Raw genomic sequence first — 57671 nt, forward strand, 5'->3', positions numbered from 1 at the left:
GCGCCACCCCCGCGCCCGGGAACGTGTGGACCTCCAGCTCGATCGGCTCGCCGCCGTCCTCGGGGGTGAAGGTCATGGTGAGGGTGCCGGGACCCCGGACCGCGGCGAGCAGCCCGGCGACCTCGGCCGCCTCCGGTGTGAGGATGGTGGCCGCGCTCACGGTCGGGAAGCCCGCCCGGAACTCGGCCTCGTCCATCCCGCTGGTGTTGGCGACGGCGTACGGCTTCTCGCTGATCAGGTAGTCCGAGACCACGCTGGAGACATCGCTGATCAGCAGGTCGGACTCGTTGAAGCAGGTGTAGAGCGCGGGCCGCGGGCCGGTGATGATCTGGTGCTCCCAGACCGGCAGCGACGCCCAGTACGCCGCCTCCCACGCGGTGGTGGCCGCCTCCACGGTCGCGGCGCGGCCCTTCTCGGGCGTGCCCTGGAGCAGCATCCGCTCGATCTCGTCGGCGCTGTCCCGGAAGGTGCTGGTGGTGAGCCGGTCCAGCTCGGCGGTGCGGCGCGCCAGTTCGGCGGCGGCCTCGGGACCCGGGCGCTCGCCGCTCCGCTTGGCGTTGGCCTCGCGGATCATGGCCTGGATGCGCTCGTTGGCGCGCCCGGCGCGCGGGTCGACGGAGCCGGTCATCGGGTGCGGCTTGTACAGCAGCCGGACCTTGGGGTCGGCGAGCAGCGCGCGGACGATGTTCTCGCCGGCGAGCATCACCGAGGTGTTGCCCGGCTGGCCGTCCCAGCCTTCCCACGTGGGGGCGTACAGCACCGTGGTGTACGCGCTGGTCGGCGCCCCGGCGTACGGCTGGATCGGCGCGAGCTGCGGGCGGCCGACCTCGACCACGTCGCGGTCGTCGACGCCGATGTCGGCGAGCTGATAGCGCTCGCGGGCGGCGGGCCCGGCGACCCAGATCTCGTCGTACGCCTTGGAGTACGGGTTGCAGCTGGAGAGCTTGTCGCTCTCGCCGTGGTTGGTGAAGGCGTGCTTGATCGACGGCATCCGCAGCACCTGCGAGGTCTTACCGGAGTTCGCCGGGTGCAGCATCATCTTCAGCGAGGACTTCTCCAGCGCCATCAGGTGGACGACCTTGGGGATGCACACGACCGGCACGTCGGTGGCGTCGATCTTCTGCATCATGAAGCGCTCGCGGAGCACGATGACCGGGTTGCCGTCCAGCTCGGCGAGGGTGGAGAGCCACATGTTCGCCTGGTACGCGGAGCTCGTGCCGCCGGAGAAGTACATGCCGACGGTGGGCTTGTAGTCGGCGAGCCAGCGGTCCAGCCACTCCAGCGCCTGCTGGTCGTTCGCGATCCGCTTCGCGGGCCGCAGCCAGCTCGCCAGCCACGCGGCCCCGCCGAGGGCGAGGACGAGGGCCACGCCCACGCCGATCTCGCCCCACAGGGCCTTCTCGGTGCCCGCGGTGGCCAGCAGGCCCGCGGTGGCCGGGACGGCGAAGCGCAGCAGCCGACGGCCGTGCTGGCGGGCCAGCAGGCGCGGCGGCGCGGCGGACAGGCGCAGGCCGGACGTGTCGACGTTGCGGGTCAGGAACGGCAGCGTACGGCTCCGGCGCACCAGCAGGGCGACGGCCTGGCAGCCGAGGTGGGCGGCGTAGAAGAGCACGAGCCCGACGAAGACCGGCGCGTAGTCGCGCAGCGAGCCGTCGCCGTGCACCCGCAGCAGCCCGATCATGACCAGCATGTCGCGCAGCAGCTGCCGCACCATGACATCGAAGCGGATCTTGCCGAGGACGGCGACCAGACCGGGGTCCCGGTGCTGGAGATAGAGGTCGAGCGCGAGGCCCGCCGCCGAGGCGGCGATCAGGAGCGGTACGACGGGCAGCAGTGCTCCGACGAGCTGGGCGGCAAAGAACACCAGCATCGCGAGCAGCGCCACGAGCTGTACGACTCGGCGCGAGGCGGTTCCGGCAGAAGGCACTGGACGGGCTCCTGGCAGGCGGGCGGGGAGGGACTGGACTGCGGGGGACCGGTGGGGGTGCCTCCCGGCAGTGGCCGGGGGTGGACAACGGTCGACCACCGACCGTATGACGGCGGCCGGGCCAGGAGCAATCTTCGCCGACCGGAACCCTCGCAAAATAGGGCCGAACGACCACAATCCCCAGACGGTAGATTGGCGGGCCGGAGCAGTGACAGGACCGGCGATCACCAGAGGTGTGCTGACGTGACAGGGGCAGGGGCGAGTACGGGGGCGGCGCGGGCGGGACGGACGGAGGTGACGTCGGCCCGCAGGATCGTGGTCAAGGTGGGATCCTCCTCACTCACCACGGCGGGCGGCGGCCTGGACGCCGACCGGGTCGACGCGCTGGTCGACACGCTGGCCAAGGAGGGCGCCGCGAAGGAGATAGTGCTGGTCTCGTCCGGCGCCATCGCCGCCGGGCTCGCACCGCTGGGGCTCGACCGGCGGCCGCGCGACCTGGCCCGCCAGCAGGCGGCCGCCAGTGTGGGCCAGGGGCTGCTCGTCGCCCGCTACACGGCGTCGTTCGCCCGCTACGGCCGCCGCGTCGGCCAGGTGCTCCTCACCACCGACGACACCAGCCGCCGCGCGCACTACCGCAACGCCTACCGGACGCTGGACCAGCTCCTCGCGATGGGCGCCGTCCCGGTCGTCAACGAGAACGACACGGTGGCCACGGACGAGATCCGCTTCGGCGACAACGACCGGCTGGCCGCCCTCGTCGCCCACCTCGTACGGGCCGACCTGCTGGTCCTGCTGTCGGACGTCGACGGCCTGTACGACGGTGACCCCAGCACCCCGGGCACCTCCCGGATCGCCGAGGTCGCGGGCCCGCGGGACCTGGAGGGCGTCTCGATCGGCAGCGCGGGCAAGGCGGGCGTCGGGACCGGCGGCATGGTCACCAAGGTCGAGGCGGCCCGGATCGCGGCCGCGGCGGGCATCCCCGTGGTGCTCACCTCCGCCAGCCAGGCCGCCGACGCCCTCGCCGGGCGGCCCACCGGCACGTTCTTCCACCGCACCGGCCGCCGTTCCGCGGACCGGCTGCTGTGGCTCGCGCACGCCTCCGCGCCGCGCGGCGCCCTGACACTCGACGACGGGGCGGTGCGCGCCGTGATCGAGGACGGCGCCTCCCTGCTGCCCGCGGGCATCGCCGCCGTCGAGGGTGAATTCAGTGCGGGCGACCCGGTCGAGCTGCGGGACGCCGGGGGGCGGGCCGTGGCCCGCGGCCTCGTCGCCTTCGACGCGGCGGAGATCCCGCAGCTGCTCGGGCGCTCCACCCGTGACCTGGCCAGGGAGCTGGGGCCCGGCTACGAGCGCGAGATCGTGCACCGCGACGACCTGGTCGTGCTGCACCGCTGACGGGCGTCAGTTCCGGACGAGACGGCGGACCCGGTCCAGCCTTTCCATGGGGACCTTCCGCAAAAACCCCACGCGGCCGCCCCCGGGCTGGTCAACTTTGATGCGGGGGACCGGCACGGGCGGGGCGCGGCGCGGGGCCACCGAGACCACGAGCGACGACCAGCACGACACGGCTCCGCCGCACGCGCGCGGAGCGGCGATCAACAGGAGGCCGCCGGTGAGACGAGGGCGCCCAGGGGCGCCGCCCCGAGGGACGGCGGAGCGCACACTGACCAGCGTCGGCACGGGGGACGCGGTGAACGGGACACGGGAGGACGGCGAGGGCGAGGAGCGGGCGGTCGCGTACGGTCCACGGGCCGGGCAGGCCGCGCGGCCCGGCGCCGGAGTTGCCGGGCCCGCGGGCGGCCGCGAGCCGTCCCGGCTGTGGCACATCACCCTGAGCGTCTCGGGCGCCGAGGCGCCGCTCGCGGAGGTCCGGCGCGCCCTCGAACAGCTCGCCCACGACCACCCCTTCCTGCTGACCAGCCGCTACGCCAACGACCACGCCGAGATTCGCTACTGGGAAGAGGCGCGTGACCTGCACGACGCCGCGGCCGTCGCGCTGCGGCTGTGGGGCGAGCACCGCTCCTCGGCCCGGCTCCCGCCCTGGGAGATCGTCGGCCTGGAGGTCATCGACCGGGGGACGTACCACCAGCGCATCGCGGAAGGGCAGGGTCCGCTGCCCGCCACCCCGGTCGGGGTGCACCCCTTCTGAGCCCGCTCCGGGTCTACGGCCCGTCTCGCGGTCCGGAACGCGTGGTGGCCCGGATGCCCGCGCGACTAGGCTGCGGGCCATGAGCAGCGTTTTCCCCTCCCCCCTCGCCGACCCCATGCCGCAGTCCCCGGTGCTGCGCGCGGCCTACCGGGCCCGCGCCGCGGCCGCCGAGCTGGCGCCACTGCCGCGCTCGGTGAAGGACGAGGCGCTGCTGGCGATCGCCGACGCGCTGGAGGTCCGCACCGAGGAGATCGTCGACGCCAACGCCGAGGACGTCGGGAAGGCCCGCGCCGCCGGGACCAGCGAGACGGTCATCGACCGGCTGACCCTCACCCCCGAGCGGGTGCGCGCCATCGCCAAGGACGTCCGCGACGTGGTGGCCCTGCCCGACCCCGTCGGCGAGGTGGTGCGCGGCTCCACCCTCCCGAACGGCATCGACCTGCGCCAGGTGCGGGTCCCGCTGGGCGTCGTCGGGATCATCTACGAGGCGCGGCCGAACGTCACCGTGGACGCCGCCGCCCTCTGCCTGAAGTCGGGCAACGCCGTGCTGCTGCGCGGCTCGTCCTCCGCGTACGCCTCCAACACCGCCCTGGTGCGCGTCCTGCGGGACGCCGTCGGCGGGGCCGGTCTGCCCGCGGACGCCGTACAGCTCGTCCCCGGCGAGAGCCGGGAGTCCGTGCGCGAGCTGATGCGTGCCCGGGGCATGGTCGACGTGCTGATCCCGCGCGGCGGCGCCTCGCTGATCCGCACGGTCGTCGAGGAGTCCACCGTCCCGGTCATCGAGACGGGCACGGGCAACTGCCATGTGTACGTGGACGCCGACGCCGACATCGACATGGCCGTGGCCATCCTCGTCAACTCCAAGGCGCAGCGCCCCAGTGTCTGCAACGCCGCCGAGACGCTCCTCGTGCACCAGGACATCGCGGCGGAGTTCCTGCCGCGGGCCCTCGCCGCGCTCGCGGACGCGGGCGTGACCGTGCACGGCTGCGAGCGCGTCCTCGCGCTGGCCGAGGGCGGCCCGGCGACCGTCGTCCCCGCGACCGCGGAGGACTGGGAGACCGAGTACCTGTCCTACGACATCGCCGCCGCCGTGGTCGACGACCTGGACGCGGCCGTGCGGCACATCCGGCTGTGGACCTCCGGCCACACCGAGGCGATCGTCACCACCTCGCAGGCCGCGGCCCGCCGCTTCACGCAGTTGGTGGACTCCACGACCGTCGCCGTCAACGCCTCGACGCGGTTCACGGACGGCAGCCAGTTCGGCTTCGGCGCCGAGATCGGCATCTCCACACAGAAGTTGCACGCGCGCGGCCCGATGGGTCTCCCCGAGCTCACGTCGACGAAGTACATCGTCACCGGCGACGGTCACGTGCGGGGCTGAGTCCCTTACGGATCCTCCCGGAAGCCGAATTCCCGTACCGGCTGCACGGATTGACCGTTCCGGGGCTACGCTGGACGGGTGCCGGACGACGTGGGGGGTCAGCCGTTCCCGGACGGCGAGGAGCCCGACAAGCACCGCCACGGAGGCGCGGACGACCCGTTCGCCTCCGTGGTCTTCGACGAGGAGTTCGTGCGGTCCGCCAGGATCCACGAACCGACCGCGGCCGAGCGGATGCTCGCCGCCGCCCAGGCCCGCGCGGAGGCGGAAGCCGCCCGGCCCAGGGCGGGCGGCGGCTCCGCCGACGACGACGGTCCGGATTTCGACGCCGCCCCTGAGGGCGGGTTCGTCGCGGGCTCCACGGGCCACCACAGCGGGCGCGCGAGCGGCTGGTACAGCCTGGCCCACGACCTCGACCCCGACGACGCCTACGGCCCGTACGGGCGCTACGGCGCCGCGCGCAGGCCCTACCGCGGGCACGCCCGCTGGCAGCGCCCGGTAGCGTGGGTGCTCGCCGTGGTGATGGGGATCGGCGTGGTGGCCCTCGCCTTCGCCGCCGTCTACCGCAGCTCCTCCTCGGGCGGCCGGCCCAGCTCCGACCCGCCGCCCGCGACCTCCGGGGTGGACGCCCCGGCGGCCGACCGGCCCGCCCGGCTGCCGTCCGCGCCGGTCGATTCCGAGCACCCCGTGGCGACCATGGCACCCCGCGGTTGAGCCGGCCGCGGGGCGCTGACATGCGTGCACCGGACACCGTGCTTCCTCCGCGCAACTTGTCGTGTACCAGCGCGTTTACCGATGGCTTTACGGACCTACTCTTGAGGTATGGACGGGCCTGGAGACCCACCTGAAGGGGGGACGCCAGAAGGTGTCCCGGGTGGGGAGGACGAGTACCGATCCGTCGTCTTCGACGAATCGTTCATCCGGGCTGCCCGGCTCCAGGAGTACTCGGCCCGGGAGCGCATGGGCGACCACGCGCTCGCCGTGCGCAACCGCCATGTGTGGGCCCGCGTCAGCACCTCGCGACAGGTCCTGGTCCTGGTGATACTGATCGCCCTGGCCTTCGGCACGGCCGTCTACATGGGCCTGCGGCACCCCTACAAGGACGCTGCGGTGCCCGTCGCGGAGCCGCTGCGCTCCACGGTCGTCCCGCTCGCGCCGCGCGACGCGGTGCCCGGCGGGCCGGCGGGGGAACTCTTCGACCACAGCCCGGCCGCGCAGTTCCGGCTGGGGCAGGAAGGCATCACCCTGCCGCCCGCGCGCAGCACGCAGCACTTCTCCGAGAGCCAGGTGATGGCCGCCCTCGCCGCGGCCAAGGAGTACACCGTGAAGTCCGCGCTCGACCCGGCCGTGCTGCTGGGCGGGGCGCAGCGCTCGGTGCGGCTGCTGCTCGACCCGGCCCAGCTCGACCAGTTCGACCGCAGCTTCGACCACCCGGCCGCGGACGGGCGGCACGCCGCCACCGGCTGGCTGATCCGCTTCGATCCCGGCCAGGTCGCCCTCGTCGACACCCCCGTGCGCACCCAGGGCGTCTTCACCGTGACGGAGACCAGCCCCGGCACGCTGGAGGTCTCCGGCGACCACACCTTCGTCTACGCGCTGCGGCCCGCGAAGACGACCGGTGACGAGGGCGCGTCGCTGTTCACCGTGCGCCGTGCCCTGCGCTTCCGCTTCGACCGGGACGGGCTCCAGGACCACCACCTGACCGTCCTGCAGAGCTACGTCCAGGCGGGGCCGGAGTCCTGCTCCGCGGACGACGGCGGCTTCCTCCGCCCCCTGCTGGCGGGCCAGCGCCCCGGCACGGACGGCCCCGCGGCCACCGACCCGTACGCCACGGGCCAGGAGACCACGGCCTTGTGCGGCACCCTGTCCGCCGGCGCTCAGCCGAATGTCCCCCGGCACTGACCACACGCCTGCCGCGGGCCCCGGCTGTCCCGCTGTTGCCGCCTGCGGCGGGAGCGGCCTGCGGCCGCGTCCTCAAACGCCGGACGGGCTGGTTTTGCGGGCCTCGGCCATTGAGTCTGCGGTCCTAGCCACGCATTTCAGCCTGTCCGGCGTCTGAGGACGCGCCCGCAGGGCGCCCCGCCGCAGGCGGCAACGGCGAGAAGGCCGGCAACGGCGAGAAAGCCGGGAACGCCGCTCTAAGGCTTCGGGGAGCCGCTCCCCGGCCCCGAGTCCCCGGGATCCTTCCCAGGCGCTCCAGAGCCCTCTTGAGGCCCCTCGGACCCCTTCCCGGACCCCCCGGAGGGAGAACCGGACGACCCCTCGGAGGGGGAAGCCGAACCGTTCCGCGTCCCGCCGAACACATCCCGCAGCCGACCGCCCAGGTCCCCCGCTCCGCCCGCGATGTCCCGCACCAGCCCCATCAGCGGGTCCTTGCTGGCCCGCACGGACTCCGCGTAGTGGCTCGCGGACTGCCGGAAGGAGTCGCTCACGGACGCGTCCTTGTCCTCCGAGCGCCGCGGGTAGTGGCCGTCCATGATCCGCTGGTGGTCGCGGCTCTCCGCCCACTTCTTGAGCTCGGCGGCCCGCACCGTCGTGAACGGGTGCGACCGGGGCAGCACGTTCATGATCTTCAGTACGGAGTCGCGCAGGTCGCCGCCCGCCTCGTACTCCTCCGCCTGCGCGAGGAACGCGTCCACGTTCATCTCGTGCAGGTGATTGCCGCCCGCGATCTTCATCAGGCCGCGCATCGAGGCCTGGAGGTCCTGGCCCACCAGCAGCCCGGCCCGGTCCGCCGAGAGCTCCGACTTGCGGAACCACTCGCGCAGTGCCGTCACGATCGCCATCACCGCGATGTTGCCCAGCGGGATCCAGGCGATCTTGAGCGCGAAGTTGGTGAGGAACAGCAATATCGTCCGGTAGACCGCGTGGCCCGAGAGCGCGTGGCCGGCCTCGTGGCCGACGACCGCCCGCATCTCCTCCTCGTCCAGCAGCTCGACGAGGCCCGTGGTGACCACGATGATCGGCTCGTCCAGGCCGATGCACATGGCGTTGGGCTGCGGGTCCTGGGTGACGTACATCGGCGGGACCTTCGGCAGGTCCAGGATGTGACAGGCGTCGAGCAGCATCGTGTGCAGGTGCTGGAACTGCTGCTCGCCGACGCGCACCGAGTCCGACAGGAACAGGAGCCGCAGGCTGCGCTCCGGCAGCAGCCCGCTCAGCGCCTTGAACACGGTGTCGAAACCGCTCAGCTTGCGCAGCGCCACCAGGGCGGAGCGGTCCGCCGGGTGCTCGTAGGCGCGCGAGGAGATCCCGGGGAACCGCTGCCGCTGCCGGCCGGGGACCCGCTCGTGGCCCTCGCCGTCCGAGGCGCGCTCACCGTTGCCAATGCCGTCGCTCATCAAGACCCCCTCAGTGGGCTGATCATGGCCCGTCCCCCGGCTTCCGCCCCCCACACTAGGCGCCCGCACCGACATGGCTACCGTGGAGACATGCCCGACATCCACGCGTTCACCGCGAACCCCGGTCTCACCGAACTGCTCGCCGTCTCCAAGGGCGACCAGGGGCCCGGAAACCTCATCCGTACGGTCCTGATCGTCGGCGTGGTCGGCATCGCCTTCCTCGCCTGGTTCCTGCTGCGCGGATACGGCAAGAACGACTGACCCACGGCGCCGGCGTGAGCCCGCCCACGCCGCCCGCTTACGATCCGCTTACGATGTGGCAGGAATCTCTGCCCGACTACCGTCCCGGATAGGTCCTGCCGACGATGAGCGCTTTCGCCTCAGCCCACACCGCCCTGGCCACACTCGCCTCCGAGGGCGAGCACGTGGACACCCACCCGAGCCTCAGCCCCTACGTGACCGGCGGCGCCGCCCTGGTCATCCTGCTGCTCCTCCTGTGGGTCACGACCCGCTTCAACCGCGACCGCTGAGCACACCGGGTCCCTGCGGGTCCGGCGCACAGCCGCGCCCAGTAGGGTCTGCGCACATGGGAGAGCAGACAGGCCCCGTGAAGCGGCGGCTCGGAGTGATGGGCGGGACGTTCGACCCGATCCACCACGGCCACCTGGTCGCCGCCAGCGAAGTGGCCTCGCAGTTCCACCTCGACGAGGTGGTCTTCGTACCGACCGGACAGCCGTGGCAGAAGAGCCACCGCGAGGTGTCGGCCGCCGAGGACCGCTATCTGATGACGGTGATCGCGACCGCCTCCAACCCGCAGTTCTCGGTCAGTCGCATCGACATCGACCGCGGCGGTCCGACGTACACCACGGACACCCTCCGCGAGCTCCGCGCCCTCAACGACGACGCGGACCTGTTCTTCATCACCGGCGCCGACGCGCTGTCCCAGATCCTCACCTGGCGGGACGCCGAGGAACTCTTCTCGCTGGCCCACTTCATCGGCGTCACCAGGCCCGGCCACATACTGGCCAACCCCGGGCTCCCCGAGGGCGGCGTCTCGCTCGTCGAGGTGCCCGCGCTCGCGATCTCCTCCTCCGACTGCCGCACGCGCGTGGCGCAGGGCGACCCGGTCTGGTACCTGGTTCCCGATGGTGTGGTGCGCTACATCGACAAGCGCAAGCTCTACCGGCACTGAAGGGCACGTGAGGGGCACCGGTGAACGACCGACAGGACCCGTACGCGCAGGATCCGTACAACCCGCATCCCCAGGTGTACGGCTATGACGTCTATGGGCAGCCGGTGTACCGGCCGGACGCCCCGGAGCGCGTGTACGACCCGTACGGCCAGCCGGTGCAGCCCGTACAGCCCGCGCAGCAGCCGCAGGGCTACGGCTACGAGGGCCAGGGCGGCGGCCACGACCCGTACGCGGGTCAGCAGCAGCACCAGCAGGGCCACGAGCCGTACCCCGCCTACGAGCCGCAGCCGCCGCAGCAGACCCAGCAGCAGGAGTGGATCCCCCGGCAGGCCGGAGCGCCCGCGCACGAGACGCACGACGCGCACGGGGCCCCGGAGGAGCGGCCCGAGCCGCGCAAGGTGCCGGAGCAGGCGTCCGCGCCGGACTACCGCACCGAGCAGTTCTCGTTCATCGAGGAGCCGGACGAGGACTCCGAAGACGTCATCGACTGGCTCAAGTTCAGCGAGAGCCGCACGGAACGGCGCGACGAGCGCAAGCGCAAGGGCCGGAACCGCGTCGTGGCGCTCGCCGTGGTGCTCGTGCTCGCTCTGGGCGGTGTCGCCGCCTACCTGTGGCTCGCGGGCTCCGGCGACAAGAAGGGCGGCACCGCGGCGGGCGGCGCGCAGAAGCGCGACGTGATCGTCGTCCACCTGCGGCAGACCCAGGGCGGCGGCAGCTCCACCGCGCTGCTGGTCGACAACGAGACCACCAAGAAGGGCACGACGGTCCTGCTGCCGAACACGCTCGCCGTCGCCAAGGAGGGCGGCGCCGGTTCGACCACGCTCGGCAAGTCCGTCCAGGACGACGGCACCGGCGCGACCCGCGACTCCCTGAACACCCTCCTCGGCGCCGACATCAAGGGCAGCTGGCGGCTGGACACCCCGTACCTGGAGAACCTGGTCGAGCTGGTCGGCGGGATCGCCGTCGACACGGACACCGACGTCCCCGGCGCGAAGCCCGGCGACAGCCCGGTGGTCCACAAGGGCGGCGCGCAGAACCTGGGCGGCCAGATGGCGGTGGCGTACGCCACCTACCGGGCCTCCGGCGAGGACCCGAACAGGCAACTGACGCGCTTCGGCCAGGTCATGCAGGCGGTCCTGAAGAAGCTCTCGGGCGACCCGGCGGCCGCGACGCGCACCATGGAATCCCTCGCGCAGATCCCGGACCCCTCGCTGACCGTCGAGCAGCTCGGCGCTTCCCTGGCCCGGCTCGCCACGCTCGCCAAGGCGGGCGACTACGACACGACGGCCCTCCCCGTGCAGTCCGACGGGACGCTCGGCGAGCAGGCGACCGACAAGGTGGTCAAGGACGTCCTCGGCGGCACGGTGAAGAACACCGGCAAGAACGCGACGCCCCGGGTGAGCGTGAAGAACGCCACAGGGGGCAAGGGCGCTTCCGGCTCCGCCCAGGTCACACTCGTCAACAGCGGCTACACCGTCGTCGACGCGGGCACGGCCGGCGCCGCGGAGAGCGCGTCCGCGGTGACCTACGAGGACGACCGGCGGGAGGCCGACGCCAAGGAGGTCGCCAAGACGCTGGGCCTCCCGGCGAGCGCGGTGAAGAAGGCCAAGGGCGCCACCAACACCGATGTCACCGTGGTCCTGGGCAAGGACTACAAGGGCTGACGCCACGGTCCGCCCCGGGCCCCCGCGCGGGGGCCCGGAAATGCCGGGAGGGGTGTCGGCGGGTCGTGAGACCCTTGAGGCGTACTGACCCTCTTTACCGAAAGCATGGCTTGTGACCGCCACGGACCGCTCCATCGAGCTCATCAAGGCCGCCGCACAGGCGGCCGCAGACAAGCTCGCGCACGACATCATCGCGTACGACGTCAGCGACGTACTGTCGATCACCGACGCCTTCCTGCTGGCCTCGGCCCCCAACGACCGCCAGGTCAAGTCGATCGTCGACGAGATCGAGGAGCGGCTCAACAAGGAGCTCGGCGCCAAGCCGGTGCGCCGCGAGGGCGACCGCGAGGCCCGCTGGGTGCTGCTCGACTACGTCGACATCGTCGTCCACGTGCAGCACAGCGAGGAGCGCGTCTACTACGCCCTCGAGCGCCTGTGGAAGGACTGCCCGGAGATCGAGCTGCCCGCCGACGCCGTCGCCACCCGCGGCAAGGCGGACGAGCACGCCCAGGCACAGGCCGGCGGTGCCGACCTGGACGGTGAGCTGAGCTGAACGGCAGCACGGGCGGTACGGACGCGGACGCCGTGACCAACAGGGGGCGGCGCATCGTCCTCTGGCGGCACGGCCAGACCGCGTGGAATCTGGAGCGCCGTTTCCAGGGCTCCACGGACATCGAGCTGACCGGCACCGGCGTCGCCCAGGCGCGCCGGGCCGCCCGGCTGCTGGCCGCGCTGCGGCCGGACGCCATCGTCGCGTCCGACCTCAAGCGCGCCGCGGCGACCGCCGCCGAGCTCGCGGCCGTCACCGGCCTGCCGGTCTCCCACGACGCGGGCTTGCGCGAGACCTACGCGGGCGCCTGGCAGGGCCTCACGCACGACGAGATCATCGCGCGGCACGGCGAGCAGTACGCGGCGTGGAAGCGCGGCGAGCCCGTCCGGCGCGGCGGTGGCGAGCTGGAGACCGAGGTCGCCGACCGGGCCGCCCCGGTCGTCCTCGACCAGGCCGACAAGCTGCCGGACAACGGCACGCTCGTCGTGGTCAGCCACGGCGGCACGATCCGCACCACCATCGGTCGGCTGCTCCGCCTGGAGGCGTCGTCCTGGGAGGCCCTCGGCGGGCTCTCCAACTGCTGCTGGTCCGTGCTGGGCGAAGGTGCCCGCGGCTGGCGTCTGCTGGAGCACAACGCCGGAACGCTGCCCGAGCCGGTCCTCGGCGACGACACCTGAACCGGACGCCCGGCGACCGCCCACGGCCCGATTTCACATCCGGGCAGGTCACAGGCTAAAGTTCTTCTTGTTCGCGGGGAACGCGGAGGGAAACCTCCGGAAGAGCCGAGAACAGCGGGGCTATAGCTCAGTTGGTAGAGCGCCTGCATGGCATGCAGGAGGTCAGGAGTTCAATTCTCCTTAGCTCCACAGTCCGGACGATCCCGTCCCTCCGTCAAGGAGGGGCGGGATTGTTGCTGTTCCGGCAGGTGCCCGTGGCAGAATCGGGCGGGCGGGAGCGGACAGGGCCAAAGGGGAGGGATCGGCTGACCCATGGGTGCACACAGCCGGAAGTGCGACTGGTGCGGCAGCGGCACGCCGATCGTCCGCGACATGGAGCCGCTCAACTCCTCCTACCAGTACTGGTGCGTGGAGTGCGCGCGGGCGCTGATCATAAAAGGCGACCCCATCGAGACCTACCGTGAGCTGGAAGGCGAGCCGATCTACGGCCGGTTGCTCGACGAGCACTGCACCCTGAAGCGCTTCTACTCCTTCGCCACGGCGTGAATCTCCGTACTGCGGGCAACCTCCGGCGCACACCAGCGCGTCCTCCGGGGTGAGAGCTGCCGCCGGAAACGGCCGGCGGCACGGGGGAAGCCGACGGAGGTCACCACGTGACCGAGACCACGATCGACCCTGCGGCCAAGCAAGATGCCGTAGCCGAACTCACGCCCTTCATCGATGCCCTGCGCGTACCGCCGGTGCTGCGGCCCGGACCGGACGAGGCACTCGACGGCATCGAGATCGAACTGACCGCCACCTGGGTCCGGCTGCACTCGCAGCTGCCGCCCACCCGAGTGTGGACCTACGAGGGCCACTTCCCGGGGCCGACCGTCGAGGTCCGCCGCGGCCGCAGGCTGCGCGTCGCCTGGACCAACAGCCTCAGCGGCGACTACCCCGTCACCGCGGTGGAGGCCAGGTCCGTACCGGGCTCGCCGCCGGTGAGCGACGTACCGGGCCGCAACGGGGCCGTGCCGCTCGCCGAGGTGGCCGCGCTGCCGCCGTGGACGGTGACGCACCTGCACGGCGCCCCCACCGGGGGCGGCAACGACGGCTGGACGGAGAACGCCGTCTCGCCGGGCGACAGTCAGCTCGCCGAATACCCCAACGACCACCGGGCGACCGCCTGGTGGTACCACGACCACGCCATGGACATCACCCGGTGGAACGTCTTCACCGGCCTCGCCGGGATGTACCTCGTCCGGGACGAGGAGGAGGACGCGCTCCGGCTGCCGCACGGCGCGCACGAGATCCCGCTGATCGTCCAGGACCGCAACCTCGACCAGGACGACGACGGACGGCTCACCGGACGGCTGCTCCACAAGACGGAGATCGTCACCCAGGACGCCCAGGGCAAGAACGTCACCAAGCCGTTCTCCGGCCCGTACACCCTCGTCAACGGGGTCATCTGGCCGCACCTGGACGTCGAGGCGCGCTGGTATCGCTTCCGGCTGCTCAACGCCGCCAACGCCCGTATCTTCCAACTACGGCTGGTCGACGACGGGACCGGCGAGCCGGTCAACGGCGCAGCGTGGCAGATCGGCACGGACGGCGGGCTGTTGCCCCGCCCGGTGCCGCTGGACGGGCCGCTGTCCGTCGCTCCCGCCGAGCGCATGGACCTGCTCGTCGACTTCGGCAAGCTGCGCGGACGCCGCGTCCGGCTGGTCAACCAGGCGCCCGGGGCGAGCCATCCGCAGGTCATGCAGTTCCGGGTGGGGGACGAGCCGGTGCGCGAGTCGTTCGTGCTGCCGGAGGTCATCTCCAGCTCGTTCCACCGCATCACCCACGAGACCGCGCCGAAGCACGGCCACCGGCTGATCGTCCTCACACCGCCCGGCACCGCGGGGAACGGCCACCCGGCGCTGTGGGAGATGCACCAGGCCGACCCGGCGGAGGTGCAGATCCCCAGTGAGGGGGTGATCCAGGTCAAGGCCGCGGACGGCACGGTGCGCACCTACCGCAGGGGCGCCCGCACCTTCGACGACGCGCTCGGCTTCATGGTCGGGCACGACACCTGGGAGCAGTGGAGCTTCCTCAACCTGGGCGGACCGACGCACCCGATGCACATCCACCTGATCGACTTTCAGGTGCTGGGCCGCGATCTCTACCCGGTGACGGGGGGCGGCTCCTTCGACCAGGCGCTGGGCGGCACCCGGACTCCGCTCGAACACGGCGGGCAGGCACCGGTGTCGGACGGCGACGCGGGCTGGAAGGACGTGATCCAGGTGCCCGCCGGGCAGATGGTCAACGTCATCGGCCAGTTCCACGGCGCGAAGGGCCGCTTCATGTACCACTGCCACCTGCTGGAGCACGAGGACATGGGGATGATGCGTCCCTTCGTGGTGATGCCGGTCGAGGTAATGGCGTTCCACCACGGGGACGGCGGCGATCACCACGGGGGCCACTGAGCGCCGGGGCCCCCGGGGGTGACGTCCTGACGGCGGCCAGCAGCAGGAAGGCCGCCGCGGCCGCCGGGTAGCTCGCCGACAGCAGCATCTGGCCGCCGCTCTGGTGCAGTTCGAGCCGCCCCCACGGCCCGTGGGGGACCAGCCACAGGGCGTACGAGCAGAACAGCGCACCGGCCGTCGCGGCCGCCGCCCACCACGCGGCACCGCGGCGGCCCACCGCGAGGACGGCCTCCGTGCCGAGCAGCAGCGCCATGGGCACGCACCACACCCAGTGGTGCGACCACGAGACCGGGCTGACGAGCAGGGCCGTCGCCGCGCACGAGAGCACCCCCCACGCGTGCGCGGTGGGCTCCGGTCCGCGCAGCCGCGCCCGGACCGCGACGGCGAGGCCCACAACGGCCGTCACGGCCGCCGCGGCGGCCCACCAGAGCCCTGGGTCGCCGGTGTGCAGAAGCCGCGCCAGAACGCCGCGCAGCGACTGATTGGCGGTGTCCTCGGCGTGCCCGACGCGGTCGGCGGCGAACAGCATGTCCGTCCAGTAGCGCCAGGAGTCGTACGGCAGGACGAGGGCGCCCACGGCCGCCGTGCCCGCGAAGGCGGCGCAGGCGACGGCCGCCTGCCGCAGTTCCGGCCCCGGGCGGCGCGACAGCCCGGTGGCGGCGAGGAAGACGGCGAAGAGGGCCGGGGTGAGCTTGATGCCCGCCGCGATGCCGATGCCCACGCCCGCCCAGCGCCCGCCCCGGTCGCCGGCCCGGGTCAGGTCCCACAGCACCAGCACGGCGAGCAGCAGATTCACCTGCCCGTAGCGCAGAGTCGTCCACACCGGTTCGCACCAGACGCACAGTGCGGCGGCGCTGAGCGTCACGGCGGCGCGCGACGGCCGCCCGGTCAGCCGGAGCGACAGGTGGACGAGGGCGAGCAGCAGCCCGAGGTTGACGAGCGTCGTCAGGGCGCGCAGCGGCGCGGTGGCCGGCAGGGTCAGCGGGGTGAACAGCAACGCCGCGAAGGGCGGGTAGGTGGTGGGCAGGTGCGCGTGGGTGGCCCGCATCGCGTAGAGGTCGCCGCCGGTGCGTACCGTCCAGCCCTCCGCCCGGTAGACGAGCAGGTCGATCATCGAGACGTGCGCCGCGCGCTGTGCCAGCCAGAAACAGACGAAGGACGCCAGGCACACCGATGCGGCGATCGGTGCGGCGCGGCGGGCTGTCACGGGGCGCGACTCCGGGGTCCGGGAGCGACGAATCGGGCACAGGGGGTCGACGCTACCCGCTCGACGCCCGATCCAAGCGCTGATGGACAAGCGATTTGGCAGATGGGGGGGAGGTCCGTGTAATGTAATCCGTGTCGCCAGGGAAACCGGGCGGAAAACAGAACAAGGGGCTATAGCTCAGTTGGTAGAGCGCCTGCATGGCATGCAGGAGGTCAGGAGTTCAATTCTCCTTAGCTCCACAGTGAATGAGCGGGTCGTCCGGAAACGGGCGGCCCGCTCTTTCGTGTTGTCCTCTTTCGTGTTGCCGTGGAGCGTCCGTCCGTCAGGGACCGGCCGTCCCCTTGTCGAGGTGCAGGGCCAGCGCGGGACAGCGGCGCACGGCCCGCAGCGCGCGGCCGCGCAAGTGCGTCGGCACTCCCGTGTCCGCGAGCGCCGGGTAGCCGTCCGGCCCGAGCCGGACGAGTTCGGGCAGCAGACCGGCGCACAGTCCGTGGCCCTCGCACAGCGTCCAGTCGATCGCGAGCCGCTCGGCGCTCTCCGGGTTCCCGGTGCTCGCCCCGGCGGGCAGGGGCAGCGGCAGCACCCCCGCGGTGCCGCGCCCGCAGCCGCCGCCCAGGACGTGTGCGGCCAGATCGTCGGTGAAGGCGGACAGGGCGCTCAGCGTGAACCGTGCGGCTCCGTCCGGATGCCCGCAGGCCCCGCGCCCGCGGACCGCCCCTGCGGCTTCGCGTACGGCCTCCAGCGCGCTCCGGCCGCCCCCGGCCAGGACGTCCGCGAGGGCCCCGGCCACGGACGGCAGCCCGAGCCTGCACGGCCCGCACTGCCCGGCCGATTCCGCGGCCAGCCAGTGCGCCACCCGGAGCGTCTCGCCCAGGGGGCAGGTGTCCGCGGGCAGCGGCAGCACGGCGCCCGCTCCCAGTGCTCCGCCGCAGGCCGCGAGGGACTCGTGGGAGGCCGCCGCCCCGTACGCCGTCGGCGCGTCCAGCCACGCCCCGTGGTAGCCGCCGGTCAGTACCCCCTGGAGGGCGGGGTCGGCGCCGCACGTCCGCAGCACGTACACCAGGGGCGCACCGCTCGGCGCTTCGACGACCCGCGGTTCGGGCACCGCGCCGGAGACGGTGAGCAGCAGGGTGCCGGGTTCGGCGGCGGTGCCCGTCGTGGCGTAGCGGTCGGCGCCCAGGCGGGCGGCGAGGGCGAGTTGGGCGTACGTCTCGGTGTTGGACAGCAGTGTCGGCGCGCCGCCGAGGCCCTCCTCGGAGGCGCGGGCGTGGCGTCCGGGCGGCAGCGGGAGCCCGCCGTCGGCGGCCCGCAGCAGGGCGGAGGACTCGCCGGAGACCAGCCGCTCGGGGAGGCGCACCACCCTGGCGCGCACGGCCCGGCCGCGCCGGTCCGCGAGTCCTCGTTCGGCCAGCGCCTCCCGTACGGACGCCTCGGTCACGTCCCGGGTCACCCCGATCACGAGCGTGTTCGCGCCGAGCGCCGCGGCGGCCAGCAGGGCGCCGTCGAGCACCAGGTGCGGGGCGCGGGCGAGCAGGACGGCGTCCTTGCGGCAGGCGGGCTCGCCCTCGCAGCCGTTGACGACCACCGCGGGCCGCAGCCCGCGCCGCCGCGCCGCCTCCCCCACGGCCCGCAGTTTCCGCGCGAACGGGAAGCCCGCCCCGCCCCGGCCGCGGAGGACGACGGTCTCCGCGAGCCCGGTCAGCTGAGCCTCTGTCAGCCGGGGTGCCGAACCGTGCACCGCCAGGTGTGCCCTGTGGTCCAGTCGCGCGGCCGTGTCGAAACCGGCCGTCAGCCGGGGGAAGCCGAGTGCCAGCACCGCGGGCACGTCGGGCAGCGGGGCGTTCACCGGGTCCGGCCCGTGCCGCCGTGCGGGGCCCGCCCGAGCGCGGGCGGCCGTCGGGGCGCGGACCGGGCGCGTGGCCGGCCCGGCGGGAGCGGAATCCGGGCGTGCGCGCCGGGCGTACGGGTGCCGGCGCCGTGGACGGTGGTCACGGTCCCGGCGGAGACCACCGTGTGCCTGCCTGCCGCTCCCGGGCGTACGGCTCCCGGGCGGGCCGTTCCCGGGCGTACGGGCGGGACGGCGGGCTCCTGGACGCCGGTGCGGCCGCGGCGGACGCGTACGCACCGGAGGGCCAGCGCCGCCGCCACGGCGGTGAGGCACAGCCCGTAGCACGCCGTCACCCAACCCGCCGGGGCGCGGCCGGAATTGAGGCCGTGCAGCACGGCCGCGCACCACGCCGGGTAGGCGCAGGCGTGCAGTACGCGCCAGCGCTGCGGGCGGCCCTTCCCTGTGAAGGCGCTCCGCAGCGCCCCGGTCGCCCCCGCGAGCACCATCAGGTACGCCGCCAGGGCGCCGAGTCCGATCAGGCCGCCCGCGCCCCGTACACCGGAGGAGAAGGGCACCAGGGCGGCGGTGGGCGGGACATGGGCCTCCGCGACCTTGACGCCGATGTGCGTCAGGAGGAAGCCGAGCGCGCAGACGGCGGTCGCCCGGTGGACGGCCTGCGCGAGCAGCCGGGCGCGCGGGGTGAGCAGCAGCCGGCCGGTGGCGATGAGCCCCCAGACGACGGTGGCGGTGAGCGAGACCAGCGCGAGGACACCACCGGTGTGGTCGAGGAAGCGGTTCATGCCGCAGCACGCTAGGCACCTCGGCGGGGGCGGGGGGTCCGCTTTCCGTAACCCCGGTGCGGCGGCCCTTGCCGCTGCTAACGTCTGTTCGTTCGGCGGCTCCGCGCGCGCGTGCCGCGAGGGACGGCGCGTCCCTCGCCCGTCCCCCCATAGGCCGTCGGAAACCCATCAAAACGCCCTGAGGGCCGCGGGTTTACTTGCACACCCCTGACTTCCCCCTGACTCTTCCTTGGCCTCATCTTGGCGAACGCATGCCCCATGGATGAACAGTTCATCGAGAGAGTGACGCGACGTATGTGCGCGTCCACGTGACGGCCATGCGCGACCATCCGCATCGCAGGGGGTTTTATGAGATCGACCCGCTCCAGAGCACGCGCCGGACTGGCCCTGGCGGCATCGCTGCCGCTGGCCGCCGGAGCTCTCGCGCTCGGCGTACCGACCGCCCAGGCGGACTCGGCCCCGCACGGACGGCAGGTGCTCCAGGGCACCAAGCCGCTGTGGGCCACGCCGTCGACCGACCGCGGCACCGTCGCCGACTCCAACCAGGTCACCGCCCGCGTCTACCTGGCCGGCCGGGACGCCAAGGGCCTCGCCGCCTACGCCCAGGCCGTCTCCGACCCGAAGTCCCGGTCGTACGGCAAGTACCTGACCGCGAAGCAGGCGCAGGAACGGTTCGGTGCGACCAAGGGACAGATAGCCGAGGTCACCGGCTGGCTCACGTCCTCGGGCCTCAAGGTGACCGGCACCAACGACCACTACATCACCGTGACCGGTGACGCCGCGGCCGCCAAGAAGGCGTTCGGTACGGAGCTCCACAACTACGCCAAGGACGGCAGGACCTTCCACGCCCCGGAGAAGGCGGCCTCCGTCCCGGCCTCCCTCGGCGACGCCGTCCTGACCGTCGTGGGCCTCAACAACGCGCCGCGCCTGGCCCACCACGACGACGCCCTGCCGGGCCCGAGCAAGGCCTTCCGCAACTCCGGGCCGTTCTCCACCTACTACGGCTCGAACACCAACACCGGCCTGCCCTCCGCCTACGGCGGCCACGTGCCCTACGCCATCAAGGGCTACACGGGCAAGCAGCTGCGTGCCGTGTACGGCGCGAAGAACTTCACCGGCAAGGGCGTCACGATCGCGATCACCGACGCGTACGCCTCGCCGACCATCTCCAAGGACATCACCGAGTACGCCAAGCGCAACGGTGACAAGGCCTACCGCAAGGGCCAGTTCTCGCAGATCCTCCCGGCGGCCTGGACGCACACCGCGCCCACCGAGTGCGACGCCGCCGGCTGGTACGGCGAGGAGACGCTCGACATCGAGGCCGCCCACGGTGTGGCCCCGGACGCGGACATCGTCTACGTCGGCGGCTCCTCCTGCCAGGACGACGACCTGATCGACTCCCTGCACAAGGTCGTCGACAACCGCCTCGCCGACATCGTCTCCAACTCCTGGGGCGACGTCGAGGCCAACGAGACCCCGGACGTGGCGGCCGCCTACGACCAGATCTTCCAGCAGGGCGCGGTCGAGGGCATCGGCTTCTACTTCTCCTCCGGTGACGACGGCGACAACGTCGCCAAGCACGGCACGAAGATGGTCGACACGCCCTCCAACTCCGCGTGGGTCACCTCCGTCGGCGGCACCTCGCTCGCCGTCGGCAAGGGCGACAAGTACCTGTGGGAGACCGGCTGGGGCACGCACAAGGCGCCCCTGACCAAGGACGGCCAGAACTGGGACGGCTTCCCCGGCACCTTCACCGGTGGCGCGGGCGGCGGCACCAGCAAGCTGGTCGAGCAGCCCTTCTACCAGCGCGGCGTCGTCCCGGACGCGCTCTCCAAGACGAACGGCACCGCCAAGCCGATGCGCGTCGAGCCCGACATCGCGGCCGTCGCCGACTCCAGCACCGGCTTCCTGGTCGGCCAGACGCAGACCTTCCCGGACGGTTCGCAGAAGTACGACGAGTACCGCATCGGCGGCACCTCGCTCGCCGCTCCGGTGATCGCGGGCATCCAGGCGCTGGCGCAGCAGGCGCGGCACGGCGTCCCGATCGGCTTCGCCAACCCGGGCATCTACGACCGCTACGGCACCGCGGCGTACCACGACGTCACCGACCACCCGCTGGGCCAGGGCCAGGGCCTCGGCGTGGCGCGCGTCGACTTCGTCAACGGCGTCGACGCCAAGGGCGGCACGGTCACCTCGCTGCGCAGCCTCGGCGGCGACAGCTCGCTCTCCGCGACCGTCGGCTACGACAACGTCACCGGCGTCGGCTCCCCGGCCGACACCTACGTGACCTCGTACATCCCCGGCCACCGGCGCTAGCAGGGCAGGCCAAGGGCCCGTACCTCGGTGCGGGCCCTTCGGCCCCTGCGGTAACCTGACCCCATGCGTGCCGTACGCCTTCTGCTTAGCGGGCCGCGCTGATCAGTACCGGCCGGTGATCCCCCGGCCGGCATCGGCGCGGCGTCCCCTCCTGTGCGAGGGGATTTTTCATTTCCGCAGGTGCCGCAGGTAGAGACGACGATCGATGGAGCTTTGAGGACGATGAGCGAGACCAACACCGCCGCCGAGGTGGCTGCCCCGCACCGCTACACGGCCGCGCTGGCCGCTGACATCGAGGCACGCTGGCAGGACTTCTGGGACGCGGACGGCACCTACGAGGCGCCCAACCCCAGCGGTGACCTGGCGGGCGCCCCCGAGGCCGTCGCACGGCCCAAGAAGTTCATCATGGACATGTTCCCGTACCCCTCCGGTGCGGGCCTCCACGTCGGCCACCCGCTGGGCTACATCGCCACCGACGTCTACGCGCGCTACCACCGCATGACAGGCCACAACGTCCTGCACACCCTCGGCTTCGACGCCTTCGGCCTGCCCGCCGAGCAGTACGCCGTGCAGACCGGCACCCACCCGCGGGTGTCCACCGAGGCCAACATCGAGAACATGAAGGCGCAGCTGCGCCGGCTGGGCCTGGGCCACGACAAGCGCCGCTCCTTCGAGACGATCGACCCGGCGTACTACAAGTGGACCCAGTGGATCTTCCTGCAGATCTTCAACTCCTGGTACGACGCGGATGCCCGGAAGGCCCGCCCGATCGCCGAGCTGGTCGAGCAGTTCGAGAGCGGCCTGCGTCAGGCGCCGGGCACGCGCGCGTGGGGCGAGCTTTCCGCGGCGGAGCGCGCCGACCTGCTGAGTGAGTACCGCCTGGCGTACGCCTCCGACGCGCCCGTCAACTGGTGCCCCGGCCTGGGCACCGTCCTCGCCAACGAGGAGGTCACCGCCGACGGCCGCTCCGAGCGCGGCAACTTCCCCGTCTTCAAGTCCAAGCTCCGCCAGTGGAACATGCGGATCACCGCCTACGCGGACCGCCTGATCGACGACCTGGAGGAGCTGGACTGGCCCGAGGCCATCAAGCTCCAGCAGCGCAACTGGATCGGCCGCAGCGAGGGCGCCCGCGTCTCCTTCGGGGTCGTCGGCCACGACGAGAAGATCACCGTCTTCACCACCCGCCCGGACACCCTGTTCGGCGCCACCTACATGGTGCTCGCCCCCGAGCACGGGCTGATCGACTCCATCGTCCCCGCCGAGTGGCCCCGGGGCACCAAGGACGCCTGGACCGGCGGCGCCCGCACCCCGGCCGACGCCGTCGCCGCCTACCGCAAGCAGGCGCAGGCCAAGACCGACGTCGAGCGGCAGACCGAGGGCAAGGACAAGACCGGTGTCTTCACCGGCGCGTACGCCCGCAACCCGCTGACCGGCGAGCCGGTCCCCGTCTTCGTCGCCGACTACGTCCTGATGGGCTACGGCACCGGCGCCATCATGGCCGTGCCCGGCCAGGACGAGCGCGACTGGGAGTTCGCGACCGCCTTCGAGCTGCCCATCGTGCGCACCGTCGCGCCGCCGGAGGGCTGGGAGGGCGAGGCCTACACCGGCCAGGGCCCGGCCATCAACTCCGCCAACGACAAGCTCGACCTCAACGGCATGGACATCGCCGAGGCCAAGAGCACCGCCATCGCCTGGATCACCGAGCAGGGCATCGGCGAGGGCACCGTCAACTTCCGCCTGCGCGACTGGCTGTTCAGCCGCCAGCGCTACTGGGGCGAGCCCTTCCCGATCGTCTACGACGAGGACGGCGTCGCCCACGCGCTGCCCGAGTCCATGCTCCCCCTGGAGCTGCCCGAGGTCGAGGACTACTCCCCGCGCACCTTCGAGCCGGACGACGCCGACACCTCCCCGGAGACGCCGCTCTCCCGCAACGAGGACTGGGTCAACGTCACTCTGGACCTCGGCGACGGCTCCAAGCGCTACCGCCGCGAGACCAACACCATGCCCAACTGGGCCGGTTCCTGCTGGTACGAACTGCGCTACCTGGACCCGAACAACGACGAGCGCCTGGTCTCCGCCGACGCCGAGCGCTACTGGATGGGCCCGCGCGACGGCCAGCCGCACGGCGGCGTCGACCTGTACGTCGGCGGCGCCGAGCACGCCGTGCTGCACCTGCTGTACGCCCGCTTCTGGTCCAAGATCCTCTTCGACCTGGGCCACATCTCCTCGAACGAGCCGTTCCACAAGCTCTACAACCAGGGCATGATCCAGGCGTACGTCTACCGCGACGCCCGCGGCATCGCCGTGCCGGCCGCCGAGGTCGAGGAGCGCGAGGGCGCCTTCTACTACAACGGCGAGAAGGTCGGCCGACTGCTCGGCAAGATGGGCAAGTCCCTGAAGAACGCCGTCACGCCGGACGAGATCTGCGCCGAGTACGGGGCGGACACGCTGCGCCTGTACGAGATGGCGATGGGCCCCCTGGACGTCTCCCGTCCCTGGGACACCCGCGCCGTCGTCGGCCAGTACCGCCTGCTCCAGCGCCTGTGGCGCAACGTGGTCGACGAGGCGACCGGCGAGGTCACCGTCGTCGACGCCGAGGCCGACGAGGCGACGCTCCGCGCCCTGCACAAGGCCGTCGACGGCGTCACCCAGGACATGGCGAACCTGCGCTTCAACACCGCCATCGCCAAGGTCACCGAGCTGAACAACCACGTGACCAAGCTGAGCGAGGTCCCGCGGTCCGTCGCCGAGCGACTCGTGCTGCTGGTCGCCCCGCTGGCCCCGCACATCGCCGAGGAGCTGTGGCGCAAGCTCGGCCACACCGCCTCGGTCGTCCACGAGGACTTCCCGGTCGCCGACCCGGCGTACCTGGTCGACGAGGCCGTGACCTGCGTCGTCCAGATCAAGGGCAAGGTCAAGGCGCGGCTGGAGGTCCCCCCGGCGATCTCCGACGAGGAACTGGAGCGGCTCGCCCTGGCCGACCCGGCGGTCGTCGCCGCACTGGGCGGCGCGGGCATCCGCAAGGTCATCGTGCGGGCGCCGAAGCTGGTGAACATCGTCCCGGCATAACCGGCACAAGCCGTGCGGGAGGGCCCTCGGGGTTTCTCCCTACGGGCAGGTTGGGGGTTCCATCGGCACCCCCGACCTGCCCGTTGCGTCTACCGTGGAGAGGTGCCCGGCGGACCTCGGCACCACGACGGCCCGCCCCGAACCACGATGTGACCGACCCCGCTGAGGAGAGTCCATGGAAGCCGCGGCCGTGATCGTCGCACTGATCTTCGCGGTCCTCGTCACGCTCGGGGTGATCGCCACGGTCAAGACCGTGCGCGCGGTCAAGCGCGGTGTGGACCGCACTGTCACCCAGGCCCGCCGCACCGTCGAGGACACCCGCCTCAAGGCCAGGCAGTACGCCCAGCCCGGCGCGGCCGGCGAGGTCGCACAGCTGCGCCTCTCGCTGCGCACGTCCATGCGCGCCACCCAGGAGGCGCTGCGCCTCGCCGCCACGGAGGACTCCTCGCTGTCCGAGGCGCTGGCCCTGTTCGAGCGGCTCAGCGCGCACGGCCACGAGCTGGACGACGACCTCAAGCGCCTGGAGAACGAGCCCGACAAGGCCAGGATCGCCGCGTGCCTGCCCGAGCTGCGGGAGCGCACCGAGCGGGTCAAGGGCTCCGCCGACTCCCTCCGCTGGGCGGCGCAGGACCGGGCCCGGCGGTTCGCCGAGGACGACCTGGAGACCCTCAGCGGCCAGATCCAGATGGAGGCGGGCGCGCTCCGGCACTGGACGACGGAGGAGCCGCCCGGCCCCGCCACGGGCCCCGGGGCGTCGGAGCCGTCCGGCGCCGTTTGGGGCCCCGCGGCGGACGAGCGGACCGGGGGCGCGGCCGAGTCCGGAACGGGCAAGGCGGCGGGCACCGAGCGGCCCGCGGTCACCGGCCGCGACGCGTGGCGGCAGCCCGGTTACTCCTGGCAGAAGACCGGCCGCCCGGAGAGCACGACCTGAGCCGTCCCGGGCGGCATTACAGGGTGGCGTTACAGGGCGGCATTACAGGATCGTCCCGCCTTCTGTCCGGCCGTCCCATGGGGCGGTCACGCGTACGGGGTCCGCACTGCCGCGGGCGTGCCCCGGCGGGTAATCTCCGGAACATGTCCCGCCATGTCGCTGTCGTCACCGATTCCACGGCCTATCTGCCACAGCGGGCGATGGAGCGGCACCACATCACCGCCGTACCGCTCACCGTCGTCCTGGACGACGAGGCGCTCGAAGAGGGCACCGAGATCTCCGCCCGTTCCCTCGCGCAGGCCCTGCAGAAGCGCAGGCCGGTGACCACCTCGCGGCCCGGCCCCGAGGTCTTCGCGGCCGCCTACCGCGCGGCGGCGGAGGCGGGGGCGGAGGGCATCGTCTCGCTCCACCTGTCCGCCGAGTTCTCGGGCACGTACGACGCGGCGGTCCTCGCGGCGGCCGACGCGCCCGTGCCGGTGCGGGTCGTGGACACCGGCATGGTCGCCATGGCCCTCGGCTTCTGCGCGCTGGCCGCGGCGGAGACCGTGGACGCGGGCGGCACCCTCGACGAGGCCGTCGCCGCCGCCGAGAAGCGCGCGCAGGGCACGGTGGCGTTCTTCTACGTCGACACCCTCGACTACCTCCGCAGGGGAGGCAGGATCGGCGCCGCGCAGGCGCTGCTGGGTTCGGCGCTCGCGGTCAAGCCCCTGCTCCAGCTCGACGACGGCCGCATCGAGCTGCGGGAGAAGGTCCGTACGGCCTCCAAGGCCATCGCCCGCCTCGAGGAGATCGCCGTCGAGCGGGCGGGCGCCGCGCCCGTCGACATCGCCGTTCATCACCTGGCCGCCCCCGACCGCGCGACCCTCCTCGCGGACCGGCTGCGGGAGCGGGTGCCGGGGCTCGTGGAACTCCACGTCAGCGAGGTCGGAGCGGTCATCGGGGCACACACGGGGCCGGGGCTGCTGGGTGTGGTGGTCGCGCCCCGGTAGACGGGCGGAGCCCCTGATCAGGTGACGGGGTTATCCACAACTCGCCGGTTATCCACGGAATTTGAGCCGCTTCGGCGGGATCATGGAAACGCGCCTACGGTCATGACATGACTGATCACCGGAGCACCGCGACACTTGACCCCGCCGGTCCCACCGGTCCCGTCGAGCCTGCTGATCCCACTGATACCGCGCGCTCGGGCTCGCCGGGCGCGCGGGCCGCGAGCCTGTTCCCGGAACGGCCGGTCGGCCGCGGCGGTACGGACCCTCCCGATGTGGATGGGGCCACGGCGAACAGGTTCAAATCCAGGCAGATGAAGGGGAGTTGGCTGGCCGCCGTGGGGGATCGGCTGCCGATGTGGGTCCAACTCCGTTGCGGCGTCGAGCCGAAGACGCTCGCCGCGCTGGCGGTCGTGCTGGTCGCGGCGTGCGCGTTCGCCGCGTACCACTTCTGGGTGGGCCGGCCGCAGGCCGTGCGCGCGCCGGACCGGGAGGCGCCTGCCGCGATGGCCGCCGCCCCGAAGAGGGTCCCTTCCGGGGCGGCCCCGGCCGAGGCCACGGCCCGGGTGCCCGGTGGTGGTGTGGTGGTGGACGTGACGGGCAAGGTGCTGCGGCCCGGCATCCAGCGGCTGCCGCCCGGTTCGCGGGTCGTCGACGCACTGACCGCCGCCGGGGGCGCCCGGCCCGGTACGGATCTGGCGGGGCTCAACCGGGCCCGGCTGCTCATGGACGGCGAACAGATCGTGGTGGGCGCGTCACCGGCCCCCGCGGGCGCGCCCCCGCCCGGCGGGCCGGGTGCGGCGGGCGGCAGGCAGGCCGGTCCGATCAGCCTCAACTCCGCGACGGCGGAACAGCTCGACTCCCTCCCGGGCGTCGGCCCGGTCCTCGCCCAGCACATCGTCGAGTACCGCACCGAGCACGGCGGCTTCCGTTCCGTGGACGAACTCCGCCACGTCAACGGCATCGGCACCCGCCGCTTCAACGACCTCCGCACACTGGTCCAGCCATGACCCCGCCCGCCCCACTCCTGAACGCCCAGAGCGGGCAAAGCGTTCAGGGCACTCAGAGCACCCAGAACACCCAGAGCACTCAGGGCATCCAGGGTGACCTGCGCCTGGTCTTCCCCGCGGCCGCCGCGTGGGCAGCGGCGGCGGTGGCGCTGGTGACGGACGGGGCGACCGTCGCGGCCGCCGTGGTGCTGGCTGTGGTGACAGCATGCGTGCTGCTGGTGCGCGGAAGCAAAGGCCCGGCCGGTGCGCGGCGGGAGAACGGCCGAGGCCCGGGACCACGGGCTTCCGACCCGTACCGCGCGCGTGCGCGGTCACCGCTGAGGGAGGAGGGCCACCGTGGTCCGGGAACCCGGGCGCCCGACTCGGCTCGTCCTGGCGGACGTTCAGCCCGTCCGGCTCTTGAGGGCACGGCGCGGCAGCGCGGCCCGCGGCTCACCTCCCGCGCGGCGGAGCCACGAGCCGACGCGACCGGGGCCGACACGACCGGGGCCGACACGATCAGGGCCGACGCGACGGGGGCCGACACGATCAGGAAGGGGTGGGGCCGGGGAAAGGGCCTACGGACACGCACCGGGGTGGCAACCGCCGGGGCGGCGATACTGCTCTGCGCCGCGGCCGCTGCCACCTCCGCCGCCCTCACCGCGGCGGAGTCCCACCGCGGCCCGCTGCCGGCCCTGGCGAGCCACTACGCGGACGTCACCTTGGAGGCGACGGTCACGAGCGACCCCAGGTCCACCCGTCCCCACGTGCGGGGAGCGGCCCGCGCGCAACCCGTCGTCGTCGTGGAGGCCGAAGCCACCCGGCTCCTGGCCGGAAGCCGCGAGACGCGTGAGACGACGGTCCGCACGCCCGTCCTGCTGCTCGCCCACCCGTCCTGGCTGGGGCTGTTGCCCTCCACCAGGGTCAGGGTCGTGGGCAGGCTCGCCCCACCCGCCCGGGAGGGCGACCGCGTCGCGGCGGTCCTCCGCGTCAGCGGCCAGGGCCCGCCCACGGTCATCGAGGGGCCCAGCGCGGTCCAGCGGACGGCTGCCCGGCTTCGCGCGGGCCTCCGCTCCGCCACGGACGGCCTGGCCCCGGACGCCCGGGCGCTCCTCCCAGGGCTGGTGGTGGGCGACGTGTCACGCGTGCCGCCCGACCTCGAAGAGGCATTCCGGGCCACGGGCCTGACGCACCTGCTGGCCGTCTCCGGAAGCAACCTCGCGATCCTGATCACGGTGCTCATCGGCCCGTCCCATCTCGCCGCGCGCGCCGAACGCCGCGGGCTGGCCGCCCGGTTGGGGGTGCCCCTGCGGCTGACGGCGGCGCTGGGGGCGGTGCTGGTGCTGGGGTTCGTGGTGGTGTGCCGCCCCGAGCCAAGCGTGCTGCGGGCCGCCGCCTGCGGGCTGATCACCCTGCTGGCCATCGGTACGGGACGGCGCCGCAGCCTGCTCCCCGCCCTCGCGGCGGCCGTGCTGCTGCTCGTCCTCCACGACCCGTGGCTGGCCCGGAGTTACGGCTTCGCGCTGTCCGTCCTGGCCACCGGCGCCCTGATCACCCTGGCCCCGCGCTGGGGCGACGCGCTGCGACGGCGCGGGGTTCCGGCGCGAGCCGCGGAGGCGCTCGCCGCGGCCGCCGCGGCACAGGCCGTGTGCGGGCCCGTGATCGTCCTGATGGCGGCACGGGTGAGCCTGGTGGCGGTGCCCTGCAACCTTCTGGCGGAGCTGGCCATCACCCCGGCCACGGTACTCGGGTTCGCCGCCCTGGTCGCCGCGCCCCTCGCCCCACCGGTCGCCGAGGGCCTCGCCTGGCTCGCGGGCTGGCCCGCGTCCTGGGCCGCGACCGTGGCCCGTACCGGCGCGGACCTGCCCGGCGCGGAGCTCGGCTGGCCCGGCGGCCGACTCGGCGGGCTGCTGCTGGCCGTGGCCACCGCCGCGGCCGTGTTCGCCGCCCGCAAAGCGCTCCACCGCCCCTGGATCTGCGCGGCCTGCGCCCTGCTCCTGATGGTCGCGGTCGTCCGTCCGGTGCCCCTGACCCGGGCCGTCACCGGCTGGCCGCCTCCGGGCTGGCGCTTCGCGGCGTGCGATGTGGGGCAGGGCGACGCGTTGGTCCTCGCCGCGGGCGAGGGCTCCGCCGTGGTGGTGGACGCGGGCCCCGAACCCCGCGCTGTCGACCGGTGCCTGCGGACCCTCGGCGTGGAGCGGGTGCCGCTCCTGTTGCTCAGCCACTATCACGCCGATCACGTCGACGGCCTGCCCGGCGTGCTGCGCGGCCGGGCCGTCGGGGCGATCGAGACCACGCCGTTCGCGGAGCCGCCGGGCCAGGCGGCGTTCGTACGGCACGAGGCGGAGCACGCCCGGGTCCCGGTCGTCGAAGCCGCGCCGGGGGAGCGGCGGCGGCTCGGCGAGCTGTCCTGGGAAGTGCTGTGGCCGCCACCGGCGGGGGCGTCCGTGGCGGCGGAGGACGGCCCCAACGACGCCAGCGTGACCCTTCTGGTCCGGAGCGCCGGACTGACCCTGCTGCTTCTCGGCGACCTCGAACCACCCGCTCAGCAGGCCCTGTTGGAGGCCCGCCCCGATCTGCCGCCGGTGGACGTCCTCAAGGTCGCCCACCATGGCTCCGCCTACCAGGACCCCCAGCTGATACGGAGGCTCCGCCCACGGCTGGCCGTCATCTCGGTGGGCACGGGCAACCCGTACGGGCACCCGTCACCCCGTACGCTCGCCGCTCTCCAGGCCCAGGGCGCGACCGTCCTCCGTACGGACAGGGACGGCCCGGTGGCGGTGACCGGCGACGCGACGGCCTTCTCCCCGCCACGGCCCTTCCCGTGAAGCCGGGCCTTCCGTGAAGCGGGGCGGGCCGGCTTCCGCCCCGCCCTGCGGCGTCACTCCGTTTCGAGCCAGCCTTCGTACTCCTCGGCGAGCTCGCGCAGTGCGTCGGTGGCCAGTTTCCCGGCCGTGTCCTCGATGACGACCAGCCACTGGGCGTCCTCGGCGTCGTCCTCGCCCGCGAGGGCCTCGCGCACGACCTGCGGCTCCTCGTCCAGCCCGAAGCGCTGGGCCGCTTCGTCCACCACCTCGTCGGCGGCGTCGCGGTCGGGGAGCACCAGCAGGTGCCGTACGGGGTCGCCCGCATCGAAGGCGGGGGACGGCGAGGGGGACGGCGAGGAAGCCGGAGAAGAAGAGGAAACGCTGCTCACCCGCTCATTGTGCGGTATGCCCGGACGGCCGCGCGGGCGGGAGTGTCACCGGTGCGTGGGATGCTGGACGCGATGGCCAGGAAGACTGCAACCGACGACCTGCTCGCCCCCGTCACGCTCGCCGTGGGCCAGGAGGACCTCCTTCTCGACCGCGCCGTGCGCGAGGTGGTGACCGCCGCCCGTGCCGCCGACGCGGACACCGACGTACGCGACCTCACCTCCGACCAGCTCCAGCCCGGCACGCTGGCGGAGCTGACCAGCCCGTCACTGTTCGCCGAGCGCAAGGTCGTGATCGTGCGCAACGCGCAGGATCTGTCGGCCGACTCGGTCAAGGACGTGAAGGGCTACCTCGGCGCGCCCGCCGAGGAGATCACCCTCGTGCTGCTGCACGCCGGAGGCGCCAAGGGCAAGGGCCTGCTGGACGCGGCCCGCAAGGCCGGGGCCCGCGAGGTCGCCTGCCCCAAGATGACCAAGCCGGCCGACCGTCTGGCATTCGTGCGGTCGGAGTTCCGTGCCACCGGCCGCTCCGCGACCCCCGAGGCCTGCCAGGCCCTGGTTGACGCGATCGGCAGCGACCTCCGCGAGCTGGCGAGCGCCTGCGCCCAGCTCGTCGCCGACATCGAGGGCACTATCGACGCGTCCGTCGTGGCCCGCTACTACACCGGCCGCGCCGAGGCCTCCAGCTTCACCGTGGCCGACCGGGCCGTGGAGGGCCGGGCCGCCGAGGCACTGGAAGCCCTCCGCTGGTCGATGGCGACCGGCGTCGCCCCGGTGCTGATCACCAGTGCGCTCGCCCAGGGCGTCCGCGCCATCGGCAAGCTCGCCTCCGCGCCCCGGGGGGCCCGCCCGGGAGATCTGGCCCGTGACCTGGGCATGCCGCCGTGGAAGATCGACCGGGTGCGGCAGCAGATGCGCGGCTGGTCGGCGGACGGTGTCGCCGTGGCGCTGCGGGCCGTCGCGGAGGCGGATGCCGGGGTGAAGGGCGGCAGGGACGACCCGGAGTACGCCCTGGAGAAGGCCGTTGTCGCTGTCGCGAAAGCCGCACGGAGCGGCCGCCCGTAGCCCCGGGGCTCCGCCCCGGCTACGGACGCCTCCGCGGCACAGCGTCTCCCGAGGACCGAAGGCACAACACCCGGAGGCAGAAAGCCCGAAGGCCCCGTGCCCGCCCTGGGGAAGGGCTGGGCACGGGGCCTTCGAGTTTGTCGAGCGAGCCGTGAGGCTCATGTGCCGCGCGCGCGTGGCGAACGACCGCGTGCGGCGGGGAGCCGGAGCAGGGCGGTTGAGAGGGTCCGCATCCGCACCGGCGGGCCCGGGGCCAGGCCCCGGAAAGACTTCAGGCCTTGAGGGCCGCAGCCTGCTTGGCCAGCGCCGACTTCTTGTTGGCGGCGGCGTTCTTGTGCAGAACACCCTTGCTGGCGGCCTTGTCGAGCTTCTTGCCGGCCGCGGCAACGGCGGCGGTGGCCTTCTCGACGTCGCCGGCGAGCAGGGCCTCGCGAGCGGCGCGGACAGCGGTCTTGACCGAGGACTTGGCGGCCTTGTTGCGCAGGCGAGCCTTCTCGTTGGTCTTGTTCCGCTTGATCTGGGACTTGATGTTCGCCACGAAAGAGCCTTTTCAGGTTCGTCGGATTTCGATGAGTGCGCCCGCACCCGAGAGGGCACGAGGCACAGTGCTCCAGACTACCAGCAGGCTCTCCGGCCTCCCAAACCGGACCGTACCCGTCGCTCATGGGACCATGGAGGGGTCGTATACCCGACTCCCGCCGAGACTGGCGTTCCAGCGCCGAAGTCACCGAATGGATCCTGCGTGCCCGCGACCCCTACCAACGTGCCCGAGCCGAGCCGTACCGACCCGGCTCTGATCCGCAACTTCTGCATCATCGCGCACATCGACCACGGCAAGTCGACGCTCGCCGACCGGATGCTTCAGCTGACCGGCGTGGTCGACCAGCGGCAGATGCGCGCGCAGTACCTCGACCGGATGGACATCGAGCGCGAGCGCGGCATCACGATCAAGTCCCAGGCGGTCCGTCTGCCCTGGGCGCCCACCGAGGGCGAGGACCAGGGCCGGACCCACATCCTCAACATGATCGACACCCCGGGTCACGTCGACTTCACCTATGAGGTCTCGCGTTCCCTCGCCGCGTGCGAGGGCTGCATCCTCCTGGTGGACGCCGCCCAGGGCATCGAGGCGCAGACCCTCGCCAACCTCTACCTGGCGATGGAGAACGACCTCACGATCATCCCGGTCCTCAACAAGATCGACCTGCCTGCCGCCCAGCCCGAGAAGTTCGCCGCCGAGCTGGCGCACCTCATCGGCTGCGACCCCTCCGACGTGCTCAAGGTCTCCGCGAAGACCGGCGTCGGCGTGGACGCGCTGCTCGACAAGGTCATCGCCGAGGTCCCCGCCCCGGTCGGCGTCAAGGACGCCCCGGCCCGCGCGATGATCTTCGACTCGGTCTACGACTCCTACCGCGGCGTGGTCACCTACGTCAGGGTCGTGGACGGCGAGCTGAAGAAGCGCGAGCGCATCAGGATGATGTCGACCGGCGCCACCCACGAGCTGCTGGAGATCGGCGTCTCCTCGCCCGAGATGACGCCCTCCGACGGTCTCGGCGTCGGCGAGGTCGGCTACATCATCACCGGTGTGAAGGACGTCCGGCAGTCCAAGGTCGGTGACACGATCACCTCGTTCACCAACGGTGCCACCGAGGCCCTGGGCGGCTACAAGGACCCCAAGCCGATGGTGTTCTCCGGCCTCTACCCGCTGGACGGTTCGGACTACCCCGAGCTGCGCGAGGCGCTCGACAAGCTCCAGCTCAACGACGCCGCCCTGGTCTACGAGCCGGAGACCTCCGCGGCCCTCGGCTTCGGCTTCCGCGTCGGCTTCCTCGGCCTGCTGCACCTGGACGTCATCCGGGAGCGCCTGGAGCGCGAGTTCGGCCTGGACCTCATCGCCACCGCGCCCAACGTGGTCTACCGCGTCCTGATGGAGGACGGCACCGAGCACATCGTCACCAACCCGAGCGAGTTCCCCGAGGGGAAGATCGCCGAGGTGCACGAGCCGGTCGTCAAGTCGACCATCCTCGCCCCGAACGAGTTCGTCGGCGCGATCATGGAGCTCTGCCAGTCCCGCCGCGGCTCCCTGCTGGGCATGGACTACCTCTCCGAGGACCGCGTCGAGCTGCGCTACACCCTGCCGCTCGCCGAGATCGTCTTCGACTTCTTCGACCAGCTGAAGTCCAAGACCCGCGGCTATGCCTCCCTGGACTACGAGCCCACCGGTGAGCAGCAGGCCAGCCTCGTCAAGGTCGACATCCTGCTGCACGGCGACAAGGTCGACGCGTTCTCCGCGATCACGCACAAGGACAAGGCGTACGCGTACGGAGTGCGGCTCGTCGCCAAGCTGCGCGAGCTCATCCCGCGGCAGAACTTCGAGGTGCCGATCCAGGCCGCCATCGGCTCGCGGGTCATCGCCCGTGAGACGGTCCGCGCGATCCGCAAGGACGTCCTCGCCAAGTGCTACGGCGGTGACATCTCCCGTAAGCGGAAGCTGCTGGAGAAGCAGAAGGAAGGCAAGAAGCGGATGAAGATGGTCGGCAGCGTGGAGGTCCCGCAGGAGGCCTTCATCGCGGTGCTGTCCTCGGACTCCGACGGCGGGGAGAAGGGCAAGAAGTAGCCCGGCCCGGCAAGAGCGGTCCGACAGGAGCAGTCCGGCAGGAGCGGCCCGGCAAGAGCAGGAAGTAGTCGCGGCCCGACGGCGACAAGTCGCCGTCCGCTGTCCGGAAGCGCCCGTTCCCATGGGGGAGCGGGCGCTTTCCGTACCCGGAATGCCCCGGTCGGCTCGGGTGCGCGCAGCACACACCCGCCTCACTGGTCACAGCTTCGACAAGGCAACTACAGACCCTTACGCAGCCGCCATACGGGCTCTAGTCTGATCACTGCTTGGAAGGTTACTCGCGAGTCACCAGCAACGAATCGGGCCCCGGAGGACGCCGTGACCGAGACACAGGCTTTGATCGAGAACCGTCCGCCCTCCGTGGCGACGATCCTCGTCGAACGGGTCGAGGCGACCCCCGATGCCGAGGCGTACCGCTATCCGGTGCCCTCGCCGACCGGCGAGCGTCCCGACGGCTGGGCCTCGCTCACCTGGCGGGAGGCGGCCGACCGCATCTTCGCCATCGCCGCCGGGCTGATCGACCTGGGGGTGCGCCCCGAGGAGCGCGTCGCGCTCGCCGCCGCCACCCGGGTGGAGTGGATACTGGCGGACCTCGGAGTGCTCTGCTCCGGGGCGGCCACCACCACCGTCTACCCCAGCACCAACGCGGACGAGACGGCCTTCATCCTCGCCGACTCCGGCAGCCGGGTGCTGATCGCCGAGGACGCCGCTCAGCTCGCCAAGGCCCGCGAGCACCGCGCCGACCTGCCCGGACTCGTCCACGTCGTGGTGATCGACGCCGCGGACGCGGTCTCCGCCGAGGGCGACCCGGAGGGTTGGGTGCTCTCCCTCGCCGAGCTGGAGCGGCGCGGCGCCGCCCTCCTCAAGGAGCGGCCCGACGCGGTGCGGGACCGGATCGACGCCCTGCGCGCCGACCAGCTCGCCACCCTGATCTACACCTCCGGCACCACCGGCCGCCCCAAGGGCGTACGGCTGTCGCACGACTCCTGGTCGTACCTGGCGCGGGCCATCCAGGCGTCCGGGCTGGTGCGCTCCGACGACGTGCAGTACCTGTGGCTGCCGCTCGCGCACGTCTTCGGCAAGGTCCTCACCGTCAGCCACATCAGCACCGGGCACGTCACCGCGGTGGACGGGCGCGCGGACCGCATCGTGGAGAACCTCGGCGTCGTCCGGCCCACCTACATGGCCGCCGTGCCGCGCATCTTCGAGAAGGTCTACAACGGCGTCGCGGGCAAGGCGCGCGAGGGCGGCGGCGCCAAGTACAAGATCTTCCACTGGGCCGCCGAGGTCGCCCGCGAGTACGCCAAGGCATCCCAGGACAACTTCCGCCGCACCGGCAACGGGAGCGTCCCGTTCGGGCTCGCCGCCAAGCACAAGGTCGCCGACGCGCTCGTCTACACCAAGATCCGTGAGGCGTTCGGCGGCCGGCTGCGGGCCTGTGTCTCCGGCGCCTCCGCGCTCGCCCCCGATATCGGCTACTTCTTCTCCGGCGCGGGCATCCACATCCTGGAGGGCTACGGCCTCACCGAGACCAGCGCCGCCAGCTTCGTCAACCCGGGCGAGGCATACCGCACCGGCACCGTCGGCAAGCCGCTGCCCGGCACCGAGGTCCGGATCGCCGACGACGGCGAGGTCCTGCTGCGCGGTCCGGGCATCATGGCGGGCTACCACGGGCTGCCCGGGAAGACGACCGAGGTCCTGGAGTCCGACGGCTGGTTCCACACCGGCGACATCGGCGAGCTGTCCCCGGACGGCTATCTGCGCATCACCGACCGCAAGAAGGACCTGATCAAGACCTCGGGCGGCAAGTACGTGGCGCCCGCGGAGGTCGAGGGCCAGTTCAAGGCCGTGTGCCCGTTCGTCTCCAACATCCTGGTGCACGGCGCCGACCGCAACTACTGCACCGCCCTGATCGCCCTCGACGAGCCCACCCTCCTGGTCTGGGCGGCGGAGCACGGCCTCGGGGGCAGGCCGTACGCCGAGATCGTCGCCGCCGAGGAGACCGTGGAGCTCGTCGACGGCTATGTGAAGCGCCTCAACGAGGGCCTCCAGCGCTGGCAGACGATCAAGAAGTTCCGGCTGCTGCCGCGCGACCTCGACATCGAACACGGCGAGCTCACCCCGAGCCTCAAGCTCAAGCGGCCCGTCGTGGAGCGGCAGTACAAGGACCTGATCGAGGACATGTACGCGGGCGCCCGCGAGAGCTGAGCGGGCCCCGGCCGGGCGGAGGTCAGGGGTCCACCGGCCGATGCCGGACAATGGACCCATGCCTTCCGTACTGCCTGACGGCGAACCCATGCCCGAGGACGGGGCGCTGCCCCACCACGCCCTGGAGGGCGCCGGGCAGCGGCCGCTCGGCTTCTACCTGCACGTGCCGTACTGCGCGACGCGCTGCGGGTACTGCGACTTCAACACCTACACCGCGAGCGAGCTGCGCGGTTCCGGCGGCGCCCTGGCGTCCCGGGACAACTACGCCGAGACGCTGAGCCAGGAGATCCGCCTCGCGCGGAAGGCGCTGGGCGACGACCCGCGGCCCGTGGAGACCGTCTTCGTCGGCGGCGGCACGCCCACGCTGCTGCCCGCCGCCGACCTCGTCCGGATGCTGGGCGCGATCCGCGACGAGTTCGGGCTCGCCGAGGACGCGGAGATCACCACCGAGGCCAACCCGGAGTCCGTGGACCCCCGCTATCTGGCGGAGCTGCGGGAGGGCGGCTTCAACCGGATCTCCTTCGGCATGCAGAGCGCCCGGCAGCACGTGCTGAAGATCCTCGACCGCACGCACACCCCGGGCCGCCCGGAGGCGTGCGTCGCGGAGGCGCGCGCCGCCGGCTTCGACCACGTCAACCTGGACCTGATCTACGGCACGCCGGGGGAGTCGGACGACGACTGGCGGGCCTCCCTGGACGCGGCGATCGGTGCCGGCCCGGACCACGTCTCCGCGTACGCGCTGATCGTCGAGGAGGGCACCCAGCTCGCCCGCCGCATCCGGCGCGGCGAGGTCCCGATGACCGACGACGACGTGCACGCCGACCGCTACCTCATCGCCGAGGACATGCTCACGGCCGCGGGCTTCAGCTGGTACGAGGTCTCCAACTGGGCGACCGGCGAGGCCGGCCGCTGCCGTCACAACGAGCTCTACTGGCGCGGCGCGGACTGGTGGGGCGCGGGCCCCGGCGCGCACTCCCACGTGGGCGGCGTGCGGTGGTGGAACGTCAAGCACCCGGGCGCCTACGCGCAGGCCCTCAGCGAGGGCCGCTCCCCGGGCGCGGGCCGCGAGGTCCTGCCGGACGAGGACCGGCGCGTCGAACGCATCCTGCTGGAACTGCGGCTGATCGACGGGTGCCCTCTGTCGCTGCTCAAGCCCGCGGGCGCGAAGGCGGCGGCGAAGGCACTGGCGGACGGCCTGCTCCAGGCCGAGCCGTACGAGGCGGGGCGCGCGGTGCTGACGCTGCGGGGGCGGTTGCTGGCGGATGCGGTGGTGCGGGGTCTGGTGGACTGATCGCCTGTTCAGGTGAACTGACGCGCACAAGGCGTGTGCTTGCCCGGCTTCTTCGTAGGCTGAGGGGCAATGCACGCGGTGGATGTGGAGGGCCACGGAGATGACCGCTGTGTACGAAGTGTACGAACGAATCATGGCTGTGTTCGAGAAGCACCCCGAGGTATTTGGGGGGTACAAGATCGAGTTGTTGCGGGGGGAAATCGTGATGATGGCGGGGCCCGACTGGGTTCACAACGACATCGTGGAGCTGGTGCGGGATCAGATTCCGGGCGCCCAGTGGCAACGGAAAACCACGCAGGACATCGCGATTCCGGGTGAGTCGAGCGAGCCTCAGCCGGACCTCGTCGTTATTGAGCGTGAGGCTTTCCAGGGGCCAGGGCGCGTGGTTCCTGCCGGGGCAGTCACCATGCTCCTCGAAGTTGTCTCGAAGACCAGCGGCCTCCGTGACTACGAGCTCAAGCCCTCCATGTATGCGGCCGGGCAGGTACCCGCCTACCTGATCGTGGACCCGTTCGAAGCTTGCTGTGTACTTCTTACCGAGCCGACCGGCGTGGGCGAAGAGGCGGTGTACCAGACCAGGCGGACTTCCAAGTTCGGAGATCCGGTGCCCATCAAGGTGCTCGACTTGACCTTGGAGACGTCCGGGTTCAAGACGCAGGCCCGCTAAACAGTCGGCACCGTCACAAAATCGATCAACTCCTCCACCCGCCCCAGCAATTCCGGTTCCAGGTCCTTGTAAGACCTGACCGACCCCAGAATCCGCTGCCAAGCGGCCCCGGTGTTGACCGGCCACCCCAGCGCCCGGCACACCCCCGACTTCCAGTCCTCCCCCCGAGGCACCCGCGGCCACCCCGTGATCCCCACCGACGACGGCTTCACGGCCTCCCACACGTCGATGTACGGGTGCCCCACCACCAGGACGTTCCCGTCGGTGACGGAAGCCGCGATCCGGGACTCCTTCGAGCCCGGCACCAAGTGGTCGACCAGTACGCCCAGTCGGGCATCCGGGCCCGGCGCGAACGACCGCACGATCGACGGAAGATCGTCGATGCCCTCCAGGTACTCCACGACCACGCCCTCGATGCGCAGGTCGTCACCCCACACCCGCTCCACGAGCTCCGCGTCGTGGCGCCCCTCCACATAGATGCGCCCGGCGCGTGCGACGCGCGCCCGCGCCCCCGGGACGGCGATCGAGCCGGAGGCCGTACGGGCCGGGCCCTGCGGCGCGCTCGGGCCCGTGGGGCGTACGAGGGTGACGACGCGCCCTTCCAGCAGGAAGCCGCGCGGCTCCATCGGGAAGACCCGGTGCTTCCCGAACCGGTCCTCCAGGGTGACCGTGAGCCCCTGTGCCGTCTTCTCGCAGCGGATCACCGCCCCGCAGAAGCCCGTGGTGACCTCCTCGACCACGAGGTCGGCCTCGGCGGCCACCTCGGGGGCGGGGGCGGTCTTCTTCCACGGAGGGGTCAGATCAGGGCCGTAGTGTCTGCTGCGCATGGGTGTCATCCTGTGGGGCGGGCGTCGGGTCTAGGCCGGGGGCCCGGGGTTGTCCCCCGGGAAAACGCAGCCAGGGAGGCCGGATCGGGTCCGTACTCTCCGCTGCGCATGCGCGCCATTGTGGATCAAGATCGCGCGGGACTCACGACACGCCGAAGCGCAGCGCCAGCGCGTCCCGCTGCCTCCGTACGAAGCCCGCGTCCACCACCGCCCCGTGCCCCGGTACGTACAGCGCGTCCTCGCCGCCCAGTGCCAGCAGCCGGTCCAGTGCCGCGGGCCACTGCCGGGGGAGGGCGTCCGGTCCCGCCTGTGGTTCGTCCGACTCCTCCACCAGGTCACCGCAGAAGACGACCTCCGGCGCCCCGCCCGCGCCCGCCACGAGGACCGCCAGATCGTGTGCCGTGTGCCCCGGCCCCACGTTGGCCAGCAGCACCTGCCGGTCGCCCAGATCGAGCGTGAGCTCGCCCGAGACCGGGTGGTGCGGCCGTACGAGCAGGTCGGCGGCCTCGGCGGCGGCCGTCGGGTCGGCTCCGTGCCGTACGGCGTCCCGCCCCAGCTCCTCGCGCTCGCGGAGCAGCAGTTCGGCGAGGCCGACGGCCCCGTACACCTGCGCCCCCGAGAACACGGCGGTGCCGAAGACGTGGTCGAAGTGCGGGTGCGTGAGAGCGATATGCGTCACGTCGCGGCCGGTGAGCTCGCGTACCTCCCGCCGGACCTCGGCGCCCTCCGGCACGCTCGCCCCGGTGTCCACCAGCAGCACGCCCGCGGACCCCGCGACCACGCCGATCGTCGCGTCCCACCCGGGCATTCTGCGGCGGGCGACCCCCGGCGCGAGCCGCTCCCAACGCGTTGTTCCCTCATGGCTCTCCATACCCGGACGCTAGCCGGAGCGCGGTACGGTTGCCCGCTCGACGTGCGCGCGGCGGCGGTGTGCGCGGGCGCACGGCACGACGGCTCTTGCCCTCGTCGCGGTGCGCGGCCGTACACTGGCTGAAGGGATCTGGCACTCGTGACCATGGAGTGCCAGGGAAGGGCCCCGTGAGACGGCTGGACTGGAGGTGCGCGATGCTGAGCGAACGCAGGCTCGAAGTGTTGCGCGCCATCGTCCAGGACTATGTGGGCACCGAGGAGCCGGTCGGCTCCAAGGCCCTCACCGAGCGGCACCGCCTCGGCGTGTCCCCGGCCACGGTGCGCAACGACATGGCCGCGCTGGAGGACGAGGGCTTCATCGCCCAGCCCCATACGAGCGCGGGCCGTATCCCGACCGACAAGGGGTACCGCCTCTTCGTCGACAAGCTCGCGGGCGTCAAGCCCCTGTCGACGCCCGAGCGGCGCGCCATCCACAACTTCCTCGACGGCGCCGTCGATCTCGACGACGTCGTGGGCCGTACGGTCCGGCTGCTCGCGCAGCTGACCCGGCAGGTCGCGGTGGTGCAGTACCCCTCGCTGACCCGGTCGACCGTGCGTCATGTGGAGCTGCTCTCACTGGCTCCGGCGCGGGTGATGCTGGTGCTGATCACGGACACCGGCCGGGTCGAGCAGCGCATGGTCGACTGCCCGGCGCCGATCGGCGAGACCACGCTGGCGGATCTCCGGGCGCGGCTCAACAGCCGGGTCGTGGGGCACCGGTTCTCGGATGTGCCGCAGCTCGTGCAGGACCTCGCCGACTCCTTCGAGCAGGACGACCGAGGAACCGTTTCCACGGTCCTCGCGACGCTGCTGGAGACCCTGGTCGAGGAGACCGAGGAGCGGCTGATGATCGGCGGTACCGCCAATCTCACCCGCTTCGGGCATGACTTCCCGCTGACGATCCGGCCGGTGCTGGAGGCGTTGGAGGAGCAGGTCGTGCTGCTCAAGCTGCTCGGCGAGGCCAAGGACTCGGGCATGACGGTGCGGATCGGTCATGAGAACGCTCATGAGGGTCTCAACTCCACATCCGTCGTCGCCGTCGGCTACGGTTCGGGCGACGAGGCAGTCGCCAAACTCGGCGTGGTCGGACCGACCCGCATGGACTACCCCGGAACGATGGGAGCGGTACGCGCAGTGGCACGTTACGTCGGACAGATCCTGGCGGAGTCGTAAGTGGCCACGGACTACTACGCGGTCCTGGGCGTACGGCGCGATGCCTCGCAGGACGAGATCAAGAAGGCTTTCCGCCGCCTCGCCCGCGAGCTGCACCCGGACGTGAACCCGGACCCGAAGACGCAGGAGCGGTTCAAGGAGATCAACGCCGCTTACGAGGTGCTCTCGGACCCGCAGAAGAAGCAGGTCTACGACCTCGGCGGCGACCCGCTCTCCGCGAACGGCGGTGGCGGTGGCGCCGGTGGCTTCGGCGCCGGCTTCGGCAACTTCTCCGACATCATGGACGCCTTCTTCGGGCAGACGTCGCAGCGCGGTCCGCGCTCGCGTACGCGCCGTGGCCAGGACGCCATGATCCGTCTCGAAGTCAGCCTGCCCGAGGCCGCGTTCGGGACCACCAAGGAGATCCAGGTCGACACCGCCGTCGTCTGCACCACGTGCAGCGGCGAGGGCGCGGCCCCCGGCACCTCCGCGCAGACCTGTGACATGTGCCGCGGCCGTGGCGAGGTCTCGCAGGTCACCCGGTCCTTCCTCGGCCAGGTCATGACCTCCCGGCCCTGCCCGCAGTGCCAGGGCTTCGGCACCGTGGTGCCGACCCCGTGCCCGGAGTGCGCCGGTGACGGCCGCGTCCGTTCGCGGCGCACCCTGACGGTGAAGATCCCGGCCGGTGTCGACAACGGCACCCGCATCCAGCTGGCGGGCGAGGGCGAGGTCGGCCCCGGCGGCGGCCCCGCGGGCGACCTCTATGTGGAGATCCACGAGACCCCGCACCCGACCTTCCAGCGGCGCGGCGACGACCTGCACTGCACGGTCACCCTCCCGATGACGGCCGCGGCCCTCGGCACCAAGGTGCCGCTGGAGACCCTGGACGGCGTCGAGGAGATCGACATCCGTCCGGGCACCCAGTCCGGCCAGTCGATCCCGCTGCACCAGCGCGGCGTCACGCATCTGCGCGGCGGCGGCCGCGGTGACCTCATCGTCCACGTCGAGGTCATCACGCCGAACAAGCTCGACCCCCAGCAGGAGGACCTCCTCCGCCAGCTCGCGAAGCTGCGCAACGAGGAGCGTCCGATGGGCGAGTTCAAGCCGGGGCAGCAGGGTCTGTTCTCGCGCTTGAAGGATGCGTTCAACGGGCGGTAGGCGCTCGGCCGGGGGTCCGGGGGTTGGCTCCCCGGGTGAGCGCGGTAAGCCGGGGCAGCAGGGTCTGTTCTCGCGCTTGAAGGACGCGTTCAACGGCCGGTAGGCGTTCGGCCCGGGGTGCCCCGAGCGCTGTCGGCGGCTGTCGGCACCTGCTCGGGGTGCCCCGGGTGCCGTTCGGCGAGGAGATTCCCCGCGTCCCACGATCGCGTGACACGATGTGGTCGTGACTCCTCCCCCACGGCCGACGCCGGGGGGCTTCCCCCTCGGCCCGGTGGCCGAGACGCGGGCAAGCCCTGCCCGCCGCCCGAAGGCAGTCCACCGGCGCGGCCGGCGGCGATGCTCCGTGGCGCAGAATTCGAGGATGCGGTTCCGCCGCACCGGTTGTCGCCGGTGACCCCCGCGCAAGGAGATCCGATGGCTTCTGACACCCGGGGTGACACCGCGCTCACCGGACTGTTCCGGCATCCCGTCGTGCAGGCCCCCATGGCAGGCGGTGCTGCCGGCCCGGCGCTGGCCGCCGCGGTCTCCGACGCGGGCGGCCTCGGCTTCCTGGCCGCGGGCTACAAGACCCCCGCCGCCATGTACGAGGAGATCAAGCAGCTCCGCGCCCGTACCGCCGCGCCCTTCGGCGTGAACCTCTTCATGCCGCAGCCCCCTGCCGCCGACCCCGCCGCCATCGAGGTCTACGCCGAGCAACTCGCCGGTGAGGCCACCTGGTACGAGACCCCGCTCGGCGACTGGTGCCAGGGCGGTGACGACGCCTACGACGCCAAGCTCGCGATCCTTCTCGACGACCCGGTCCCGGTGGTCTCCTTCACCTTCGGCTGTCCCGCCGCCACGGCCCTGACGGCCCTCGCCGGGGCGGGCACGACCACCGTCGTCACCGTCACCTCCGCCGCCGAGGCGCGCGCCGCCGAACTGGCGGGCGCGGACGCGGTCTGCGTCCAGGGCGTCGAGGCCGGCGGCCACCAGGGCACCCACCGCGACGACCCGCACCTGGACGGCGCGGGCGCGGGCGCCGGTCTGCTGACGCTGCTCGCGGAGGTCCGCGAGACCGTGCGCATCCCGATGATCGCCGCGGGCGGGCTGATGCGCGGCGCCCAGATCGCCGCCGTGCTCGCCGCGGGCGCCCGCGCCGCGCAGCTCGGCACCGCCTTCCTGGTCTGCCCGGAGTCGGGCGCGCACGCCGTCCACAAACAGGCCCTGACCGACCCGCTGTTCGTCGGCACCGAGCTGACCCGCGCCTTCTCCGGCCGCCCGGCCAGAGGTCTGGTGAACCGTTTCCTCCGGGAGCACGGCCCGTACGCCCCGGCCGCGTACCCGCAGGTCCACTATCTGACGGCGGGTCTGCGCAAGGCGGCCGCGGCGGCGGGGGATCCGCAGGGCATGAACCTCTGGGCGGGCCAGGGCCACCGGCTGGCCCGGGAGCTGCCCGCCGGGCGGCTGGTCGAGGTGCTGGCCGCCGAACTGGAGGCGGCGCGGAGCGCGTTGGCGGACTGCGACGCGGTGGGGGACCGCAGCGCGGTTGCGGACCGTGGTGCGGTGGGGGATTGGCCGGGGGGCAGCGAATTGCGAGGGAGCGAGTCATGACAGCGCCGGTCTTCCTGGTCGAGGAGGGTGCCCTTACGGGTGTCTTCCCCGGTACGGTCTTCCCGCTCGGCGGCCCCGAGGGGCGGCACGCCGTCTCCGTCCGCCGGCTGCGCGTCGGCGAGGAGATCGTCCTGACGGACGGCGAGGGCACGGGGGCGTTCGGCACCGTGGCCGCCGTCGAGGGCAAGGACCGCCTCGACGTCGCGGTCACCTCGGTGCGTTCCGAGCCCCTGCCGGAGCCGCACATCACCGTCGTCCAGGCCCTGCCGAAGGGCGACCGTGGCGAGCTCGCCGTGGAGACCATGACCGAGACGGGCGTCGACGCGATCGTCCCCTGGGCGGCGTCCCGCTGCATCACCCAGTGGAAGGGCGAGCGCGGCACGAAGGCGCTGAACAAGTGGCGGGCGACGGCACGCGAGGCGGGCAAGCAGTCCCGCCGCCTCCGCTTCCCCCCGGTGTCCGACCTGCTGACGACCAAGCAGATCGCCACGCTCCTCGCGGACGCGTCGTTCGCGGCGGTCCTGCACGAGGAGGGCGGCAGCGCGCCCCTCGCCACCGCGGAACTCCCGCCGACGGGCAACATCGTCCTGGTGGTGGGCCCGGAGGGCGGCGTCTCGCCCGAGGAACTCGCGGTCTTCGCCGAGGCGGGCGCGAAGCCGTACCGCCTGGGCGCGAGCGTGCTGCGCACGTCCACGGCGGGTACGGCGGCCACGGCGCTGCTGCTGGGCCGGACGGGCCGCTGGTCGTGACGGCCTGAGCGGGGAAGGGGCGTCCGGCACGTCCTGACGGGCGGGGGAGTGCCGACGTGAGGCAGAGCGTGAGACAGAACGTTTTGGGGACGTATTACTCATGTCGCAGTTCCATGCCCGGGAGTACGAGCGCCTGCTCGACCTCTCCGTCGCGATCCTCGAATGCGAGGACCCTGAGTCGCTCCGGCATGTGCTGGCGGCCCACTTGCTGGAGGCCTTCGGGTGCGGCACGGTGATCTTCGCCCGGCTCGACGCGCCGGGGCGGATGGGCCAGGCCGACGGGTGGGCGCCCGCCTCGCTCGGTTCGTCCCTGGACGACCTGGTCCGGCGGCGGGCGCGACAGCAGCACCCCCTGATCGCGTACCTCGCCGCCGACGAGCGGGCCCCGGTGACCATGTACCGGCTCCGCGACGACTGGCGCAACACGCAGTGCTTCAGCGAGGCGCACCGGGACTACGGGACGACCCAGCAACTGGGCCTGCCGCTCCCGGCCGAAGGGCGCGTCCTGCGTGCCGTTTCCCTGGGCCGCAAGGGATCGGACTTCAGCGAGCACGAACTCGCCTTCGCCGCGCGGATCCAGCCGCTGCTCGTCAGCGCCGACAAGCACATCCGTGAACTGCGGCGCCTGCGCGCCTCGGTGCCGCCGTCCGACCCGGCGGCGACGGCCGCGCAGGCCGGTCTGACACCCCGCGAACACACGGTGCTCGGCCTGCTCGCCGAGGGCCTGACCGCGGGCGGCATCGGCCGCCGCCTCGCGATCTCCCCCCACACGGTCAACCGCTACACCGAGAAGATCTACCGCAAACTGGGCACGAACAACCGGGTGTCCACGGTGGTGCTGGCCCGGCAGGCGGGGCTGGTGCCCTAGGGGTTCACGTGCCCGAAGGTGTCCGGCACCGGCAGCGTGGCCCACCGGGGTATCGGCCAGCCCACCACGACGGCGCGGCCGATCACGTTCCCCACGGGCACGAAGCCGCCGGTCTTCTCGTGGACATGGGCGCGCGAGTCCCAGGAGTCGTTGCGGTGGTCGCCCATCACCCACAGGTGGTCCTTGGGGACCTTGACCGTGCCCACGGGATAGTTGTCGCACGGGGTGGAACCCGGGTAGATGTACGGCTCGTCGAGCGCCGTGCCGTTGACCTTGACCGGCGCGCCACGCTTGCACTCCACCGTGTCCCCGCCGACCGCGATGACCCGCTTGATCAGGTCCTTCTCCTCGGCGGACGGCATCAGCCCGATGAAGCTCAGCGCCTTCCGTACGGCGTTCGGCTCGGGGTTCCGCTCGCCGTCCATCCAGCCGCCCGGGTCGCGGAAGACGACCACCTCGCCGCGCTGCGGCTCGGAGCCGAACCACGGGGTCAGCTTGTCCACCAGAACCCGGTCGCCCGGCTTCAGGGTGTTCTCCATCGAGCCCGACGGGATCGAGAACGCCTGCACCAGGAACGTCTTGATGAACAGCGAGAGCAGCAGCGCGATGCCGAGGAGAAGCGGCAGTTCCTTCCACCACGGGAGCTTCGCCCGCTCACTCCGTCCACGCCGCCACCACGGACGCCGCTCCGTCGGCGCCGTCGCCACGTCGTCGGCCATCGATGACCCCTCTCATGCCGTGCCGGGAACCGCGATCAGTGCCCGCTAGTTCATGAACGAACACGAGTTCCCGGCCGACGGCATGAGGGTGGGGCGAATAGGGGCATTGCCGTCCAAAAAGCACCCGCATTCCCGAATCCACGTACGATTGCGTGGTGTTGGGCGTCGACCGGCACCCGATGGCGCGTCACCTGGGGGAGACAGGCAATGGGCAGCGGCCCCGACAAGGTCCTGGACATCAAGACGGCGGATCTGAAGTCGTCGGCGCCCGTTTTCCACGAGCAGGGCCAGAAGCTGAGCCAGGCGCTCACCACGCTCGTCGAAACGCTGGACGGCCTCGGCAAGCCCTGGGGGGAGGACGACGGCGTCAAGAAGTTCGAGACCGGCTACATGGCACAGCAGAAGGCGATCGAGAGCGCGACAGGCACCCTGGTCCTCGGTCTCGTCAGTATTCACGAGGCGCTGGTCGACATGTCGGACGGCCATGTCGACAACGACGAGCTGATCGCCGGGATGTTCACCAAGAAGGGCGTCGCGAACAACGACGGGCACGGCAAGGGTGGCAAGTGAGCATCGCGGAAGAGGCCAAGCACGTCCTCGAAAAGCTGGGCCTCAAATGGCCGGACGGCGACCCGGGCAAACTGCGCCAGGCGGCGAAGGCATGGCGCACCTTCGCCGACAGCGTCGAGAAGGTGCGTACGCCCGTCAACAACTCCGCCGAAGCCCTGATCCACAACAACAAGGGCGAGGCGATGGACGCCTTCGAGATCTTCTGGTCCCGCTATGCCGGCAAAGGTGACAAGGGCTGGCTGAGCGATATCCCGAAGGCCGCCAAGGACATGGCCACGGCGCTGGAAGAACTGGCGGACGCCATCGAGGACGCGGTCCACAAGCTGAAGGCCAAGATAGCCATCGAGGCCGGCGTCATCGTGGCCGGTGTCGGTCTGGCCTGGCTCACCGTCGGGCTCTCGACCGCGGCGTCGGCGGCAGCGGCCACGGCGGTCATCGAACTCGGCACCGCCGTGGGCGTCACCATCTCCACCGTCGTCGCCGAGGTCGCCGCGACCACCCTCGTCACCGCCGCCTTCGCGGGCGTGGAGTCCGTCACCGTCGACCTGGCCGTCGCCCAGCCCATGAAGATCAGCGCCGGTCTGCAGCACGGCGGCCTGAGCCTGGACGAGGTCAACGCCGCCGCCAAGGACGGCATGCTCTACGGCGGACTCTTCGGCGGCCTCGGCAGCGCGGCGCAGAACAGCGTCAACTTCGGACGGGGACTCCGCAACCCGCTGTTCAAGAACGCCCGCCCGATCATCGGCGAGGAGGCCCTGGCCGCCCGGCCCACGAAGAACCTCGAATGCGCCCTGGACCCGATCGACGTCGCGACCGGCACCATGCTGCTCCCGCAGACGGACGTCACCCTGCCCGGCGCACTGCCCCTTGTCGTCGAGCGCACCCATATGTCCTCGTACCGGGCGGGCGGCTGGTTCGGCCCGACATGGGCCTCCACCCTCGACGAGCGGGTGCAACTCGACGCCGAGGGCGTGGTCTTCGCCGCCGCCGACGGCATGCGGCTGATCTACCCCGTGCCGAGGCCCGGCGAGCCGACCCTGCCCGCCAAGGGCCCACGATGGTCCCTGGTCTGGGACGGGCAGCCCGACGGCCTGATGACCGTCACCGACCCGCACACCGGTGTCGTACGGACCTTCGGCGGGCTGACCCCCACCGACGTCCCCGGCGCCGTGCAGCTCCCCCTGGTCGGTGTGCACGACCGGAACGGCGCGCGCGTCGACATCGAGCGCACGGCGAACGGCACCCCGACCGCCCTCCGCCACTCCGGCGGCTACTACCTCGCCGTCGACACGCACGGCGCGCGCGTCACGGCGCTGCGCCTGCTGGACGAAGCGCCGTCGCCGTACGAGCCGGCGGGCGCGCCGGGCCGGGGCACGGTCCTGGTCCGCTACGGCTACGACGACGCGGGAAACCTGACGGAGGTCGTCAACTCCAGTGGCAAGCCGCTGGTTTTCACCTACGACGCCGAGGGCCGGATAACCTCCTGGACCGACCGCAACGGCACGTCGTACCACTACGTCTACGACGCACGCGGGCGTGTGGTCCGTACGGAAGGCAGCGACGGCTTCCTGTCCGGCACGCTGGCCTACGACGACGGGACCCGCACCACGACGGTCACCGACTCGTTCGACCGGGCGACCACTTACCGCTGCAACGCGGACGCCCGGGTGATCGAGAAGACCGATCCACTGGGACACACGACCCGCACGGAATGGGACGAGTGGGGTGACCAGCCCCTCGCCGAAACCGACCCGCTCGGACGCACGACGCGCTACGCGTACGACGAGACGGGCAGCCTCATCCGCGTCACCCTCCCCGACGGCACGTCCGGACAGGCCGCGTACGACGGGCTGTGCCGCCCGACGGAGGTCACCGAGCCGGGCGGTGCGGTGTGGCGGCACACGTACGACGAGCGGGGCAACCTGCTCACGACCACGGACCCGGCAGGGGCTGAGACCTCGTACACGTACGACGAGGCGGGCCATCCGACGGCTGTTACGGACGAGTTGGGGCACACGCATCGGATCACCTGTGACGCGGCGGGTCTGCCGGTCACGGTCGTCGACCCTCTCGGGCACACGACGGAGGCCGTGCGCGACGCTTTCGGCCGTGTCGTGGAAGCGACGGACCCGCTGGGCCGGTCGACCCGTACCAGGTGGACGGCGGAGGGCAAGCCGAGCCTCCGGGAGTACCCGGACGGTACGCACGAGACGTGGACGTGGGACGGCGAGGGCAATCTCCTCACCCACACGGACCCCGCGGGCAACACCACTCGCCACACGGCGGGTCACTTCGACCTCCCGACGTCCCGCACGGACCCCGACGGCACGGCGTACGCCTTCGCGTACGACACAGAGCTACGACTGACGGGGGTGACGAACCCGCAGGGTCTGACGTGGACGTACGCCTACGACGAGGCGGGCCGCCTCACGTCGGAGACGGACTTCAACGGCCGCACGCTCACGTACGAGCACGACGCGGCGGGCGGGCTGGTCGCCCGGACGAACGGTGCGGGCGAGACGCTGCGCTTCACCCGCGACCTGCTGGGCAGGGCGGTCGAGCAGTCCGGGGCCACGTTCGCGTACGACGAGTCGGGCCGGTTGACCCGGGCGGCGAATGCCGACGCGGAGGTCGTCTTCGAGCGGGACGCGCTGGGCCGCGTGCTGTCCGAGACGGTCAACGGCCGCACGACGACGTACGCGTACGACACGCTCGGGCGCCGCACACGCCGTGTCACCCCTTCCGGTCTGGTCTCGGAGTGGACGTACGACGCGACCGGCCGCCCGGTGGAGCTGCGGGGCGACGCGGGCGCGCTGACCTTCGCGTACGACGCGGCGGGCCGGGAAGTGGAGCGCCGCCTGGGCGAGGGCGCGGTGCTCACCCAGGAATGGGACGCGGCCGACCGCCTGCGCAACCAGGTGGTGACGGGCGCGGCGAACCGCCTCCTCCAGCACCGCACCTACGCGTACCGCGAGGACGGCTACCTCACGGAAATCCGCGAACTGACCTCCGGAACGCGCCGTTTCGACGTGGAACGGTCGGGCCGGGTCACCGCGGTGAACGCGCACGGCTGGCGCGAGACGTACGCGTACGACGCCGCGGGCAACCTGACGTACGCCAAGGCCCCGGCCCACGAGGCCCCGGGCGGCCGCGAGTTCGAGGGCACGCTGATCCGGCGAGCGGGCCGGACGGCGTACGAGCACGACGCGCAGGGGCGGCTGATCCGCAAGACGCGTCGGCTGTTGAACGGTCAGACGCGCGCGTGGACGTATGAATGGGACGTGGAAGACCGCTTGCGGGAGGCGGTGACCCCGGAGGGTGAGCGCTGGCGTTACGCGTACGACCCCCTGGGCCGCCGAATATCGAAGGCGCGGGAATCGGACGAGACCGTCTTCTCCTGGGACGGCACGAGGCTCTCCGAACAGACGCTGCCCGACGGCCGAACAACCACCTGGGACTACGCCCCGGGCACGCACCGCCCACTGACGCAGACGGACCACACCACCCTGGCCCGCGAGCCGGGCGAGTCCCTGATATCGGCCTTCACCGAAACCACGGACCTGACGCCGACCTTCCACGCGATCGTCACGGACGCGGTGGGCACGCCGACGGAACTGGTCACGTCGGCAGGTGAGTTGGCGTGGCAGCGGCGCACGACGCTATGGGGTACGGATCTTCCGGCGCCGCCGGCTGACGGGGTCGATTGCCCTCTCCGGTTCCCGGGCCAGTACCACGACCATGAGACGGGGCTGCACTACAACTACTTCCGGTATTACGACCCGGAGACCGGGCGATATGCCGTACCTGATCCGCTTGGGCTTGAGCCGGCCCCTAATGACTATACGTACGTTCCGAATCCACTTGCTGAAGTAGATCCCTACGGGCTTGCACCGCGATGTCCGCAGACAGCGCCCGAAAGTGGAGCAGGGATACCGACGCGGACACCAGCGTCCGTGGGGCATTCGGCGACGGACAACTACAAGAAGAACTTCTTTGATGCCAACCCAGACCTAAAGGGAAAGGTTGTCGTGCATCACGCAATTGAGCAGCAGGTACTTAGGAGGTACCCGGGGCTGTTCTCTTCGGGTGAGCTCCACTCTCTTGAGAACCTCCGAGGGATCCCCAAGGGTGCGGTAAACAGTGCCGTACACTTGAGTGAAATCCGCATTCTTTGGAACCGATTCTATGAATCGCATCCAAACCCGACGCGGCAGGAAGTTCTGGACTACGCTACCCACGTGGACGATAATGTCGGGCACTGGTTCACGCCACGTGTCAGGTAGTGGTCGAAGCTCTCTCAAATCCAGGGGATTCTGTGTGGCATGAGTTGATTTTGCGGCTGGCTCCCGAGGTGGAGGCCGCCGACCCCGCCCCCGTCTCCGCTGTCGATGCAATCGAGAGCGGCCTTGGTCAGGGCATCCCGGAGGATCTCAGAGCCCTCTTGCTTGAATTCAACGGTGCGCTGGATATTTACGGGACGGATATTGTCTGGACCGCTGAACGGATCCTTGAGGACAACTCGGCGTTTCGCGGCAACCCTGCATTCGTGGACCTCTACTCGTCGTTCGACGACATGGTCTTCTTCGGCGACAACGGTGGGGGCGATCAGTTTGCGTTCACTCGTGGTCGCGATGGCGTTTTCGTGTGGGACCACGAAACCGATGAACGGTACAGGGTCGCCGACTCTCTTGAGCAGTATCTTGTGAGTTGTCTGGAGAGTGACGGAGAGGATTGGTACCGGGCAGGTTCCACGGAGTGATCGCATGAGAAAAGATGGCCGCCGCGTGACCTGTCCGCCGCCCCCGGGTCCTGGATCTGATCCATCATGCTGACCCTCCGCTCATGGCTGAAGAGGTAGTGGTCCAAGCGCTCGCCCACCGCCCTATTGCGCTGTAGTTGCGAGGGCCGAATGTCCTCGTTGGAGGCAAGGTCTCTCGGAAGTGATGATGGATATGGTCGGCCTGTGCGCTCCTCCGGGGAAGAGGGGCGCACAGGCCAGGCGCCAGCGTGCTACACGGCTCGGGCTATCTGGGAGCGTACGAAGACCGTGGGGCCGTCGTCCGGGTGCAGGTCCGGGTTGTTGAGCGGGACCGTGAATTCGTCCACGATGCCCGGTTGGAAGACCAGGGCCATGCTCGATCCGCCGTAGCTGAAGTAGCCCAGCTCGTCGCCCTTCTTGACCGGGTCGCCGACCTTGAGGCCCTTCCTCCACTCGATCGAGGAGACCTCTTCCATACCGATCACCACGGCACACACCATACGGTTGCCCAGCTCGGGGCCGGTCTCGATGAATGCCAGGCCGCGGGTGTTGACGTTCGACTGGTAGCCCTGCGAGTGGGTGAACGTGGTCGGGTCCGGGCTCGCCGATTCGACGTGGCTGAACATCAGGCCCGGCACGATCTCCAAGTGTCTGATCGTCCCGTCCACCGGAATGTTCCACCGGTGGAAGCTGTTGACGGACAGGAACGACTGGTACACGTCGCCGCCGACGAACTTCTGGACATACTCGAATCCGCACTCCGGCCCGTGCAGCATGTTCTCCAGCGAGTACGGCTGTCCCTTGAGCCAGAAGTCGGCCTGCCTGGGCACGCCGCGCTGGATGTTGTAGACAGTGCCATCGTTGGGCGCGACGATGACCGACGGGTCGTCCTTGCCGGCCAGGGCCCGGAAATCGTCCTTGATGGGGCGGTGGAAGAAGTCGTTGAAGGAGGTGAATCCCCAGTGGTCCTCGTTCTGGCGGTCCCAACACTGGTACTCGTACAGCTTGTTGAGTTCGATGGCAGGTTGTGAGAACCAGTCCCGGCTGTTCAGCACGTGCTTGCTCTCCGGGCTGTTCAGGTAGTGGCACCACCTTTTGAGGATCTTCTGGAGCTTCTCGCCGAACGCCTGGTTGCGGAACAGGACCGTGCCGGACGGCGTCAGCCGCATATAGCCGAACAAGGCGGACATCGGCAGGAAGATCTGCTTCAGTGGATCCCGGTTGTACGAGGGCGCCCACGTGACGATGACATTGAGGTACTGGACCAGCTCGTCGACGCTGCGGATGTGCCGGTGCTCCTCCGGCACTTCATTGATCATCTGTGATGCGTACATCCGGACGATGCCGTCCGAGTCGATGAGGTTCGCAAGATCCTGCACGGTGGAGTCGAGGTCTTCCTTGAGGTCCGCCGCCCGCTGGGCGAGGCCCTTGTGGAACTCGTCGATCGCGACGGGGTTCCGCGGCAGATAGCCGCTTGCCCGGCCGAAAGTGTTCTGATAGCGCGCGTGGAGTTCCTGTGGGGTGATGACAGCGGTCATGGCCGTACTCCTCACTGATCACTCGGGCTCGGCGGGACGCATCCTGCCACTGCGCCGGAGGCGCTGTAACCGTGAGAATCCGGCCACGTTGTCCGCTTGCGCGGGGCCGTCGTCAGGCGGTGGCGCGAACTCGTCTGGTCAACGGACAGTCGCCGTACCGGTCGTGCCGGCCATGGATGGGTTTGCGGGCGTCCGCCAGTCCAACCGGTTCGCTTTGATGCGGGATATCAGGGGGCGGAGTCTGCTCGGCGAGAGCTTGAGCATGGTCTCCGGGGCGTCGCTCTCGCGGAAGCAGATCCCCCCGCTGGGGGTGGTTGCCAAGGAGATGCATGCAGAGCCGGATTCGCAGTGCGAGGATTGCTGCCAGTTGATGTCGGGCATGTTGGCACCCTTCAGAAGCTCATAAGTGCATGCCGGTCAAGCTTGTTTGCCTTGATGCGAGATATGAGGGCGCGAAGTCTGGTGGGGGAGACTGCGAGTATGGACTCCGGGGTCTCGCTCTCGCGGAGTTGGACTGCTCCTGCAGGGGCCTCGGCCAGGTATATGCAGGAGGAGGCGGCCTCGCTGTACGAAGATTTCTGCCACCTGGTGAGCGTTGCCACTGTCTTCCTCTCAATCGCCTTGGGTGATCCGGTGGATCAGGTCGCGCGATGGGCCCGCCTGCAAGGCAACTCCCTGCATCCGGTCCAGCGTCAAGCGATACCTTTCCATGCGCGCAGCTGTGTGGATCGCCTCTCCACCGTGCGCAGTGTCGACCTGAACGCTGTCCAGTTGGGTCACCGGCCCATAGAGGTAGTCGACTCCATGTCCTGCGATGGGGAAAGAAGTGCCATCGAACGGGATCGCCAAGATCGTGATGTTGTCCCGCTCGCTCATGGAGAGCAGGTGAGCAAGCTGCGCTCGCGCCGTCTCCAGTCCGCCGAACTGCATCCTCAACGCGGCCTCGTGGATGATCGCCGTATAGGGCGGCGGATCGTTACGGAACAAGATCTCCTGCCGCTTGATGCGATGCGATACCCGATACTCCAGCTCGTGTGGCATGAGGGGCGGCAGGAACTCGCGGAACACGGCGCGGGCGTGTTCGGGAGTTTGCAGTAGCCCCGGAATAGTGATGACTTGGGCAACCCGCAGGGCCGTTGCGTGGTGCTCGACCTCCGCCAGATCCAGGAGAGACGTCGGGAGCGCCTCGCGATACTCCGTCCACCAGCCCCCTCGGCGCTCCTCCGCCATGTCGGCCAACGCATCGATCAACGCCTGATCCGTGCAGTCATAGTTGCGCGCCATCGCGCGGACACGGTCGGCGCTGACGCCGACGCGGCTTGCCTCGATGTTGCTGATCTGGGCCTGGCTCGTGCCGAGGAGTCGGCCGGCTTCGGTGGAGGACACGCCCGCCTGCTCGCGGAGCTTGCGGAGTTCGGCGCCCAGGCGGAGTTGACGAGCTGTCGCCGTGTTTCTGACGGGCATCTGCGGTCTCTTCTCGTTCGTACACAGTGCGCATGGGTCGCCCACACGGGTGCTCAAGTGAGTTATTTGGCCACCGTGGCGAATAAGTTATACGCGCCGCGCTAGCGTGTGAGCCAAGCCACTCGACCGGCCCGTACGGGCCGCCGCGTGATTCAACTCCCCATCCCGCCAGGAGACTCCATGGCCACCGTAGCCAACCCGCAGCCCTGGACCTACACCCTCGAACTGCCGCGCGACCCCCGCGCGCCCGGGATCGCCCGTGCCACCCTGCGGACCGTGCTCGTACGGCACGGCATGCGGGAACTGCTCGACACCGCCGAGCTGTTGGCGTCCGAGCTCGTGACCAACGCGTACGTACACACCGCCGGGCCGTCCTCGATGCGGCTGCGCGGTACGGGTGAGGAGACGCTGCGGGTCAGTGTGTGGGACACCAGTCCCAGGGTGCCCGCGCTGTTCGGCGAGGCGAAAGAGGAGCCGTACGGGTGGGGTCGGGAGGGCGACAACGGGCGCGGGCTGCTGCTCGTCCGGCTGTGGGCCAGTGCGTGGGGCAGCGACGTGGCCGATGTGGTGCCCGGCGGCAAGTCGCTGTGGTTCGAGCTGACGCCGCTGGAGTCGGCGAAGCGCCCCGAACCTGCCGGGAAGGTGACCCCGTTCGGCTGTGCCGAGTGCGTGGAGCTGGAGGCCGTTCGCAAGAAGGCCGCGGCCGGTGCGGACGGGCTCAAGGCCGCCGTCGCCGTGCTCGACGCGCGCAGGCACATCACCTATGCCCACCTGGCCCCGGCGGTCGTGCGATGAGGAGCAAGTGCCCCCACCCCTCAGGGTGGTCCCGTACTGGCGGCGGCGCGTCCCAATGCAACGCCTGCGGAGCCCGCCGCTTCGCCGATTACAGCGCGCTCCGCCCGCCAGGGCTCCCGTACTGGAACACCCTGAGCCGGCCGGACCGCCATGCAGCGGACCGCGCCGCCGCTTGGCGCGTGGCGCGGCTCAGTGGAATCCGGTCTCGGCGAAGGAGCAGTCGCCGCGCTCTGCCCACGGCAGGACCTGGCGGGATGCGAGCCGTGGGGGCTGCCGGAAGTACTGGCGGTAGCCGGAGGCGCGGAATTTGAGGTCGAAGGAGTGGCCTTCGATGTGCCATTGCGGATAGCCCTGTTGACCGTCTTCCGGCGGCAGCCGGTGCACGGCGTCGATCACGAGATCCGGGGCCATTCCCTTGAAGTCGAGGTCTCCTTCGAGATCCCAGACGCTGTCGAAGACGAGCGTGGCCGGGGAGATCCAGAAGGAGAAGTACGTCTCCGGCGGGGTCGGGTGCACCCAGCGGACGATGTGGTCGAGGTCCAGGAGAAGGTCCGGCAGGATCTCGTCGGTCTTCCTCATGGAGAAGCCGTAGACGGTGGCGTCATGCCAGCCCATTTCCTCGAAGTCGGTATCGCTCCAGATGCTCTTCGAGAGCCCTGATTCCTGGTGGATTCCGGTGTCCATGTCCACATACGGTAGAGGATGTGCCGCCGGCCGGCGGGAGCTTGCTCCGTGCACCCCGTGCTCGGGTCGACGTCGAAGCCGATCGTGTCGTGGCCCTCGTCCAACTGCCAAGAAATTCCCTCGGCTTCGGAAAGCCGTCACCATGGTCGGGTAAGAAGACCCGCTGGTCACCACATGTTCACCTCGCGGCTCTACCCGCATAGACGCATCGGATGGTGTCATGCGCACAACAGCCCGATACATCGGCCGGGCTCGGACCGCAGGAGCAGCCCCCATGCGTACGTCGTTCCGAATAACCGCCTCGGCGGCATCCCTGGCGCTCGCCGCCGCCGGACTCCTCACCACCGGAACCGCCCACGCCCGTACCGCCCCCACCGCGGGAGTCGCGTCGGCATGCAGCCAGTCGCGCCTGCCGCTGCCGGACGCGTCCTGCCAGCCGGGCGCGTACAACCCCGACGTCACCCAGGCCACGATCGGCTCGACGATCTGCGTGCCCGGCTGGACGAAGACCGTGCGCCCGCCGGTCTCGTACACCACCCCGCTGAAGATCCGTCAGATCGGCGAGTACGGCTACACCGACACCGACACCGCGGACTACGAGGAGGACCACCTGGTCCCGCTCGAACTCGGCGGTGCCCCGAAGGACCCGAAGAACCTGTGGCCCGAGCCGCGCTACGGGGACCAGCCCGCCGGTGACAAGGACTCCGTGGAGAACCAGCTCAAGACCGCGGTCTGCAACCACCAGGTGACGCTGGACGCCGCGCGCAGCGCGATCGCCACCGACTGGACCACCGCTCTGGCCGGCCTCGGTCTCGGGTGACGACCGTCGGCCCGGACCGCCGGACCGGGCCGATGCCCACGAATATCGCGTCGCGCGGCACTTCGGACATAGGTGAGAATGCTTCCTGCTTACCTATGTACCAGGAGATTCATGTACAAGCGCTTGCCCTCGCTCGCCCTCTGCCTCGCGGCCGCCGTTCTCGGTACGTCGGCGTGCGGCGCGTCCGGTGAGAGCCGCTCAAGTGCCTCGGCAGCACCGGCCGCCGCGTCGTCCGCGCCTGCCGCCGCCCCGTCGGAGCAGAGCGCGGCGACCGGCCCCGCGGAAGCGCGGACACTGACGGCGCTGTCCTCGATGCTCTACCTCAGGACGGTCCGGAAGAACTATCCGGACCTGGAGCGCATCGACGACGACGCCCTCGTCGAGCACGGCAACGCGCTCTGCACCACCCGGGGCGCGGCCCTCGGTGACCAGTTCAAGAAGACCGTGAAGGAACTCGACATCACCCCGAAGCAGGCGTCGGGAATCATGGGAGCCGCGCACGCCTTCTGCCGGTAGCGACGACCGGGGCGGGCGGGTCAGGAGGTCTGCCGGCCCGCCCGCCACTCCGGTGCGAGCACCG

Annotated in this window: 50 protein-coding genes, 2 tRNA genes and 2 pseudogenes (1 of these 54 running past the window's edge); 38 read left to right on the forward strand and 16 right to left on the reverse strand. The window is 71.3% G+C overall.

All coding sequences use genetic code 11. The features are described from left to right. Window positions 1-1927: hypothetical protein (locus ACWD4A_RS13795; RefSeq protein WP_451193367.1), on the reverse strand; the 1927-nt coding region annotated here is incomplete at its 3' end. 294 nt (window positions 1928-2221) lie between these two features. Here ACWD4A_RS13795 and proB point away from each other — a divergent pair. The 5 genes from proB (at window position 2222) to ACWD4A_RS13820 (ending at window position 7356) form a co-directional block, all read left to right on the forward strand. After that, the gene (proB, locus tag ACWD4A_RS13800) at window positions 2222-3322 is read left to right on the forward strand and encodes a glutamate 5-kinase (protein WP_451193522.1); all 1101 of its coding nucleotides are present in this window, start codon (window positions 2222-2224) and stop codon (window positions 3320-3322) included. 217 nt (window positions 3323-3539) lie between these two features. Continuing rightward, a complete protein-coding gene (locus ACWD4A_RS13805) occupies window positions 3540-4076 on the forward strand; it encodes a hypothetical protein (RefSeq protein WP_451193368.1) in 537 nt (178 codons plus the stop codon). Window positions 4077-4155: 79 nt separating this feature from the next. After that, window positions 4156-5457 carry a glutamate-5-semialdehyde dehydrogenase gene (locus ACWD4A_RS13810; protein WP_451193371.1) on the forward strand — a complete coding sequence of 434 codons (1302 nt, stop codon included), beginning with the start codon at window positions 4156-4158 and terminating at the stop codon, window positions 5455-5457. A 78-nt stretch (window positions 5458-5535) separates the two neighbouring features. Then, entirely contained in the window at window positions 5536-6168 is a 633-nt protein-coding gene (locus ACWD4A_RS13815) for an SCO2584 family spore wall biosynthesis protein (RefSeq protein WP_451193372.1), read from the forward strand. A gap of 108 nt (window positions 6169-6276) precedes the next feature. Then, entirely contained in the window at window positions 6277-7356 is a 1080-nt protein-coding gene (locus tag ACWD4A_RS13820) for an SCO2583 family membrane protein (RefSeq protein ID WP_451193374.1), read from the forward strand. A gap of 236 nt (window positions 7357-7592) precedes the next feature. Here ACWD4A_RS13820 and ACWD4A_RS13825 read toward each other — a convergent pair whose 3' ends face one another. Then, on the reverse strand, window positions 7593-8795 hold the full coding sequence (locus ACWD4A_RS13825; RefSeq protein WP_451193377.1) for a M48 family metallopeptidase: 1203 nt from the start codon (window positions 8793-8795) through the stop codon (window positions 7593-7595). Window positions 8796-8885: 90 nt separating this feature from the next. On the opposite strand from ACWD4A_RS13825, the gene ACWD4A_RS13830 reads away from it, so the two are divergent. The 9 genes and pseudogenes from ACWD4A_RS13830 to phsA all read left to right on the forward strand — a co-directional run. After that, window positions 8886-9056 carry a hypothetical protein gene (locus tag ACWD4A_RS13830; RefSeq protein WP_451193379.1) on the forward strand — a complete coding sequence of 57 codons (171 nt, stop codon included), beginning with the start codon at window positions 8886-8888 and terminating at the stop codon, window positions 9054-9056. Between the two features lie 104 nt (window positions 9057-9160). Beyond that, window positions 9161-9325, forward strand: coding sequence for a hypothetical protein (locus ACWD4A_RS13835; protein ID WP_451193382.1), 165 nt, complete (start codon window positions 9161-9163; stop codon window positions 9323-9325). A 56-nt stretch (window positions 9326-9381) separates the two neighbouring features. Beyond that, window positions 9382-9987, forward strand: a complete 606-nt coding sequence (nadD, locus tag ACWD4A_RS13840) for a nicotinate-nucleotide adenylyltransferase (protein WP_451193384.1) — start codon at window positions 9382-9384, stop codon at window positions 9985-9987. Between the two features lie 20 nt (window positions 9988-10007). Beyond that, complete coding sequence (locus tag ACWD4A_RS13845; RefSeq protein ID WP_451193387.1) at window positions 10008-11651, forward strand: LCP family protein; 1644 nt, start codon at window positions 10008-10010, stop codon at window positions 11649-11651. A gap of 112 nt (window positions 11652-11763) precedes the next feature. After that, window positions 11764-12204 (forward strand): ribosome silencing factor, encoded by a 441-nt coding sequence (gene rsfS / locus ACWD4A_RS13850; RefSeq protein WP_451193389.1) that lies wholly within the window; start codon window positions 11764-11766, stop codon window positions 12202-12204. After that, window positions 12201-12878, forward strand: coding sequence for a histidine phosphatase family protein (locus ACWD4A_RS13855; RefSeq protein ID WP_451193524.1), 678 nt, complete (start codon window positions 12201-12203; stop codon window positions 12876-12878). The genes rsfS and ACWD4A_RS13855 overlap by 4 nt, the downstream gene beginning before the upstream one ends. 116 nt (window positions 12879-12994) lie before the next feature. Further along, window positions 12995-13067, forward strand: a tRNA-Ala gene (locus tag ACWD4A_RS13860). Window positions 13068-13190: 123 nt separating this feature from the next. Further along, window positions 13191-13424 carry a hypothetical protein gene (locus ACWD4A_RS13865; protein ID WP_116211774.1) on the forward strand — a complete coding sequence of 78 codons (234 nt, stop codon included), beginning with the start codon at window positions 13191-13193 and terminating at the stop codon, window positions 13422-13424. 194 nt (window positions 13425-13618) lie between these two features. Further along, window positions 13619-15235: pseudogene (phsA, locus tag ACWD4A_RS13870) on the forward strand (O-aminophenol oxidase PhsA); the annotation flags it as partial. Here phsA and ACWD4A_RS13875 read toward each other — a convergent pair. Continuing rightward, the gene (locus ACWD4A_RS13875) at window positions 15201-16532 is read right to left on the reverse strand and encodes a glycosyltransferase 87 family protein (RefSeq protein ID WP_451193391.1); all 1332 of its coding nucleotides are present in this window, start codon (window positions 16530-16532) and stop codon (window positions 15201-15203) included. The pseudogene phsA and the gene ACWD4A_RS13875 overlap by 35 nt on opposite strands. Window positions 16533-16698: 166 nt before the next feature. Here ACWD4A_RS13875 and ACWD4A_RS13880 point away from each other — a divergent pair. Continuing rightward, a tRNA-Ala gene (locus ACWD4A_RS13880) sits at window positions 16699-16771 on the forward strand. An 83-nt stretch (window positions 16772-16854) separates the two neighbouring features. On the opposite strand, the gene ACWD4A_RS13885 is transcribed toward ACWD4A_RS13880, so the two are convergent. Both ACWD4A_RS13885 and ACWD4A_RS13890 read right to left on the reverse strand, forming a co-directional pair. Then, window positions 16855-18378, reverse strand: coding sequence for an NADH-ubiquinone oxidoreductase-F iron-sulfur binding region domain-containing protein (locus tag ACWD4A_RS13885; RefSeq protein WP_451193393.1), 1524 nt, complete (start codon window positions 18376-18378; stop codon window positions 16855-16857). Beyond that, on the reverse strand, window positions 18375-19160 hold the full coding sequence (locus tag ACWD4A_RS13890) for a hypothetical protein (protein WP_451193395.1): 786 nt from the start codon (window positions 19158-19160) through the stop codon (window positions 18375-18377). The genes ACWD4A_RS13885 and ACWD4A_RS13890 overlap by 4 nt, the downstream gene beginning before the upstream one ends. Before the next feature lie 348 nt (window positions 19161-19508). Between ACWD4A_RS13890 and ACWD4A_RS13895 the strand changes: the two genes are divergently transcribed. The 6 genes from ACWD4A_RS13895 (at window position 19509) to ACWD4A_RS13920 (ending at window position 30279) form a co-directional block, all read left to right on the forward strand. Next, the gene (locus ACWD4A_RS13895; RefSeq protein ID WP_451193397.1) at window positions 19509-21476 is read left to right on the forward strand and encodes a S53 family peptidase; all 1968 of its coding nucleotides are present in this window, start codon (window positions 19509-19511) and stop codon (window positions 21474-21476) included. A 222-nt stretch (window positions 21477-21698) separates the two neighbouring features. Then, the gene (leuS, locus tag ACWD4A_RS13900) at window positions 21699-24545 is read left to right on the forward strand and encodes a leucine--tRNA ligase (protein WP_451193399.1); all 2847 of its coding nucleotides are present in this window, start codon (window positions 21699-21701) and stop codon (window positions 24543-24545) included. 175 nt (window positions 24546-24720) lie between these two features. Continuing rightward, window positions 24721-25476 carry a hypothetical protein gene (locus ACWD4A_RS13905; protein ID WP_451193401.1) on the forward strand — a complete coding sequence of 252 codons (756 nt, stop codon included), beginning with the start codon at window positions 24721-24723 and terminating at the stop codon, window positions 25474-25476. A gap of 143 nt (window positions 25477-25619) precedes the next feature. After that, on the forward strand, window positions 25620-26465 hold the full coding sequence (locus tag ACWD4A_RS13910; protein WP_451193403.1) for a DegV family protein: 846 nt from the start codon (window positions 25620-25622) through the stop codon (window positions 26463-26465). 353 nt (window positions 26466-26818) lie between these two features. After that, on the forward strand, window positions 26819-27472 hold the full coding sequence (locus tag ACWD4A_RS13915; protein ID WP_451193405.1) for a helix-hairpin-helix domain-containing protein: 654 nt from the start codon (window positions 26819-26821) through the stop codon (window positions 27470-27472). Between the two features lie 86 nt (window positions 27473-27558). Beyond that, window positions 27559-30279 carry a ComEC/Rec2 family competence protein gene (locus ACWD4A_RS13920; protein ID WP_451193527.1) on the forward strand — a complete coding sequence of 907 codons (2721 nt, stop codon included), beginning with the start codon at window positions 27559-27561 and terminating at the stop codon, window positions 30277-30279. A 53-nt stretch (window positions 30280-30332) separates the two neighbouring features. Here the strand turns inward: ACWD4A_RS13920 and ACWD4A_RS13925 are convergent, their stop codons facing one another. Continuing rightward, window positions 30333-30560, reverse strand: a complete 228-nt coding sequence (locus tag ACWD4A_RS13925) for a hypothetical protein (protein WP_451193529.1) — start codon at window positions 30558-30560, stop codon at window positions 30333-30335. Window positions 30561-30719: 159 nt separating this feature from the next. Between ACWD4A_RS13925 and holA the strand changes: the two genes are divergently transcribed. Beyond that, the gene (gene holA, locus ACWD4A_RS13930; protein WP_451193407.1) at window positions 30720-31709 is read left to right on the forward strand and encodes a DNA polymerase III subunit delta; all 990 of its coding nucleotides are present in this window, start codon (window positions 30720-30722) and stop codon (window positions 31707-31709) included. A gap of 271 nt (window positions 31710-31980) precedes the next feature. Here holA and rpsT read toward each other — a convergent pair whose 3' ends face one another. Next, window positions 31981-32247, reverse strand: coding sequence for a 30S ribosomal protein S20 (gene rpsT / locus ACWD4A_RS13935; RefSeq protein WP_451193409.1), 267 nt, complete (start codon window positions 32245-32247; stop codon window positions 31981-31983). Between the two features lie 204 nt (window positions 32248-32451). On the opposite strand from rpsT, the gene lepA reads away from it, so the two are divergent. The 4 genes from lepA (at window position 32452) to ACWD4A_RS13955 (ending at window position 38489) form a co-directional block, all read left to right on the forward strand. Then, the gene (gene lepA, locus ACWD4A_RS13940) at window positions 32452-34323 is read left to right on the forward strand and encodes a translation elongation factor 4 (RefSeq protein ID WP_451193411.1); all 1872 of its coding nucleotides are present in this window, start codon (window positions 32452-32454) and stop codon (window positions 34321-34323) included. Window positions 34324-34641: 318 nt separating this feature from the next. After that, window positions 34642-36531 carry an AMP-dependent synthetase/ligase gene (locus ACWD4A_RS13945; protein ID WP_451193414.1) on the forward strand — a complete coding sequence of 630 codons (1890 nt, stop codon included), beginning with the start codon at window positions 34642-34644 and terminating at the stop codon, window positions 36529-36531. A gap of 58 nt (window positions 36532-36589) precedes the next feature. Further along, window positions 36590-37822 carry a radical SAM family heme chaperone HemW gene (gene hemW, locus ACWD4A_RS13950; RefSeq protein WP_451193416.1) on the forward strand — a complete coding sequence of 411 codons (1233 nt, stop codon included), beginning with the start codon at window positions 36590-36592 and terminating at the stop codon, window positions 37820-37822. A 100-nt stretch (window positions 37823-37922) separates the two neighbouring features. Further along, window positions 37923-38489, forward strand: coding sequence for a Uma2 family endonuclease (locus ACWD4A_RS13955; RefSeq protein WP_451193418.1), 567 nt, complete (start codon window positions 37923-37925; stop codon window positions 38487-38489). Here ACWD4A_RS13955 and ACWD4A_RS13960 read toward each other — a convergent pair. Both ACWD4A_RS13960 and ACWD4A_RS13965 read right to left on the reverse strand, forming a co-directional pair. Then, window positions 38486-39316 (reverse strand): DUF3097 domain-containing protein, encoded by an 831-nt coding sequence (locus tag ACWD4A_RS13960; RefSeq protein WP_451193420.1) that lies wholly within the window; start codon window positions 39314-39316, stop codon window positions 38486-38488. The two genes, ACWD4A_RS13955 and ACWD4A_RS13960, sit on opposite strands and share 4 nt — an antisense overlap. A 142-nt stretch (window positions 39317-39458) precedes the next feature. Continuing rightward, window positions 39459-40187 carry an MBL fold metallo-hydrolase gene (locus tag ACWD4A_RS13965; RefSeq protein WP_451193421.1) on the reverse strand — a complete coding sequence of 243 codons (729 nt, stop codon included), beginning with the start codon at window positions 40185-40187 and terminating at the stop codon, window positions 39459-39461. A 194-nt stretch (window positions 40188-40381) separates the two neighbouring features. On the opposite strand from ACWD4A_RS13965, the gene hrcA reads away from it, so the two are divergent. From hrcA to ACWD4A_RS13990, 5 genes are all read left to right on the forward strand, one after another. Further along, the gene (gene hrcA, locus ACWD4A_RS13970; protein ID WP_451193531.1) at window positions 40382-41398 is read left to right on the forward strand and encodes a heat-inducible transcriptional repressor HrcA; all 1017 of its coding nucleotides are present in this window, start codon (window positions 40382-40384) and stop codon (window positions 41396-41398) included. Next, entirely contained in the window at window positions 41399-42535 is a 1137-nt protein-coding gene (gene dnaJ / locus ACWD4A_RS13975; protein ID WP_451193423.1) for a molecular chaperone DnaJ, read from the forward strand. Window positions 42536-42949: 414 nt separating this feature from the next. Beyond that, window positions 42950-44125, forward strand: a complete 1176-nt coding sequence (locus ACWD4A_RS13980; RefSeq protein WP_451193425.1) for a nitronate monooxygenase — start codon at window positions 42950-42952, stop codon at window positions 44123-44125. After that, complete coding sequence (locus ACWD4A_RS13985; RefSeq protein WP_451193426.1) at window positions 44122-44874, forward strand: 16S rRNA (uracil(1498)-N(3))-methyltransferase; 753 nt, start codon at window positions 44122-44124, stop codon at window positions 44872-44874. The genes ACWD4A_RS13980 and ACWD4A_RS13985 overlap by 4 nt, the downstream gene beginning before the upstream one ends. 100 nt (window positions 44875-44974) lie before the next feature. Further along, complete coding sequence (locus ACWD4A_RS13990) at window positions 44975-45742, forward strand: response regulator transcription factor (RefSeq protein ID WP_451193428.1); 768 nt, start codon at window positions 44975-44977, stop codon at window positions 45740-45742. Here the strand turns inward: ACWD4A_RS13990 and lepB are convergent. Then, entirely contained in the window at window positions 45739-46461 is a 723-nt protein-coding gene (gene lepB, locus ACWD4A_RS13995) for a signal peptidase I (protein ID WP_451193430.1), read from the reverse strand. The two genes, ACWD4A_RS13990 and lepB, sit on opposite strands and share 4 nt — an antisense overlap. Before the next feature lie 207 nt (window positions 46462-46668). Here lepB and ACWD4A_RS14000 point away from each other — a divergent pair, with 207 nt between their 5' ends. Genes ACWD4A_RS14000 through ACWD4A_RS14010 form a run of 3 tightly spaced genes read left to right on the forward strand, consistent with a single transcriptional unit; the run spans window position 46669 to window position 51790 of the window. Next, window positions 46669-47031, forward strand: a complete 363-nt coding sequence (locus tag ACWD4A_RS14000) for a hypothetical protein (RefSeq protein WP_451193432.1) — start codon at window positions 46669-46671, stop codon at window positions 47029-47031. Then, window positions 47028-51314: a DUF6531 domain-containing protein gene (locus ACWD4A_RS14005; protein ID WP_451193433.1), complete on the forward strand. Its 4287-nt coding sequence runs from the start codon at window positions 47028-47030 to the stop codon at window positions 51312-51314. Before ACWD4A_RS14000 ends, ACWD4A_RS14005 begins: the two co-directional genes overlap by 4 nt. After that, a complete protein-coding gene (locus tag ACWD4A_RS14010) occupies window positions 51314-51790 on the forward strand; it encodes an SMI1/KNR4 family protein (protein WP_451193435.1) in 477 nt (158 codons plus the stop codon). The genes ACWD4A_RS14005 and ACWD4A_RS14010 overlap by 1 nt, the downstream gene beginning before the upstream one ends. 251 nt (window positions 51791-52041) lie before the next feature. Here the strand turns inward: ACWD4A_RS14010 and ACWD4A_RS14015 are convergent, their stop codons facing one another. The 4 genes from ACWD4A_RS14015 to ACWD4A_RS14030 all read right to left on the reverse strand — a co-directional run bounded on the left by ACWD4A_RS14015 (window position 52042) and on the right by ACWD4A_RS14030 (window position 54792). Beyond that, complete coding sequence (locus ACWD4A_RS14015; RefSeq protein ID WP_451193436.1) at window positions 52042-53328, reverse strand: phophatidylserine decarboxylase associated domain-containing protein; 1287 nt, start codon at window positions 53326-53328, stop codon at window positions 52042-52044. A gap of 138 nt (window positions 53329-53466) precedes the next feature. Continuing rightward, on the reverse strand, window positions 53467-53709 hold the full coding sequence (locus ACWD4A_RS14020) for a DUF397 domain-containing protein (RefSeq protein WP_451193438.1): 243 nt from the start codon (window positions 53707-53709) through the stop codon (window positions 53467-53469). A gap of 11 nt (window positions 53710-53720) precedes the next feature. Continuing rightward, window positions 53721-53930, reverse strand: a complete 210-nt coding sequence (locus tag ACWD4A_RS14025) for a DUF397 domain-containing protein (protein WP_451193440.1) — start codon at window positions 53928-53930, stop codon at window positions 53721-53723. A 10-nt stretch (window positions 53931-53940) separates the two neighbouring features. After that, entirely contained in the window at window positions 53941-54792 is an 852-nt protein-coding gene (locus tag ACWD4A_RS14030; protein ID WP_451193443.1) for a helix-turn-helix domain-containing protein, read from the reverse strand. Between the two features lie 180 nt (window positions 54793-54972). On the opposite strand from ACWD4A_RS14030, the gene ACWD4A_RS14035 reads away from it, so the two are divergent. Beyond that, a complete protein-coding gene (locus tag ACWD4A_RS14035) occupies window positions 54973-55587 on the forward strand; it encodes an ATP-binding protein (RefSeq protein WP_451193445.1) in 615 nt (204 codons plus the stop codon). Beyond that, window positions 55584-55763 (forward strand): annotated as a pseudogene (locus ACWD4A_RS14040) (DUF6255 family natural product biosynthesis protein); the annotation flags it as partial. The gene ACWD4A_RS14035 and the pseudogene ACWD4A_RS14040, both read left to right, overlap by 4 nt. Before the next feature lie 13 nt (window positions 55764-55776). Here the strand turns inward: ACWD4A_RS14040 and ACWD4A_RS14045 are convergent. Continuing rightward, window positions 55777-56271 carry a hypothetical protein gene (locus ACWD4A_RS14045; protein WP_451193448.1) on the reverse strand — a complete coding sequence of 165 codons (495 nt, stop codon included), beginning with the start codon at window positions 56269-56271 and terminating at the stop codon, window positions 55777-55779. A gap of 274 nt (window positions 56272-56545) precedes the next feature. Between ACWD4A_RS14045 and ACWD4A_RS14050 the strand changes: the two genes are divergently transcribed. Further along, window positions 56546-57091, forward strand: coding sequence for a hypothetical protein (locus ACWD4A_RS14050; RefSeq protein ID WP_451193451.1), 546 nt, complete (start codon window positions 56546-56548; stop codon window positions 57089-57091). A gap of 111 nt (window positions 57092-57202) precedes the next feature. After that, window positions 57203-57607 carry a hypothetical protein gene (locus tag ACWD4A_RS14055; protein ID WP_451193454.1) on the forward strand — a complete coding sequence of 135 codons (405 nt, stop codon included), beginning with the start codon at window positions 57203-57205 and terminating at the stop codon, window positions 57605-57607. Window positions 57608-57627: 20 nt separating this feature from the next. Here ACWD4A_RS14055 and ACWD4A_RS14060 read toward each other — a convergent pair whose 3' ends face one another. Further along, window positions 57628-57671 carry the final stretch of a GNAT family N-acetyltransferase gene (locus ACWD4A_RS14060; protein ID WP_451193457.1) on the reverse strand. Its footprint extends 517 nt past the window's final position, so the window shows 44 of its 561 coding nt (coding positions 518-561); its start codon lies beyond the right edge, outside the window; the stop codon is at window positions 57628-57630.

Source organism: Streptomyces sp. NPDC002537, assembly GCF_053594975.1.

Bases quoted from the DNA above. Each gene is read 5' to 3' on its own strand.
- ACWD4A_RS14035 (WP_451193445.1), top strand. From the start codon at position 54,973: ATGGCCACCGTAGCCAACCCGCAGCCCTGGACCTACACCCTCGAACTG.
- ACWD4A_RS13890 (WP_451193395.1), bottom strand. From the start codon at position 19,160: ATGAACCGCTTCCTCGACCACACCGGTGGTGTCCTCGCGCTGGTCTCG.
- ACWD4A_RS14015 (WP_451193436.1), bottom strand. From the start codon at position 53,328: ATGACCGCTGTCATCACCCCACAGGAACTCCACGCGCGCTATCAGAAC.
- ACWD4A_RS13830 (WP_451193379.1), top strand. From the start codon at position 8,886: ATGCCCGACATCCACGCGTTCACCGCGAACCCCGGTCTCACCGAACTG.
- ACWD4A_RS13990 (WP_451193428.1), top strand. From the start codon at position 44,975: ATGTCGCAGTTCCATGCCCGGGAGTACGAGCGCCTGCTCGACCTCTCC.
- ACWD4A_RS14030 (WP_451193443.1), bottom strand. From the start codon at position 54,792: ATGCCCGTCAGAAACACGGCGACAGCTCGTCAACTCCGCCTGGGCGCC.
- hemW (WP_451193416.1), top strand. From the start codon at position 36,590: ATGCCTTCCGTACTGCCTGACGGCGAACCCATGCCCGAGGACGGGGCG.
- ACWD4A_RS13905 (WP_451193401.1), top strand. From the start codon at position 24,721: ATGGAAGCCGCGGCCGTGATCGTCGCACTGATCTTCGCGGTCCTCGTC.
- nadD (WP_451193384.1), top strand. From the start codon at position 9,382: ATGGGAGAGCAGACAGGCCCCGTGAAGCGGCGGCTCGGAGTGATGGGC.
- ACWD4A_RS13915 (WP_451193405.1), top strand. From the start codon at position 26,819: ATGTGGGTCCAACTCCGTTGCGGCGTCGAGCCGAAGACGCTCGCCGCG.
- ACWD4A_RS14045 (WP_451193448.1), bottom strand. From the start codon at position 56,271: ATGGACACCGGAATCCACCAGGAATCAGGGCTCTCGAAGAGCATCTGG.
- ACWD4A_RS13825 (WP_451193377.1), bottom strand. From the start codon at position 8,795: ATGAGCGACGGCATTGGCAACGGTGAGCGCGCCTCGGACGGCGAGGGC.
- ACWD4A_RS13960 (WP_451193420.1), bottom strand. From the start codon at position 39,316: ATGCGCAGCAGACACTACGGCCCTGATCTGACCCCTCCGTGGAAGAAG.
- ACWD4A_RS13965 (WP_451193421.1), bottom strand. From the start codon at position 40,187: ATGGAGAGCCATGAGGGAACAACGCGTTGGGAGCGGCTCGCGCCGGGG.
- ACWD4A_RS13985 (WP_451193426.1), top strand. From the start codon at position 44,122: ATGACAGCGCCGGTCTTCCTGGTCGAGGAGGGTGCCCTTACGGGTGTC.
- ACWD4A_RS13865 (WP_116211774.1), top strand. From the start codon at position 13,191: ATGGGTGCACACAGCCGGAAGTGCGACTGGTGCGGCAGCGGCACGCCG.
- holA (WP_451193407.1), top strand. From the start codon at position 30,720: ATGGCCAGGAAGACTGCAACCGACGACCTGCTCGCCCCCGTCACGCTC.
- ACWD4A_RS13980 (WP_451193425.1), top strand. From the start codon at position 42,950: ATGGCTTCTGACACCCGGGGTGACACCGCGCTCACCGGACTGTTCCGG.
- lepB (WP_451193430.1), bottom strand. From the start codon at position 46,461: ATGGCCGACGACGTGGCGACGGCGCCGACGGAGCGGCGTCCGTGGTGG.
- ACWD4A_RS13910 (WP_451193403.1), top strand. From the start codon at position 25,620: ATGTCCCGCCATGTCGCTGTCGTCACCGATTCCACGGCCTATCTGCCA.
- ACWD4A_RS13810 (WP_451193371.1), top strand. From the start codon at position 4,156: ATGAGCAGCGTTTTCCCCTCCCCCCTCGCCGACCCCATGCCGCAGTCC.
- ACWD4A_RS13895 (WP_451193397.1), top strand. From the start codon at position 19,509: ATGAGATCGACCCGCTCCAGAGCACGCGCCGGACTGGCCCTGGCGGCA.
- hrcA (WP_451193531.1), top strand. From the start codon at position 40,382: ATGCTGAGCGAACGCAGGCTCGAAGTGTTGCGCGCCATCGTCCAGGAC.
- ACWD4A_RS14050 (WP_451193451.1), top strand. From the start codon at position 56,546: ATGCGTACGTCGTTCCGAATAACCGCCTCGGCGGCATCCCTGGCGCTC.
- ACWD4A_RS13820 (WP_451193374.1), top strand. From the start codon at position 6,277: ATGGACGGGCCTGGAGACCCACCTGAAGGGGGGACGCCAGAAGGTGTC.
- ACWD4A_RS14055 (WP_451193454.1), top strand. From the start codon at position 57,203: ATGTACAAGCGCTTGCCCTCGCTCGCCCTCTGCCTCGCGGCCGCCGTT.
- ACWD4A_RS13835 (WP_451193382.1), top strand. From the start codon at position 9,161: ATGAGCGCTTTCGCCTCAGCCCACACCGCCCTGGCCACACTCGCCTCC.
- ACWD4A_RS14020 (WP_451193438.1), bottom strand. From the start codon at position 53,709: ATGCCCGACATCAACTGGCAGCAATCCTCGCACTGCGAATCCGGCTCT.
- leuS (WP_451193399.1), top strand. From the start codon at position 21,699: ATGAGCGAGACCAACACCGCCGCCGAGGTGGCTGCCCCGCACCGCTAC.
- ACWD4A_RS13955 (WP_451193418.1), top strand. From the start codon at position 37,923: ATGACCGCTGTGTACGAAGTGTACGAACGAATCATGGCTGTGTTCGAG.
- ACWD4A_RS14000 (WP_451193432.1), top strand. From the start codon at position 46,669: ATGGGCAGCGGCCCCGACAAGGTCCTGGACATCAAGACGGCGGATCTG.